This is a genomic window from Pseudoalteromonas sp. bablab_jr010 (assembly GCF_016464105.1).
Classification (GTDB): Bacteria; Pseudomonadota; Gammaproteobacteria; order Enterobacterales; family Alteromonadaceae; genus Pseudoalteromonas; species Pseudoalteromonas simplex.
The window spans coordinates 1-57,671 of the sequence record NZ_JACDWV010000141.1 but is presented as its reverse complement, the minus strand read 5'-3'; the positions used below and the strand labels follow the sequence as shown (position 1 = coordinate 57,671).

Genomic DNA, 57,671 nt, shown 5'->3' with positions numbered 1-57,671 from the left:
CAAGCTAGCGGCATTTAATGCACAGGTTAAATGCTTACTTAAACAAAGTGCTTCACAGTATTACGAATATGCGCAGCTGTATTTTTCAGGCAAACTGGGATTTGATAATTGGCAAAGTGTTGCAGTACAAGGTATTGCAGACTTTGCGATGCGTTTAGATAACGACAACAATTTAGCAAATCTACAAGCCGCTTGGGGGCAATTACCAGTCGAAGTATTACAGCCGCTAAGTGCAATGCTTGAACATGTTGCAATCGAACCTGTGTTTGCAGAACAATTGTTAGCCTATGGTTTAAACGCCATAGAGCATAAAGACGACATCGCCCTTGTAGCAGCCCTCAGAAGCTTATCAAAAACACCAGCACAAGGTTTAACTGCGCAACTTGTAGATGCTGTATTACGCTCTGATATGAACACCCAGTCAGATGTACTATTAACGATTGCAGGGCGTTGTTTTAGCACGCTTGAAGACCCAGAACGCTTACATGTGTTTATGGATTGCTGTGCACACCACACTGAAATTGAACAACTGTTTGTGAGTATTTTCACCGATTTAGTTGCAATTCCTAGTATTCGCCCTCACCTACTAGGTTTATTAAGAAAAGAAAATCGTAGCGAAACACTCGCTCGAGCAATTGGAAGGTTATTCTCGTAAATGGCAGGCTTGTGGACACTTATCATCATTGGCAGCATCATCTACTTTTTTTGGTTAAACAGAAAAGTAGCCGAAGCAGCTAATCTTCATGCACAAAGACAAATTGAGCAATTAAATGTGCAATTGATGAGTGTTGCTTGCAATAAACGCCGACTTGGTATTTTAAAAAGCGGCAAACCAGGTATCAAAAGCGAATTTATTTTTGAGTTTTCAAGTGATGGACAAAACGTGTATCAAGGCGTTTTGATCATGGAAAATGAATTACTTAAAAGTGTCGTAATACCGCCACATAAGATTTAAGTTGCGAGTTGCGAGTTGCGAGTTGCGAGTTGCGAGTTGCGAGTTGCGAGTTGCGAGTTGCGAGTTGCGAGTTATACAAGAATAATTGCAAGTGCGAGAAGTGCAACCTCCAGAAAGAACTAAGGCGTAGCTAATAGCCACGCCCCAATCTTGCTACTTCCATGATTAAGTATCCTTACTTATGCCGAAGCTGCCTTTTTATCTTTCCCCTGAACGGGTATACATCCGATACACCCACCATGCTACTTCATGTAACATTTAACACATCCTAGTGCCGTCCTCTTGCCGTCAATGGCTATCCACTTCGTTTTCCAAACGCTCCTTTAGCTTCCTGCTAAAATCATCCTTTGGTCAGTCCTTTTCAATCGCTCCGCGATTGTACTGCATCCTGGCAGCGTCCTCGTTCTTCCTTGCTTCCCTAGCTCTTGTCCCTTTGCTTCCTGCTAAGCATCTTGCTTTGTTGCCATAATCCTAATCCTTGGCATCAGTTCATTCATTGAACCTGCGTCTTCTTGACATGATTAAGTTTAGAGAAATGCGGATATCTTGGTAGGCATAAAAAGTAATTTTTTCTAAGTCACAAAAATGACAAAAACAATAAATCCTTTAAAATCATTACAATAAGCAATTATAGGTACAAATTTAAAGGCATTAAACTGATAAAACGCACAGCAATGTGAGACTTATCGCACATTGCTATTTCCAAAACGTCCTTTGCTTAATTTGCAGCTTTGAACATCAAGTCACCTTCAACTTGGTTAAAGCTCAAGGCTTTGAACACCTCAAACCCTTCAGAGCTAAAGAATTCACGCTGTTCAGAGCGGGTAACAAATACAGCTAAACCACTTGCTTGATTGCTTGACTCAACTAAATCATCAAGCCCTCGTAGCAGATATCTGCCTAAACCTTGCCCCTGAAAATGTGGGTCAACGGCTATAAAGGCTAAAAACAGATAATGGCCTTTGCTTGAAAGCGCTTCACGAATAGTGCGCTCTTTTTCTATAAGCTGATTGGTTTGCAAGTAACCCGCACTGAGCATCAGTTTTAAGCGCCAATGCCAGTATCGCTCAGCTTGTAGTTCACTTGCCGAATCAAATACACAGGCAATGGCTTTTAATCTACTTTGTGAGTAAAGACCTATTAGAGGCTGTTTTTCTTGCCAGAAACTTGCTAGCTCTTCACGTACTAAAGCACGTAATTTAGTTTCATATTTACTTGGGTTATCTTGTTGAAAACCTAATACATTCTGAAGAACGGGATCATCATGATAGGCTTGATAAATAAGGCTTGCGGCAGTGCTGATATCTTCAGCACTCAGGTATTGCACACTTAAGGTTTCGGGTTCAGCAACTGTCAAAATACTCATCCTTTTATTTGTTTTATTATTTTCGTACTAGACTATAAGGTATATACCCAACGGTGATTAAAGACAAATTCAGCGTAAGTTAAACTGCGGTTCATCATCATTAAGTTCAAGCAGTAATAATTATCGCCATACACAAGGAGCAGAACTATGGATACGACAAAACATGATATTTCGACCCTATTTGCACAACTTGGTTTACCGAGCAAAGAAAGTGAAATAGATGCTTTTATAGCATCTCATCAACTGTCTGATACAACCCTATTGCAGGAAGCGCCTTTTTGGGATGAAGCTCAGCAACACTTTTTGGCAGAGTCACTTGCAGAAGATGGTGCTTGGAGCGAGGTGATTGATGAATTAGACGCAAGGTTACGCCAGTAACGCCTGCGAGCTAATTAACAAGCTTAAATAACATTCTTTTAGCTCGTTAATTAGGAAAGTAATTTCACTCCACATCTATTATTGCTACCATACGCGCGCACTGCAGCCCATATACTGCGGTGCTTTTTAGTCTTTATAAAAGAGTTTATACAAAAATGAATGCCGTTGTATTTGATGCAATTAAAACCCTTCTTGATGAAGGTAAAACCCCAACAGTTGCCTTAACTAAAAGTAAGTTAACCCAACCTATGCCGATGCCTGTGATCATCGCTGCGGTTAGCCAATATAAAAACAACCCGGATTCAATTAATAATTTCATCAATAACCCGTCAAATGAACAACTGAGTACACCAAAAGAAAGCCAATTGGATCGTATTGAAGCTAAATTAGATAGGTTATTAGCACTGCTTGAGAAAAAATAATGTTTGTTGTCGATCTGACTTTTGATTGCTACCAAGATACTACCCTAGAGCTTGCTGAGCAGGCGATAAACCGCCTAGTGAATGCGCTTCGTTTTAACGGCCAAATAATTGGTGATGAATTTCCAACGGTTTTAAAAGATGGATTTTTCATTACTCGTGTAATGTGCCCAACCGAAGATGCGATGCATCCGCTCAACCATAGCCCGTTTGTAAAACATAGCATTGAGCAATTAAACACTGCAGGCTTACTGGCACCAAAAGTTAAAGTGGTCGGCCAAGACATTCACTCAAATGGCGCAGACATGTGTCATGATCCGTCGTGCTATATTTTGTATACCACGTACGTGCACACCTGTAGCCCGCTTTATTGTGGTGATGACTTTTTGCCTGTGCCGTTATTTCGCATTCCAGCCATTGCCAATGGCGATTACAAAACACTCATTAAATGGCAAGAAGACTGGCAAGCGTGCGATCAAATTCAGATCAATGGTGCAACCCGTTGTGAATTTCCTGCGCTTGAAGAGCTAACTAGCATCAAGAGTGACTTATACCGCCGTGGTCGTGATATCACGAAACGTATTAGTTTTCTAACCAAGAAGCCGGTTTATTACTATTTATACCGTGTAGGCGGCGTTGATAAAGAGTCAGAGCTTAAACGTCGTTGCCCAAGCTGCGATGGCGAATGGAAATTACCAGAGCCATGGTTTGGCTTATTTGATTTTCGGTGCGAGCCCTGTGGCATTGTTTCGAATATTTCGTGGGACTTTCAATAATTTAATAAAGGCAATAATACACGAAAGGGGCAACCGCCCCTTTTTACTTTTTAAGCTTACACCGTTACTTTGTCTAAAAACTCACTGATGCTTTTCGCTAGCACATGATGTGGTTTTTTACCCACATACTCTAAGCAAACCTCACCGCTTTCGACTAATACAGTGATCAGCAGATCATCTTGCTCTGTAAGACCAATAAATACGGTTTCTGGCTGCTTTAGCTTGCGCTTCATTAACACGTGACCGGTAATATTTTGCTGTAAGCGGCTAAAATCATCTTCATTCCATGCTTGTAACAGTTCAATGTGATGATCATCAACACTCAATAATAAATTACCCGCATAGACATGACCAAACAATGGGCTTAAATCTTCAGGAAACGATAATTCGAGTGCCTTGGCTAAGTCTTCTAAACTGCCAGCAGGTTGTTGTGGGGTTGCACACCACTGAATAAGCCCCTGCTCATCGACTTCACCCTGCTCACAGGGACTTGGCCATGCTGTATCATGTTCAATAACAGGAAGCTTTCCTGTGCGTTCGAGGCATTTTTCACTAAATGCTTGATGTAACTTATCTAGTTTTGTAGAAACAGACATACTGCGAAACTCATTGGCTTTAGGTATAATGCCGCCATTGTAACTACAAAAGTGTAAAGATGACAGATTACAGCAACTCACCCGAACTGAAAAACACTGTTCTTGGTAAAAGCACAGAGTATGTAGATACCTACACACCCAGTTTACTGTTTCCTATTGCCCGTAAATTAAACCGTGATGCATTAGGTGTTAGCGAAGATAACTTACCGTTTAAAGGCCAAGATATTTGGACTGGCTATGAATTATCGTGGCTAAATAGCAAGGGTAAGCCAATGGTCGCTGTGGCAACGTTTGTATTTCCTTGTCAAAGCAGTCACATCATTGAGTCAAAGTCATTCAAATTGTACCTAAACAGCTTTAATCAAACACGTTTTGAGACGCCGGATGACGTACATCAAGCACTGAGCAAAGACTTATCCGATGCGGTAAATGCACCGGTGATCGTTACTTTATACCAAGCTGATGATTTCAATTGTTTGCCATTTTCAGCGTTACCGGGCGAATGTATTGATGATCTGGATATCGAAATCACTAGCTATGATATTGATGCCAGCTCACTTCGCCATAATGGTGATGAGATTGTCTCAGAAACCCTACATAGTCACTTACTAAAATCGAACTGTTTGATCACCTCACAGCCTGATTGGGCGAGTGTGATTATTCGTTATAAAGGCCAAGCGATTTGCCATGAAGCCTTATTAAAATATTTAATTTCGTTTAGAACTCACAACGAATTTCATGAACAATGTGTGGAGCGTATTTACTGCGATTTAATGCAGCAGTTAAACCTCGAAGAGCTTGAAGTGTATGCCCGTTATACACGCCGTGGCGGTTTAGATATCAACCCTTATCGCTCAACGAATCAAGATGAAACACCTTTCAAGGTAAAAATTAATCGCCAATAACTTTGGTGGCAATAAAAAACCGAGTTGTGAAACTCGGTTTTTTATTGCCTGAAGATTCGTTACAGGTAATTACTCGTCTTTAAAAATACCCACATACGTTGGTGATGTATTCGATTTACTCGCACGATACATACCAGCGGTGTTAAACGGCAAACTGATGTTACCTTTAGCATCAATGATGATCACACCACCAGTTCCCCCTACAGGCATTAATACATCGTGGATCACTTCGTTACCTGCTTCCACAATGGTTTTACCTTGGTATTTTACGCGAGCACAAATATCAGCTGCCACATTGTAGCGAATAAAATACTCACCATGACCTGTCGCAGATACTGCACATGATTCATTTTCAGCAAAGGTTCCTGCACCAATCACAGGTGAATCACCCACACGACCAAAACGTTTTGCTGTCATACCACCTGTAGAGGTACCTGCGGCGATATTACCGTTTTTATCAAGTGCAACCGCTCCAACAGTGCCCATTTTGTAATTAACTGGCAGGGCTTTGTGTGCAGCTTGGTAGTCTTTGCTGGTGACTTTTTGTTTATCGAGCTTTTCTTTTGCTTTTAATAACGCTTTGTAGCGATTTTCAGTATCGAAAAGGTTGTTTTCAACCAGCGGCATACCTTGAGTTTTTGCAAACTCTTCGGCACCTTGACCGCTGAGCATAACATGCACTGATTTTTCCATCACTAAGCGCGCCAAGTTAATTGGGTTTTCAATGTGCTTAACCCCAGCAACAGCTCCTGCTTGGCGTGTACGACCATCCATAATCGATGCGTCAAGCTCATGTGCACCGTCATAAGTATATACAGCACCGCGACCAGCGTTGAAATACGGCGAGTTCTCAAGCACATTAATTGCCGCAGTAATGGCATCTAGGCTCTCACCGCCTTTTTCGAGCACAGCATAGCCTGTTTCAACGGCTTCTTTTAGTTTTGCACGGTAAGCTTTTTCTTGCTCTGGCGTGAAGCGGCTTTTTTCAATTGTTCCAGCACCACCATGAATAGCAATAGCGAAAGGTTGATCACTACTATGGCTGAAAGTACTAAATGATAATGCGCTAAGCGCAATGGCTGAGGTGAGTAATGTTTTTAACATAGGGGCACTTATATTTATTTTAGTTTGTAAGCCCAATGTGAATAATTCGTCGCTGGTTTTCAAGCTTTAACAGACGAAAGAAACAAAAAAAGCGCCTAATGGCGCTTTTTTTCAGCAGTTTAAAATTAAGCTTGAGCTGCTTTTAAACGTGCTAAACGTGCTACTTGGTGAGTAGACGTTAAGAAAGAGTAGATAGGTGCTAAGTAACCACGCTTACGAAGGTCTAAGAACTCTTCATCACTTAGTGAGTTAAGTTTTTTCTCATCAACAAGGTAGATACCGTTGATGTCTTTTTTCTCACCTTTGATTTCTACAGTTAGCGTTTGAGCTACTAGTAGTTCTTTGTCTGCAAGGTACTTAGTGAATGCTTCAGTTACCTGAGAGAACTCGATGAAAGAAACAAGTGCTTCTTTACGACGCTTAAGGTACTCAGTTTCTTCACCGTTTTCGAAAAGTGCATTACCTGTTTCTTCGCTTACAAGTGGGCTTGCTTCGTCGATTACGATACCAAATTGGTCAGCTTCTGGATGCTTAACAAGACCAAGTGGGTAACGAGTCATAGACATAGGTGCAAATGCAGCTGTCCATTTGCCGTCTTGAATGAAAAGGTTTTCGCCTGGCTCTAGACCAAATAAAGCAACTGCTTGAAATTTACCTGATTCGTTGTTTTTAACAAATGCCATTGGGAATTCATTTGCGATGCGTGCAAATTCGTGTGCAACCACAGGTACTAAGTGCTGAGTTTTCATGAACTCAATGTTGATGCCATTTTGAATTTTAGTGTTGGCATGTTTTTCGTTATGTAAAGGCTGTACTTGTTGCTCCGCCATGATACTGCTCCATTAATTTTATAATATGTTTTTGCTGTTAGTGCCCAAAGCCTATAGGTTTTGGCAACAAAAAGGAAGTGAAAATTTTGTGGCAGTTTGTACATTATAAATTAACAAATTTACCCATGTTGCTAATTAACCTTAAGTGATGAAAAAACAAGCTATAAGCAAGTAAATATTATCACGCATAAGCCACTATTTTTGTTAGTATATTCCACAATTATGGAAAGACTGGGGCAAACAATGGAAGGCTATCAATTAAATAAAGACTATAAAGTAAGCCAAGTGTTTATTGGTGAAATTAATGAAGCCGTTATTATTGTTGATGACTTTTTACACAGCGTTGAGCCTATTTATCAATTTGCCACAGAGACAGCCTATTTCCAGCCTTTTGGCAGCGATGGCACTCTATACCCTGGCAAACGAGATGAAATGCCTGCGCCTTATTACCGAGCTTTTGAGCAGCTAGTTAACGAACTTTTAGAGCAAGGGATCATTACTAGCGGCGAAAATAATTTATATCTTCACCGCTGTAAACTTTCATTAGTTACTCAAAATGCGGATGAATTAAATACCTTGCAGCGTATGCCACATATTGATTCAACGGATGATAAAACATTTGCAGCAGTGCATTATTTGTCAGACAAAGAATGGGGTGGCACAGGCATATACAAATATCTGCCTGAGAATATTATTAAAGTGACAGCTGATAACCAAAATAGCGTGCATAACATGATTGCTGATACAGAAAAACACAGTGCAACTCATCAAGGCTATTTAAATGAAACAACAGCGCTTTTTGAAAAAGTGGTGGATATTGAAGCCAAGATCAATAGGCTCGTAATTTATAAAAGTAATCTATTACATAGCGCAGCTCTTTTAAATCACAAAAAGTACTGTAATGATCTAAATAACAGTCGTTTATCTATCTCCTCATTTTTTAGAATCGACTGAGTTGGCTAATACGTATTAGCCAGCTCAGTTAATAAAATTAGTACTTTTGTAAGCCAAATTTCTTTATTTTATCTAACAGTTCTCTGTGCTTAGGTAGCTCGCTTAATAGCTGATTGACGCGCTGCTGTTTAAGTTTAGCAACTTGTTGATTGTCGCTCTGCTTAGTTTGCTGTTTGGCAGGTACATAATGCATACCAAACAGTACGTATAAGTAGTTTTCTAAGTCGAACAAATCGAACTTACTGGCAAAGTCTTCGCGTACCGGTGAAAAGCGCTGCCAGCGTGCTAGGTTATTTTTTAGTTTTTCTGATAACTGGTCGGTTTTTTTGTTATCACGCCAAAAAGCCGAATCAGTTCTATCCGAAATACAGTAATGCATTTTTATAAAATCAAACGTTTGTTGCCATACATAATTCACCTGCTGATTGTATTCATCAGCAACTAAGTTAATGTCCTCTCGGGTACGCGGAAAACGTTTAGCTAATAACCCCGCAGAAAAGTCTGCAATTAAGATGGCAGTTGCTTCAAGAGGCTCAACAAAGCCTTGCGACAACCCGATAGCCACACAGTTTTTGTGCCACATTTTTTCTCTGTGCCCTACTTTCATCGGGATCTTTCGTGGCGTTAAGTGCTCAAATTTATTACCTAAATAATGATGCAATTTAGCGTGCGCTTGCTCATCGCTCATATACTTAGATGAGTAAACAAACCCCACCCCTCTTCGCTCTGTGAGTGCAATATCCCAGATCCAACCAGCTTGGTGTGCCGTAGCAATAGTATAAGGTGGTATTTCATCATCGCTTTGTGTCGGCACTTGCAAGGTGATTGCGGTGTCAGTTAATAAACTAGCTGACTTATCAACAAAGCCCACCCCTAGTTTTTGCCCAATAAAGGCAGCCGAAAAACCGGAGCAATCAATAATAAAGTCAAATTCTAAGGCGTTAGCTTCTGAGTCGATTAGATGTGTAATAAAACCTTGCTCATCAAAGCTAACATCCCTTATTTCTGCAAGCAGGTGTTTAACAGCAAAATGCTGCGTGGCATGACTTCCTAGAAATGAGGCAAACTTTTTAGCATCAAAATGATAGGCATAGCCATTGATACCGACATACTGCGGTGTTGCAATTGTTTTTGGTGCTAAATTATTTTCGCAACATGCATGCTGCTTAGAAACAAAGTCTGCGTAATCATCACCGTTACCCTCAGCAAGCCACTGCTGCGTTAACTCCTCACTAAATATATGTGGGTGATCAAATAAATGGTGGTAAAAGTTAGTACCATGCTTGTGTTTATCTAGCCAATTTACAAACTTGATTGACTGCTTAAAAGTAACATCACATTCATTGATAAAGTCACTTTCACTGATACCAAACTTTTGCAAAGAGTTGCGCATCGAAGGAACAGTACCTTCACCGACACCTATGCTGGCAATATTAGGAGACTCGATTAACGTGATCTCAATGCCACTTTGCAAAAGCGCATGACCCAAATGGTTAGCGGCTAACCAACCTGCTGTTCCACCACCAACAATTGCGATTTTTTTTATCATTTTTACTCGCCCACTTTTTACTCACAAAAAAGCCCAGTGCGAGCTGGGCTTTCTTAATTTCGTTATCTAAATCAAATTAGAAACGTAGTGATACACCTAGCTTGTAGCGTGCTTCACCTTCAAAGCTCCATGCTGGGTAGCCGTTACGAAGCTCAGGTTTAACATCTGCATCACCTGAGGCAGTACCAATTTGAATACTGTCTTCTTCAGTAATGTTAACCGCTTCAAATGTTAAGTCTAGATAGTCTGTTACTGAATACTTAGCCGTTAGGTCAAGTGTACCGTAGTCTTGATGCTCACGGTTACCATAGAAACCTGGTGCTTCACGAACCATGTACTCTGAACGCCAGTTATATGCTAAACGTACGCTGTAGAAATCAGCCTCATAGTAACCAACTAAGTTAACCGTATGCTCTGAAGAGTCAGAGAATAATTCAATACGGTCAGGGAAGTTTTCTGCAGGAGCTTCTGAATCGACGTAAGTATAATTAGCTTGGTAGCCGAAACCATTGTCAAAACCATCTTGAATTTGTAGCTCGATACCTTTAATCTCACCACCTGAGCCCGTCCCCTTAGAAGCTACTGTCCAGTCATCCTTTCCAGTGTTAGGGTCTGTTATACCAATACTTTGATTAGTCACTTCATCTACCTTAGTAAATGATGAGATATCTTTGATGAAGTAAGTAGCACTAACCATGCCGTCACCATCAAAGTAGTATTCAATACCAAAATCAGCTTGTGTTGCTTTGAATGGCTCCAGACCGATATTACCAGTAGTGATAACTTCATTACCATCTACATCATCTTCATAACCCGCTAATGATGAAGATGCAAACATGTCAGTGTAGTTAGCACGTGACATTACTTGCGCTGCTGAGAAACGTAGAATCATATCTTCAGTTAAATCAAATGCCACGTTAACACTTGGTAATACTTCGCTGTAATCAGCTTTATCAGTGCTTAGGCTGTTTGCGTAGTTACCATTCGCATCTAGTGCGAAGTAATCAGATGATGCATCTGTAGAGGTATAACGTAGGCCAAAGTTACCACGTATGCCTTCAGCAGAAAAATCAGCCATTGCGTAAAGTGAAAAATTTTCTTCATTTACTGTACCATAGCCAGCCTTATAAGCGATTGATGTATTATCAAAGCTAGTAATCGCTGCGTAACCATCAGAGAGCATTTGATCAAGGTTAGGTTTAGGTATAGTGAAACCCGCCCCTGAGGATACTGTGCCTGAATAATAATGAGATGCATCGTATGCCGCGATTGAGTCTACTAAATTCGCAGTATAAGTCTCTTGTTTAACGTCGTGATCTGCCCAACGGAAACCTGTTTTGATTGCAGTAATTGCACCAAAATCAACAGGGAATGTTAAATCAAACTGTGCGTATGTTTCTTCATCAGAGTTAGGTTGCTTTTTGAGTGCCCAACCAGCTGAAGATAGTTGTCCTTGGAAGTCATCAGCAGTGAACGACTTATTCGCAATATCAATATCAATTACGTCACCTGTCGCATCATATGTGCCCGCATAGTCTGCAGGAGTACCTAACCAAAAACCATAGTTCGCAGTGAGGTCCGTACCACCTTCTGATTGTGTGTTACCAACTCGGCCTTTAAGCTCAAAATTATCACCAGCGTATTTGAATTCAAAATCAACCGTATCCGAAGTCATTGAACCTGCACGAGCCCACGTTTGTGCCCAGCCTGGGTTTGCACCTTCACCTGAACGACGGTAGAAAGTACACGTACCATCTACATTAACTTGTTCACAAGCTGCATCTTTATCGTCAGGGAATATTAAAAATAGAGAAGTATTTGCGTTATCAGCTGAAAGATCTAGGCTCATAACATTAAGACCTAGCTCTATACTATCAGTTGGGCGATATTGGAAAACGGCATTGATAGCAGTACGTTCACGTTGTTGTTGGAATGTAGAAGGAACAATGTCACCCCAACCTACTAAAGATTCAATACCATTGCGCTGATAATTTGTTTCAGAAAATGCTGCTGAGACTAGTGCACCAAAGGTTTCTTCATCATTTTTCCAGCTATAAAGACCAGAGATTTCAGGATCTGTTTCTTCAGAGATCGTGCCGTAGTCAGCTTTCACACTTCCAAAAAGGGTATTCGCGTCAAGATCTAAAGGCTTACGAGTGTTTACGATTACCGTACCACCGATACCACCTTCGACAAGGTTTGCCTGAGATGATTTATAAACCTCAATACCACCAACCATTTCTGGTGGAAGTAATGTGTAGTTAAAGCTGCGGTCGATTGACTGTTGGTCATACCAACCTGTTGAAGCGACTGAGTGCCCATTCAGTAAAGTACGCGTTAACTGTGCAGATGCACCTCGAATAGACACTTGTTGACCCTGACCAAATGCGCGGTTAACAGCAATACCTGAAATACGGCCAAGTGCTTCGCCTACATCGCTATCAGGAAACTTACCGACATCTTCTGCAGAAACAGCATCGACAACGCTGTCAGCAAAGCGCTTAGTATTCATTGAAGCTTCAAGTGAACGGCGAATACCGCGAACTTCAATTACTTCAACATCTTCTTGAACTTTAGTTTCATCTGCTGCGTATGCAGCGCCAGTGAACCCAGCACTCATTACGAGGCCGATATTAACTGCTAATAAGCTTTTCTTAAAATTTTTAGCTAACACAGGATTCCCCTTGAATCATTTTGTTGGTTTTTTATATCACTTCTGCCCAGTGATGATGACAACGCTGTCATCTAGTAACAAACCATACACTCTAAATTACATTTGTGCTACATCTTTTTGGTTAATTTGTGCAAAAAATTTACAACGAAATAATCAAGTTATTGATATAACTAATATTTAATATTGAGTTTTTAAGAATTGTTACAAATAAACGGCGCAAATATAGCATGAGTGATATTGCAGATGAAAAGACCAAAAGGATGAGTTTTTGAAATTAGCTAAAAATTACATGTATTTTTGTAAGCTTTAGTTTCCACTGGGCATTTATTAACCATAACTAAAAGTTATATAAAACCTGTTATCTAACAATAAATTAGCTTAAAAAACTAACGTGTTTCTAAAAGCGCGCTGTCATGTACAAATTATTTTTAACTTTTTCTGGGCAGAATGAGTTAAAGGCAATGTTGAGAATAACAATCAATAACAATGACAGCGTTGTCATTTTTGATTATATAGAGCCCCTTTGTACTTGTCTAACACTTTATCGGCTATTTAAAGAAAGTGTATTTATTCAATATTGTTTGTTATACCAATTCGCTTAATTAAGTGACCTATTTTTAGGCAATAAAACCTCGTTGATAACAAGGCAAAATTTCGTTATTTAGTTGTTCTAAATCAGAAATTTTTAACGCCGTTAGCGACAGGTTTAATCCCTCAAAATGATGAAGTATTATTGCGGATTGGTATTCAAGGTGAGTATTTAAAAACAAAAAAGCGAGCATAATAGCTCGCTTTTGGCATAGAGTTTTATTGAGCGATTAAGGTGCCCAATAAACTTCAATATTGATATGTGGGTGATTCAATACAGCACGTAAAGGCATGTCAGCAACTGCACCGCCCTCTTTCGCTTGCTTGTAAACAGCGAGTTTTTCTTCACCACTAATTAAAAGCTTCACAACTTTAGAATCTGCAATCGCAGATAAAGTTAACGTCATACGCTCAGTGATTTTACCTGTTACATCGCTTTCAATGGCATTAATTGCACATACTAAATCATCTGTTGCTAGACCGTGTTCAAGACCTTCGGCATGAGGGAAAAGAGAAGCCGTATGACCATCAGGGCCCATGCCTAAAATCGTCACATCAAAAGGACGCTTTAATGCTTTGTATGCAGCTTCACATTCAGCTACACCGTTTTGCGCCGTTAATGCGTCATTTTTCATTGTCACGAAATTAGCAGCTGCGCCATGGTTTTGTAATAGCGTGCTTTTGATAAATGCTTCATTACTTTTTTCATGATCAGCATCAACCCAACGCTCATCAACCATAGCAACATCAATGCTTGCCCAATCAAGTTCAAGGTTTGATAAGTGCTTATAAGCAGGTGCTGGCGATGAGCCACCCGACACCATCAATACCGCACGGCCATCTTCTTTAATACCAGCAACAAGGCTTTGTTCAAGGCTTGAAGAAAGTTCAGCTGTTAATTCGTCTTTGTTTGCAAAGAATTTTTCAACAATTGTTGCCATCTTAATTACGCCTTATCGCCTGTGTTAAACCAAACGTGGTTGTTTTCTTCTAAAAGCTCATCTGCATCTTCAGGGCCCCACGTACCAGCGCGGTATAACGATGGTGCACCTTTTTCTTGCCAACGCTCGATGATTGGGTCAATCCATTTCCATGCTTGACGCACTTCATCACGGTGAATAAACAGCGACGGGTTGTTTGCTGCGGCATCTAACATTAAGCGCTTATAGGCATCTGAATGAAAACCATTACTGTACGCTTGCGATAACTCAATGTTCATGGTTACTGGTTCTAATTGCATCTCAAGGTTATCAAGGCGCTTAGACATCAGTGTTAATTGAATTGTTTCTTCTGGTTGCAGACGAATAACAAGACGATTTGGCTCAATGTTACCCACGTTGTCGGTATAAACGTTGTGAGATACTTTTTTGTATTCAACAACGATTTCAGCACAACGCTTTTTCATACGTTTACCAGTACGAAGATAGAAAGGCACGCCAGCCCAGCGCCAGTTATCGATGTGCGCACGAATAGCAACAAAAGTTTCTGTTTTACTCGCACCTTCGTTTAATTCTTCTAAGTAACCAGGGACGATTTTACCGTCTAAGTTACCTGGTACGTACTGACCACGTACAATGTTTGCATCAACATCTTCAGCCACTAACGGACGTAACGACTCAAGTACTTTTAGTTTTTCAGTACGGATGCTGTTTGCGTTTAGTTTATTTGGTGATTCCATTGCCACTAAACAAAGTAATTGTAGCAAGTGGTTTTGTACCATATCGCGTAATGCACCCGCTTTATCGTAGAAACCAGCACGGCTTTCTAGACCCACTGTTTCCGATAAGCTAATTTGGATGTTATCGATTGATTTTGCATCCCACAGGTTTTCAAACAATGAGTTTGAAAAACGTAGTGCCATTAAGTTTTGTACTGTTTCTTTACCTAAGTAATGGTCAATACGGAATACTTGCTCTTCTTTGAAGTATTCAGCAATTTTTGCATTGATTGCTTCAGCAGATTCACCACAGTAACCAATCGGTTTTTCAACAACAACACGAGATGTTTCTGTGATTAGACCTTTCTTTGATAAGATTTCACAGCAGCTACCATACACTGCAGGTGGTAAAGAAAGGTAAAAAACACGAGACTTGTCAGCGTCGTGTTCATCAAGAATATCTCTTAATTTGTCCCAGTCATCATCTGCTTCAGTCACATTTGATACAACTGGCACAAGGTAAGCTGAAAACGCTTTCCAATCTTTTGCGTTGTACTCACCTTTACCTAAAAAGTCTTGTAACGCTTTATGTGCTGTTTCGATGTATTCTTTACGTTTGCTTTCTTCACGTACCGTAGGAAGGATACGAGAACCTTGAGGAAGGTTGCCCTCTTGATAAGCGCGATACATTGCAGGAAGTAACTTACGTAACGCAAGATCACCGCCGCCCCCAAAAATTACGATATCAAATGGATTTAACATATATCACTCTCTACATTGGCAATGCCATGTTCATCCAATTCATGCAATATGGCAGTGCGTGTTGTTATCTGGTTGATGTGGCCTGTTAGACAATATCCTTTAACAAAGCCTGTTGAATTTGTTTGTAAGTAGCTTACTCATTCTTTTTATGTTGGCTGAAGTAAATGAGTCTTAGGGGCTCTGTAAATCCTCTCACAAAAATACAGGCCCTAAGAACTCCAGCGCTACCCGTTCAAAGGTATTCGGTTTGCAGCTAATACTGCGAATCTTTTACTGCTTACGATGTGTCTTATAGTAAGCGATCAGTCCATTGGTTGAACTATCATGTGGATGACTGACTGCATCATCAAATAATTCAGCTTCAATTTTAGAGGCAAGTCCCTTACCTAGCTCTACACCCCATTGGTCAAATGAACAGATTTCTAAAATAATGCCTTGGCAGAAGATCTTGTGCTCATAAAGCGCAATTAATCGTCCTACCGTTTTCGCATCAACTTTATCTAATAACATTGACGTTGTTGGGCGATTGCCTTGGTGAATCTTGTGATTCAATAATTCTGAGATTTCTGCTTCAGATTTACCTTTCGCGGTTAAATCTGCAGTTACTTGCTCTGCATCAACACCGGCCATCATCGCTTCGGTTTGTGCAAAGAAGTTTGATAATAAAATATCATGATGCTTGCCTACATTGACTTGCGGCTCAATTGAAGCAATAAAGTCAGCAGGTACAATTACATTACCTTGGTGTAGACATTGGTAAAAAGCATGTTGACCATTGATACCTGTCATACCCCAAATAATTGGAACCGTCGTGTAAGGAACCGTTTCACCTGCAAAAGTAACATGCTTACCGTTACTTTCCATCTCACCTTGCTGTAAATACGCGGGTAACATGTGTAGTGCTTGATCATACGGTAAAATAGCTTGCGCTGTATAACCTAAAAAGCTTGTGTTCCAAACACTTAAAAGCGCCATTAATAATGGTACGTTATTTTCAAATTCAGCATTTTTAAAATGCTCATCAATTTCAAACGCACCTTCTAGGATCTCTTCGAACGCGTCGAAGCCTAGGTACAGGGCGATTGGTAATCCTATCGCACTCCATAAAGAAAAGCGACCGCCTACCCAATCCCACATTGTGAATACGTTTTCATCAGCGATACCAAAGGCCGCTGTTTTTTCTAAATTGGTGCTTACAGCTACAAAGTGCTTAGCTATGTGCTCTTGCGCTTGTGCCGTTTGTAAAAACCACTCAACAGCCGATTTAGCGTTAGTCATGGTTTCTGAGGTGGTAAACGTTTTTGACGAGATAACAAATAACGTTGTCTCAACGTCTAAACCTTGTAAAACAGATGCAATCTGAACACCATCAACATTTGATACATAGTGAACATTTAATGTGCCATCAGCATAAGCAGCAAGCGCTTCTGTTGCCATTTGTGGGCCTAGATTTGAACCACCGACACCAATTGCAACCACATCTTTTACTGCTTTTCCTGTGTAGCCTAACCACTCACCACTGCGTACCTTACCAACAAAGGCTTTCATTTTAGCAAGCTCAGCGTTAACAGCATCTGTTACGTTTTCACCATCAACCATTACAGCTGTGTTAGCGCGGTTACGTAAAGCAGTATGAAGTACAGCACGGTCTTCAGTAATGTTAATTTTCTCACCACTGAACATTTTTTCGCGCCATGCGCTAATATCACACTCTTTCGCTAAAGCAATTAATTGTTCAAAAACAGTTTTATCAATTTGTTGTTTCGAGTAATCGAATAATACACCCGGGATCTGAGCAGAGAATTGCTCGAAACGCGTGCTATTTTTGGCAAATAAATCTTTAAGATGAATTTGTTTCATCTTCTTGGCACTTTCAGATAGTGCTTGCCAACTAGCTAATTGCGAACGGCTGCTCATATATTTAATCCCCTTCAAAACTTGCAACAAACTGATTCTTAACTATCTTTTTATTATATTGAATAAAGACAGCAATTAAAAACACGGTGTGAAATCAACACTAAGTTAAAATGACAACGCTGTCAATGTTCTACTTTTACATTCTATAGTCGAGATAATAGCGCAATTTTTCTCTTTTGACACCGGTATCATAAAAATTATCTCAATTATTTTACTGCTAATTTGGTAGAACATTAGATACACTAACTAACTTATATTAAATATAGATGTACATATAAGAAAAAGCGTCTGGTGAACACCTGACCGATAATATTATAATACAAATATAACCAACTATAAAGCAACAGTATGAAAGTAACCATTAATGATGTAGCCAAGCTCGCAGGTGTTTCAATGAAAACCGTTTCACGAGTGATTAATAAAGAGCCATCGGTCAGAAAAAAAACGTACGATATAGTGATGGACGCTGTTAACACGTTAAACTATCAACCAAACCTTGCTGCTCGTAACCTAGCAGGCACATCGTCTTTTACTGTTGGTTTAGTTTATGACAACCCGAATGCTTATTATGTCATCGACATGCAAAACGGTGTGTTATCGCGTTGTAAAGAAGAAGGCTATGAGCTGGTTATTCATCCATGTAACTATCTGGATGGCAACATGGAAGAAGACTTTAAAACCATGATCAAGCGCTCTCGCTTAGCTGGCCTTGTATTAACGCCACCGCTGTCAGAGCAAAATAGCATTATCGATATGCTAGATGAAATGGGCATTCATTATGTACGCGTACTCTCTGGCCGCCCTACTGAAGAAGACCAAGACACTTGTATCTATGTGAACGATTACGCAGCAGCGTACGAAATCACCGCTCACCTACTGTCGCTTGGCCATAAAAATATTGGTTTTTTATGCGGTGACAAAGAGCATAAATCAACAACTGAACGTTTAGAGGGTTATCAGGCCGCGTTAAAAGATCACAGCATTCCATTGCATGACGCGCTCATCTACGAAGGCCAGTATTCTTTTGAATCAGGTGTAGAAGGCGCAAAAGCATTGTTAGGTGAGAATAACCCGAAAAACATCACAGCCCTACTTGGCGGTAACGATGAAATGGCAGCGGGCGCGTTATTCGCCTCACGCTTAATGGGTATCGAAATTCCACAGCAGCTATCAATTACGGGCTTCGAAGATTCACCGTTCTCGCGTCAGACTTGGCCTAAACTAACCACAGCACATCAGGCGAATGATGTAATTTCGCAGCATGCAGCCCGTTTACTGTTTAGAAAAACCCGTGGTGCACGTAATCAAGATAAAGACATCATCACGACCTTTACCCCTTCATTAGTAGTACGGGAAAGCTCAGGCCCTACAACGGCCTAATTTATACAAGTTACGAAAAAGCCGCTCTATAGCGGCTTTTTTAATGACTGATTTATATCTAATTACTAAACATTAAAGCAATGCTAAACCGCCATTTAAGTTATAAACGTTTTCAAACCCTAACTGCGACAAGTTGTTTGCCGCTTGCTTAGAACGATTACCACTTCGGCAAACCAAAATATAACTATGGTCTTTCTCAAGCTGTCCTTGCACGATAGCGTTTGCCATACGACTGAGTGGAATGTTAATCACTTTGCTCTCAGCAACAGTGAATAACTCTGCTAAATTATTCGCTCCATGCTCATACGGTTCACGTGTATCAATTAGGTAAGTTGCCTTATCATCTAACATTGATTTCGCATCGGTTGCGACTAGCTGTTTCATCGGCGCACTTTCAAGTGTTTCAACATAGCCACATAGAGAATGACTTACAGTATGCTTTTGCTCATCAGCTTGTTGCTTTAATTCAACAAACTCATCATCTGATACTAGCTCACTTAATAGTTGCGCAAGTAACGGCGTCGTTGCTTTTTGCGCATGCCAATCCATAGCAAAACACTGCTGATAATCATGACCAGAACAAATCACCGTTGAATCTTGTATTACCATAGCAAGCTGCTTTAAAGACTGAGCCATTTTCACAGCATCACCACCGCTAATTGCAGTGTTACCTAAGCCGCCTGGTAAGATTAAATCACCACAGAAGCAATAGCTGATGTCACCGCTTTGCGTATCTGATAATAAATAGCTAACACTATCGTCACTGTGACCTGGTGTTGCTACTTTAGTTAAGCGCGCATCGCTTAATTCGATGGTTGCTGAATCTTTTGGCCAGCCAAGTTCGTCTATCTCATTAGCAACATAACGTTCTGCGAGCTCTTTTGATAATAAACAACGGGCCGATAAACGTTCTTGGTGGTTATGGGTATCGATAATCGCTTTTACTGTTAGGCCTTGTGTCGCGACAATTTTCGCCATACGTGGAATAAGCTCAATGATAGGATCAATCACCACAGCGCTTTTATCACTGTCGACATAAAGCCAGCAGCACGCTGCTTGATGGCGAAGTTGTGTTAAGCCAATCGCACACACTTCGTGTTGCGGCGATGTACTATCAGATACCACTAAGCAGTTTGCTTCTAGAATCGGTTTTAAAGAACGTATTTTGTCGCAAGCAAAATCAATCTCTTGTTGGTTAACAGCTGGGCCAAACGACATACGTATCGCGTTTTCACTTTGCCAATCACTGGCTCCCATCGCGTCTAAAACAAAACTACGATTTGCACCTGAGCTGCATGCCGAGCCGCCACTTACACGGATACCCGCAGCATCAAATAAGTCCATCACTTCTTTACTGGTTAATTCGTTCACCGCAAAGTTCAACGTTGTTGGCACCGAATGCTCAAAACTGTGATTGAACGTAATGCTACCAAAGGTGTCTGTTAATGCAGCTAATAATTGCTCGCGAAAAGCATGTAGCTGCTCAATTGGCTTAAAAGTCTGGTTTTGTTTATCAAGCAATAACGAGAACAGCTTATTCAAACCGGCAATGCCCGGTAAATTTTCGGTACCAGATCGCATACCGCTTTCTTGGCCGCCGCCAGCAATAAATGGCGTATATGCACTGCCTTTACGAATATAAAGTACACCAATGCCTTTAGGCGCATACAATTTATGGCCAGAAAATGGGGCGTAATCAATGGTTGTTTGGCTTAGTGCTAAGTTGGTTTTGCCTAATGCTTGTACACAGTCAACCATCCAAGCCACATTATTGTTTTCACTACGAATAACTTGCTCAATAGCGCTTAAATCTTGGAATATACCGGTTTCGTTGTTTACTGCCATAGTACAAATCATCAGTGCATTCGCAGCATGTTTACGAATAAACTCATGATCTAAAATACCGTTTTTATCTACTGGAATAGCTAATACCTGCGCGTTGATATCAAGTACACTGTTCCAATGTTTTAGGGTATTTGGCACCGCTTTATGCTCTGTTGCCCCATAAAGTAATACCGGATTCTCGATTTGATGATTTTTTGCAGCAATAAGCGTTGAAACAACCGCCGTTTGAATACCTTCTGTTGCACCCGAGGTAAATAAAATATCGCCGTCGGTAGCGCCAATGACTTCACGTGCTTTGTTACGTGTTTGTTCTAATAAGTGTTTTGCTTGAATACCCGTAATATGAGAGCTTGATGGATTACCAAAACAGACTTGCATCGTGTGCGAAACCACATCGGCAATTTCAGGAAGTACAGGAGTCGTTGCATTCGCATCTAAATAAATTTGCTGATTAGCATCGTCAGGAAGGTAAAAATTTGCCATGAAAAACGCACCATATTACTAAAAGATATATCTTATAACCTATTTTACATTTTTCACGGCTAAATTATAATAATCAATTAGTCAGTAAAGTGCGTTTTCTATACTTTTTAAGACTAAGCTAATTTTCTATTAGCTCAACCTGCTTAGAAGACCAGGCATTGATAAGCGCTTTTACTAAAGAAGCCAGCGGTATTGCGAAAAACACGCCCCAAAAGCCCCATAAACCGCCAAAAAACAATACTGCAACGATGATGAACACTGGGTTTAAATCTACCGCTTCAGAGAACAATAACGGCACTAACACATTGCCATCAAGTGCTTGGATCACGCCATAGATGATTAAAATAGTCCAAAATTGTGTTTCTAAACCAAACTGGAATAACGCCACTGCAGCGACAGGAATGGTTACCAATGCCGCCCCTACAAATGGAATAAGCACAGACAAGCCAACTAATACGCCGAGTAAAGCCGCATAGCGAAGGTCAAGCACTGCAAAAGCGATAAAAGATGCAGTACCAACAATTAAAATTTCAAATACCTTACCGCGAATATAATTCATGATTTGTTGATTCATTTCTTGCCAAACTTGAATGATCAAGCGACGTTGCTTAGGCAATAAACGCTCAGCACTTTGCGTGAGCTCTAATTTATCTTTAAGCATAAAGAATACTAAGAGCGGCACTAAAATAAGATAAATCAGCCAAGCTGCAACGTCTTTTATCGAAGTTAATGACACCGATAGCACCAACTGACCAAACTCAATAGCTTTGGTCTCAACACTGGTAACAATTGATTTAACCTGATCTTCAGTAATCAAACTTGGGTAATCTTCAGGAAGATGTAACAGCAGTGCTTTACCTTTTTCGATCATATAAGGCGTTTCTTGAACTAGATTGCTGGTTTGCTGCCAAAGCACAGGCCCCATGCCGACAATAATCATAATCATCAAACCACTGAATACCAGCATAACTAGAATCGTTGCGGTAAACCGTTTCAAACCCAGCTTTTCTAAGTGAGCAACAGGCCAATCTAGTAAATAGGCAATCACCAAGGCAACTAAAACTGGAACGATTAACGAACCAAAAAAGTAGAAAAATGCAAAGGTTGCAATAAGCAATAACAACAAGGTTACTGAATGGGGATCAGAAAATTTATTTTCGTACCAGGCTTTTACATACTCAAACACGAATGGGCTCCACTGTTAGCACACCTAATTCTAGGTCAATTTTAAAATGGTAATGATGTTTTTCTAAAAATCGCTGCATATCGTCCGTTGCCTCAGCAGCATTAAATGTAAAAGTCACGGCTTGTTGAGCCGATACTGCCTTATTCAACCCTAATTTAAACTGAATAAATTGTTGAGGGCACTTATAGTCCCTTAAATCAACCGTTAACATAGCGAATCAACTGCGTTATTAATATGAATAATAAGTATAAGATGTAGGCACCTTGCTAAAATAAGTCTTTATAATGAGAAACAACTCATTTTTTTCTTAAAACACGCAAAACAATAGTTTATCCTTATTCAATAACTGGTAGTAAAGGAAACCTGATGCCTGGCTCGCATAATAAAGCGCAATTACCTGCGAATCCAACTCTTAAAGAGATAAACTGGTATAAAAAACAAATAAACTGGGGCGAGCTGCCGCCTTTTTATCATATGGTCGCATCATCGGTTAGCGAATCTGAAGGGATTTTAGACCACGGTTTTGATAATGCCGTTAAACAATTAATTGACCCACGCAACTGGAACCTTGATTTATTAGGTGGCCATGAAACCGACATGGGCGAAATTGTCTGTGAGCAAAAACCGCGCATTGCTTTGCATCAAAGCTTTACGGACCGAGGTTTCGAATTATGGGCCTACCCTTATGCAAAAGATGTGACGGTAGACCAATACATCAAAGACAACCGCTTTATGGAATTTAAGGTGTGGGATCCGCACACCATGAAAAACCTTATTCGTTTTAACCAGCTTCATAAATTCATCGCTTTTTACTTTGAAAGAGGTGACAAAGCTGACAAAGCCTTAATTCTGCATGCTCATAAAGTAGCGCATAAAATCATAACTTTTTTACAACGGGAGTTGAACGTTGTTAAGCTAGATGGAGTCACAATAAAAGATTTCTATCAATTGTGCGAAAAAGACAGCCGAGCATGCAGCGACGAAATAGATTTAGCAAAAGTCATGTTAGGTGAGCAAATCAACAAGGAATAAGATGCGACTAAAATTAGCCTTTATTACACTGTGTAGTGCATTACTGACATTTTCGATATTGCACAGTGAGCCGTTGAAGGCACAAACTAACTTTAAGCTGCCCGATTTAGGGACCTCGGCATTACAAGCCTTACCGATTGAAAAAGAACAAGCAATCGGTGAAGTGATGATGATGCAAATTCGTGGCTCATCACCCGTTGTCAATGACCCTGTTCTTGATGAGTATCTGACCACTTTGGGCCGCCGTTTAGTCGCAAACGCCAACGATGTTCGTTTTCCATTTTCTTTTTTCTGGGTTAATAACCCTGAAATCAACGCTTTTGCGTTCTATGGTGGTCATGTAGGTGTGCATACAGGGCTCATGGCACAAGCCGATAACGAAAGTCAATTTGCCTCAGTACTTGGGCACGAAATTGCCCACGTAACACAGCGCCATTTAGCGCGTCGTATTCAACAACAGCAAGATAACAGCGCGTTAACCATCGCTGGTATGATTGCTGGTATTTTAGCTACCGTTGTTGCACCTGATGCTGGTATTGCAATTATCTCAGCAAACCAGACACAAGCGGCGTTTAGTCAATTAACTCATAGTCGTGCTGCTGAACAAGAGGCAGACCGTATTGGTATGCAGACCTTAAATAATGCTGGGTTTGATCCTCGCCAATCGAGCGAGTTTTTAACTAAACTTGCTGCACAAATTCGCTACAAATATAAGCCGCCCGCATTTTTGCTGACTCACCCATTGCCAGAAAGCCGTGTCTCTGATGTGCGCTTACGTGCCGAGCAGTATCCAAAAAGGCACTACTCCGATAGCCTAGAGTTTAACTTAGCTAAGAGCCGTGTTATTGCTCGTTATCATCAAAAAGCCAAAGCAGCTGAAGATTTGTTTCGTAAATTAATGCGTGAAAATACCGTTCATAACGACACTGCACTTAAATATGGTTTGGGTATTAGCTTGTTGGATCAAAAAAAGCTTGATGAAGCAGCCAGCATTTTGAACCCATTACTAGAGCAAGATCCAAAGAACTTATTTTATATAGACACACACACCGACTTACTCATTGCGCAAGGTAAAGCGAATGAAGCGGTGGAATTTTTAGCTAAATTAGATATCGATAGACCTAACAATCAGGTAATTGCCTTAAACTATGCAAATGCTGCGATGGAAGCAAAACAATTTGACCTTGCTGAACGTATTTTAAAATCTTACTTGTTAGCAAAACCTGAGAACAACCTTGCCAAAGAGCTGATTGCTGATGTCTACAAAAAGCAAGAGAATATGGCTTCTTATCATGAAGCGCATGCCAATGTACTGGCCCAATATGGCGCTTATTTAAAGGCAGCTGATGAAATTCAAAAAGCACTAAACTTTGTTGAGCCTGAAGAATTAGTTAAACAACAACGTTTAAAAGCCCTACTCACGCAATACCGTCAATTACAAAAAGAGCTTGCGAGACTTTAAGTCTCGCGGCGCTTGCCCTAAAATAAGCCAAATTATTAAATGTGAGAACACACCATGTCTGTGACTATTTATCATAATCCACGTTGTTCAAAATCGCGTGAAACACTTGCCCTACTAGAAAACAATAACGTACAACCAAGTGTTGTTGAATACCTAAAAACACCACTTAATGAGCAGCAAATTGCGACCTTAATTAGCCAATTGGGCTTTACTTCAGCGCGTGAATTAATGCGTACTAAAGAAGACATCTACAAAGAGCTTGAGCTTAAAAACGAGCAAAACGAAGACAAATTAATTGCTGCAATGGCTGCCAATCCAAAGCTAATCGAGCGCCCAATTGTTGAAAATAATGGCAAAGCTGCTCTAGGTCGTCCACCAGAAAACGTATTAAGCGTACTTTAATGACTATAAACATTGTTGTGCTTTACCACTCAAGCCATGGCTCTGTAGAAGCAATGGCACATGAGATAGCCGAGTCGATTGAGCAACAAGGAGCAACTGCTTTATTGCGCACGTTTGTAAAGCGTCAGCCACACGATATTGTGATCAGCAAAGATGATCTAATTAATTGTGATGGCTTGGCCTTTGGCACCCCTACTCGATTTGGCATGATGGCCTCACAAGCAAAAAGCTTTTGGGAAACCACCAGTGATCTATGGCTTAAAGGTCAGCTAATAGATAAACCTGCTTGTGTATTTTCGTCATCGAGCAGTATGCACGGTGGTAACGAAGCTACCTTGTTGAATCTATCACTGCCGTTGTTACATCACGGTATGATGTTACTCGGTGTGCCTTATGAGGTACCTGAATTATTAGCAACAGAAACTGGTGGTACGCCATACGGTGCGACTCATGTGGCCGGTAGCAATAACAGCAATGTGTTAAGTAAAGACGAAATTAAAATTTGCCAAAGTGTTGGAAAACGCTTGGCACTGATTACGAGTAAATTACAATGAGCTTGGAACCAAAGCTAAATCAGCCTGTTGCCAAAAAGCCAATTACTAAACGATTCCAACGTTTTGCACTGATTGGTTATATCGGCTTATTAATTTTAATGCCAGTTTGGTTGTTTTTAATTGCCCCAAGAGAAGGCCACAGTAACGGCTTTATCTTTGTTGTTTATATACTCCCTCTTCTATTACCACTAAAAGGGATTATTCAAGATAAGCCTTATACCTACGCGTGGGCAAACTTTATCGTGATGTTCTATTTTATCCATGGTTTTACATTACTATGGGTCGCACAAGAACAGCTGATTTGGGTATTACTTGAGTTAATCTTTGCCAGTCTGATGTTTATTGGTTGCACTTATTATGCTCGCCATCGCGGACAAGAGCTTGGCCTTAAGATACGTAAATTAAAAGAAGAGCTGGCCGAAGAAAAAGCGGCACATGAGCACGATAAATAAGCACTTTCGTTTAGCTTAAGTAAAACAAAAAACGGCAACCAAGGTTGCCGTTTTTTTATGTCACTTTATTTAGTTTTTATGCGTTCACACCAACTCTGCTAAGGTGGCTAGCGCGACAATACTTGCCAGACCCACTTGGCCAATTAAGCTAAATAGTGAAAACAGTCTTAAAATAAACAGCCCCCATGGATGACGAATATGCGGGTACAGCGCACAGCGTTTTAAACTTGTAGCAAAGAAAAAGCATAAGATAGAAACTAATGTAAAGCCCAGCGTTAACTCACTTTTAATAGCAATGCTATTGTCAAAAAAGAAGAACAACTGCACAGGTAGTAACACAGTTACAATCGCGTGGAGTAAGTGCACTTTTTTAACGCGATCAAACTGCCCTTCTGGCGAAAGCTCTTTAATACCAAAGTCATGCTCAAGGCATTTAACTAAGTTATCTGCTTTAATGCTTACAGCTAATCGGTAGCAACTTAGACCATCGTTGTTACGAACTCTAAAGTCATAGCCCGCTTTTAAAAGCAACACCAGTAAAGGTCCATTCTCGGCTAATACGGCGTAATGTAATGCTGTATTCCCTTTGTTGTCTTGGGCCTTCTTATCTTGATGTTCAAGTATTGTCTCAACCACATTCACATAGCCTTTTTCGGTTGCCCACATAAAGGCTGTTTTACCGTTTTCGTCAGCTAATGCACCTGTTGCGCCTTGCTCAATAAAACGCTTTGCCATGGTTTGTTTTGCATTTTCGTGGCTTAAATGAGCAAGTAAAGCTTGTTCAAGTAACGATGCGGAATCAACATCAGGTGATACAAGTTTTAGTAAGGTGAAGTAATCTTCACCGTGAGCAACTTTTTCAGCTGCAAGCGCCGTTAATGATTCAAGATCAGCCACTGAATCAGGGATAAAACCACTAAAGCGCTCTCTAAAGTCAACTTCGGTCCACAGTTCTAATACATCGTCCGCAGACATTTTTGCACCGTGATTAAGCACATGTTCTATCACAGTGAAATAGCGCCGATTAAATAACTGGTGAATCAAAGTTATAGGTGTTTTAACAGCCGATTGAGCAAATGCGCTAGCGTATTTCTCTAAGCGCTGGCATAACATTAAAACAAGACTCTCAGGGGTGTAGTCGTTTTCTAAAAAGTGCGCTTTCATAGCATTAATGTAATGCAGCGCAGCTTCATCAAATTCAGAGATGTGTTGGAAATAACACTCTTCAAACGGTTCAAGAGGAGTCAACCAAGTAAGGTAATAAATAGGCGGAAGAACCGTCGTACACACACCGTCATCTTCATTAGTAGAACGACATGCCGGCCAAGCTTCTAAAGCGTCTAAAATATAAGCCCCGTTTTGCTCAGCTAATCCTTTGATCAGTAACGGGTATTCCTTTGGCCAAATCAGTACATTTTCCATTAAAAAAACACAACTCCGCTGCACATTATTCGATGTCTTATTAAGCAATTAGTTATAGCAAAATTTAACTGACAGTTTGCTTAATATTGTCATCAATAACACAGTATCTGACAGATACTCTGGTAAACAAGAAAAGTAGTATGATTCTACCACAGAGGGTTACAGGTGCTAGCGCAAAGTAGGTGATTTTTAAAGAAAATAGAAAAGCAGCGGCACATGGACGGTACTCACTGCTTGGTTGGAGACTGAAAGTAACTAAAAAGCCCGATGAGGTGAAGGTAATCGCGCTTTTTAGCTGACTTACTTACTTGCTAATTCATGTGTCACTTCATCAATGCCAACTTGGCTAATGCGCTGCAGCACTTCTTTTTGCTTTGCGCTTAACAGTGAGATACCTTCAGCAACAATATCGTATACTTTCCACTGCTTGTCTTTGCCTTGGCGTAATTTAAAGTGCAAATCAATGGCTGGCGCATTGTCATCAACAATTTGTGTCTTAACAGTTGCATAACCATCGTCGATTAGTTGTGATTGATCAAAAATTACTTTTTGGCCTGTGTATTTCATTAGCGCGCCAGCATAAGTCACTGTTAAGTAATGCTCAACCGCAGCAATAAAATCAACGGCTTGTTCACGGCGCAGACCTTTAATGTGCTTACCTAAAAGCTTATACGATACAAACTTAATATCCATGTGTGGTAATAAGCGTTTTTCAACAATATTCGCCATTGCTTCTGAGCTTGCATCACCTTTCGCATTTACATTTGCGATATCAACAAATAAATCAGCAGTGACTGATTCTAATAATTGCTTAGGCGAGCGGTCTTCACTGGCAAAAGCAGATGCGGCAAAAAATGCTGCAATTAGCAAAAATGAGTTAACTAGTTTGGTCATCGTATTCACCTCTAAACGAAAATTTTCGCTAATATACCGATATTAAATCCATAAAAAAAGAAACAATCCGACACCGTTTTAATGCCAATTAAGCACCAATCGATTTTTTCCATAGTTTTCAGCTAATTGCTAAGAAATATAAGAATGTGCACAGCTTCTGTGTTTTTTTGCACATTGAAAAGCCCCTAGCACCACCTTATTTACTTGCTCATCGACATAATGAGAAGTACCGAAATGAAATTTAAAAAGCCATTAAAAACACTTATTTTGAGTGCAGCTGCTCTTTTAGCAGCACCAAGTTATTCTGCATCAAATCATGGTTATGCCATTGATTACATTCAAGGTGAAGGTGATGTAAAAGGCCTAAAGCTGGCCTATCAGTACCATGTACCCAATGAAAAGTTGCCCTTGCAACACGCCCGTTTGTACTTCGAATCTAGTTTTAATATTTGGCAGTATGGCAAAGACAACAAACATCAAACTAATATCGTGTTAGCTATGTCTCCGGTGATCCAATACCCTGTGTTTAATGTGAAAAACATGCCTGTTTATGTGGAGTTTGGGATTGGCGTTTCACTGTTGGACGACACCCGTTTTGCAGGCAAAAACGTTAGTACTCACTATCAGTTTGAAGATAGATTGGGTCTAGTTGCAGATTTAGGTGACAACTCAACCTTAGCACTTAGATATTTACATTACTCAAATGCGGGTTTCAAGAGCCCTAACCCTGGCCTTGATTTTATTTCACTGTCTTATGCAAGACGATTTTAAGTGCTACTATATCGCTGTGTATATCGGCAGGATTTCAAGATGGAAACTTGGCAAATTATAGCCATTGTTGTTGCTGTGTTTGGTGTAGTAATTGGTAACCTTATGTTGCTAAAACATGCAGCAAAAATGGACTTCAAAGTACCTAAAAGCGATGATAATGAAGATAAAAAAAGCCCTGATGAATAATCAGGGCTTTTCTATTTAATGCTTTAGCTAAGATTAAACTAACCAATGTGCCATTAAGACAATCACCGGTAATGTCACTAAAGTTCTTAAAATAAAGATGAAGAACAATTCGATAATATTAACCGGAATTTTACTACCTAAAAGCAGTGCTCCCACTTCCGACATATAAATCAATTGCGTCACACTCATTGCTGCGATAATAAACCGTGTAACATCACTTTCAATACTACCCGCTGCAAGAATTGACGGAATAAACATATCAGCAAATCCAACCATAATTGTTTGTGCTGCGGCCTCAGCTTCAGGTACTTGTAATAGCTCTAAAAATGGCACAAACGGCTTGCCCATATATTCAAAAATTGGCGTATATTCAGCAATAATCAAGGCAAATGTGCCCACAGCCATAACGACAGGTAACACAGCGAATACCATATCAAAGGCGTTATGTAGACCTTCTTTCACTGTACCAGCAAAACCCGGTGCAGTGCGTGCTTTAGCAAGCGCCACATCAAGTGAATGAGAGACTAATGTTTTACCTTCAGGCACTGATTCTGCGTCTTTATCTGGCTCTGAGCCATCAAAATATAGGTCTTTTTTGAAGCGTAATGGTGGTAAGTGAGGCACAATTAATGCCGCAACAAAACCCGCCAAACACACTGTTAAATAAAACGGTGCAAACAAGTGTTCAAGCTTTACTTGGCCAATAACAACTAAACAAAAGGTGATTGATACTGCAGAGAAAGTAGTACCAATAATGGCAGCTTCGCGTTGTGTATAGTGTTTATCTTCATACTGACGAGCGGTCATCAAAATACCCACACTACCATCACCTAACCAAGATGCTACACAGTTAACCGCACTGCGACCTGGCACACCAAAAAGTGGACGCATCACTTTAGTTAATAAGGTACCGACTAGCTCTAACAAGCCGAAGTTTAATAATAACGGTAATAGTAAGCCCGCTAAAACAAACACAGAAAACAACACTGGCAACAAGTCGTTTAAAACCAGTGCACCGGTATTACCGGAAATAATCATTTCTGGCCCTTGTTTTGTGTAGGTCAAAACGATAAAAACCATGCCTAATAAACGAACACTCAACCACAACCAACTAACATCAAATAAATGTTTAATTATAAAGAACTTAAGTAATGGCTGGGGTTTAAACAACTTTATCACTAAAGATAAAATACCGGTAATGCAAACAATGCTCGTAATTAAACCAAGCGCGAAAGGAGCTATCCACGCCTGCACAGCTTTTGCCATAACAGCAATCGGAATGGTCATTGCCTCACCTATGGGTACCGGCGTCATAAACAAGAAGACACCTATAAGTGAGGGAACGAAAAAGGTAAACAAGGTTCGCAAGTCACTGCGATGGGCTGTGTTTAAGTTAGACATATTTTCAACCTGTAAAAACCACAAAAAGAGCGGCTAAGCTCTTTTTGTGGTGGTTTTAACTATTATAATTATTAAATATTAATACCGCGCTGACGCAGTGCATTCTCTAATGCTTGCTGGAGATCATTCATTGTTCCTGGCTCAAGAATTGTGCCTGCAGAATCCATCCACGTTAAGCTTGTGCCACCTTCTTTAGTGCGACTAACAAGAATTTGATATTGGCCATCTTCAATTGGCAGCTCAGCTAACTCTTCACCCCAAATTGAGTCCCATACGCTTGATTCTGGCTTTTTATAATCAGCCGTGATCAAGCCACGATCTTGGTCAATTTCTACAATAGTGAAAGATAAGCGCTCTAAGAAACCTGAAAAACGCTCAAACACAGCAAAGTAGTCCTGCTCAGTCACTAAAGCTGCATTCCCTTTGTCATCAAACCCCATCTCTAACGAGATAACACCTTGCTTTTTGCGCATTTCAACTTCAAGTTGACGATAGCGATAATCAAATTCAGCGACAACTTGGTTTAACGCACGCACTTCTAACTGTTGCTGTAAAAGCGGTGTAAGTGGTTGACTATCGCTTTTATAATCTACTAACTTAGCATTTAATGACGCAGTACGTTGGTGCGATTTTTCTTCAATAGTAAATAAGAAACGTTGTTGTGATACTTCGGTTTCGCTTTCCCAAAACCAACCATCTTCTGGCTTTATAATCGTGTACCAATCTGTTTCAACACTTCCTAAAAGCTTATCTTCTTTTATTGCAGAAGTATTTTTTTCGTTCAACACGGCGTGGATCGAGTCCCAAATAAACTCGTCTAAATCAACAATACCGTCGTTTTTATCAAAATAAACACGCGCATCTTTGTCACCCTCTTCTACCCAACTACCTTGAGCAATGGTAATAACCTGTGCTGGCGGACGGTAGTTTTTCGCTTCAGGGTTATTGTCGTATTGCGCAACGTCCATTTTATATGTCGGATCTTGAGCCGGTTGCGCTAAACCTTCAGGTGCTTTGACTGGTTGATTAGCACGATAATTGCGTTTGTGGTGCGCTTCGTCGGTAAATACACCGCACCCAGTTAAACTTACCATTACGCTTACAGCAAGCGCCTTTGAGATCCAATACTGCACAGATATTTCTCCTTAGCAAACCCTTAATTCTTTTAACAAATATATGAGTGGGTAATACCGATTTGGTTCACTGTAAAATCACTTTTAACTTTACATTTCTTGTTTTTATGCAAAAAACCCGAATAGATTGGGCTAGCGTAACGTGTTTGAATGCTTATCGCCTTGCAAAATTTTAACTATGGTACTTTCTGATGCCCCTAAAAACAAGAAAGAGCGCACTTTATTCACGGCTTAATTAATCGTCGCTATCGTTAACTAAGCAAATTATGTTAAACTTCGCCGCCGTGCGGTATTAAACTCACGTGAAATTAAAGCTTAATCAAGCTTATATCCATTGGTATTGTTAATTACTAGGTATTTAAAATTCCATGACTGCTTTTACAAATCATCAGATAGTACTCACTGCGATTGGCGAAGATAGACCCGGTATCGTCAGCGAATTAACTCAGTTAGTGAGTGATTGCCATTGCAATATAATTGACAGTCGCATTGCTATTTTGGGCAACGAGTTCACCTTTATCATGTTACTAGCAGGTGATATGTCGGCAATTAGCCGCATTGAACATACTTTGCCAACTAAAGGAATGGAACTAGGCCTTTTAACCATGATGAAACGCACGGCAAGTCATGTTGCATGTGAATTTTGTGCCGGTTACACCCTCGAATACACAGGTATTGATACACCAGGAACATTAAGTAAAGTTACGCGCTTTTTTGCTGATAACAACATCAGCATTTGTTCTCTTAAATCGGACACTTATGATGAAGATAACGAGCTTAAAATGCGCTGTGAACTTGAGTTTAATATTCCTGTTGAAGTCGATATTGATAACTTTAAAGTGAGCTTTGAAGATCTTTCTCGTAGTTTGAACGTAGATTATATTTTCAGACGCATTCGCTAAGGAGCAAAGCATGAAAACAATTAATCCATTACAAGCAGGCGACACAGCCCCAGCTTTTAGTTTACAAAATCAAAATGACGAAACTATCGTACTCGCTGATCTTTTAAAAGAGCAGCAAGTACTGGTTTATTTCTACCCTAAAGCATCAACACCAGGTTGCACTGTGCAAGCAGAAAACTTACGTAATGAAAAAGCTGAGCTAGCTAAATTAAATACACGTGTTGTAGGTATCAGCCCTGATCCAATCAAGCGTTTAAAGAATTTTGAAACCAAAAAAGAGCTTAACTTTGATTTATTAGCCGACGAAGATCACGCGATTGCTGATGCCTTTGGTATTTGGGGTTACAAGAAGTTTATGGGTAAAGAATACGAAGGAATTCATCGTATTAGCTTCCTTGTAGGCCAAGACGGTAAAATCAAACATGTGTTTGATAAGTTCAAAACCAAAGACCATCATCAGGTGGTGTTGGACTATTTAGCGCAGAATTGATAGTTACGAGTTACAAAAACATAGTATAAAAGCGTTGCCATGGTGCAACGCTTTTTTGTTTTTAACTGGAAATATTAAACCCCGTGTCTACTTTATCGGGGTCAGATCACAGATCTGACGGCTGACGGCTGACGGCTGACGGCTAAACCCTAGCTAATTCCTAAATATTTATGTACTTGAACCGATAAACGCCAGTTCTTTGCAATACAGGTTTCAATAGCAAGTTTGGTTGCTGAGGTCTTTTGGCTAATTGGTTGCAAATAGACCAGACGTGGATTCACACCTGTTTTTAAGAATAAATCTTCGAGCTCTTCCACATGCTTTTGCATTGCCACTGGGTGTTTAATCTCATCAGCGCGCTGCATTGCACTGCGTAATACTTTATAGCCACCACGCATATTAATTTTTGGTGATACAGTCACCCATGTCTGCTCAGGGACTAAAATCTCAAATGTACCGCTGGTTTCAATTTGAGTCGAATAGCCATTTGCATGTAATAATTCACACACTGGATTTAAGTCGTACATGCAAGGCTCACCACCGGTGATCACCACATGTTTTGCGTTGTAGCCACGTTTTTTAAATAGCGCTAACACTTGCTCCGCTGTTGCTTCTGCCCAATGATCTGAGTCTGCTTTTTTCTCAACGGTGTCATCAAGTGACACTTTATACACATTATCAACGTCCCATGTTTGTTTTGTATCACACCAAGCACAACCCACAGGGCAGCCTTGTAAACGTAAAAAGATTGAAGGTGTACCCGTAAAACTCGCTTCACCTTGAATTGTTTCAAACACTTCGTTAATTTTGTACAAAAGACATCTCACTTACGACGCAAGGGTATAAAATACATACCATCAAAAAAACCAAAAACACGCGCAAAAATTGTTATTTAGGCCCGAGCCGTGTAGTATATCGCGCCCTGAAGTAAACCTCTATCAAAAGTAAGAGCAAAACAGATATGACGCAAAAAGTAGTTGTGATTTATTCCGGCGGTATGGACTCATTTACCGTATTAAATAAAGCCCTGCAACAAGGCCACGAAGTGTATGCCCTGTCGTTCGACTACGGCCAGCGTCATGTTAAAGAGCTTAAAGTAGCTGCTCAAGTATGTGAAAAGTTAGGAGTTTCTCACAAGATTGTTGATATTTCAGCGATCAACCAATTGATTGGTGGCTCATCACTAACTGATGATATCGAAGTACCTGAAGGTCACTACGAAGAAGAAAGCATGAAGAGCACAATTGTGCCTAACCGCAATATGATTTTACTCTCACTGGCTGTGGGTTATGCGGTGTCTTTAAAAGCTAGTAAAGTTTATTACGGTGCCCATTCAGGCGATCATGCAATTTATCCAGACTGTCGCCCTGAGTTCGTACAAAAAATGGATGATGTTTGCCGTATTGCCAACTACGACGCTGTTGAAATTTTCAGCCCATACTTAAACAATACCAAAATCGACATTTTGACAGACGGTTTAAAAATGGGTCTTGATTACAGCCAAACGTGGACCTGTTACAACGGCCGCGACAAGGCCTGTGGTAAATGTGGTGCTTGCCAAGAGCGCTTAGAAGCCTTTGCATTAAACAAGGTTACCGACCCTATCGAATACGAATAACGACATAGCTAAGTGAAAAGGCGAGTTTAACTCGCCTTTTTTGATTGTGTTTGTTGAATCAGATTTAACAACTCTGCTGTGGCAGTTGCATCAGCTAACGCTCTATGGTGATTCGTTAAATTCAATTCAAAATGTGCCGCTAAGTTACCAAGCGAATATGACTTAAGCTTTGGAAATGCCTTTCGTGATTCAACTACAGTACATAGCTTTGGCATTTTAAAGCCTTGCCCAAGTGCACTATATTCTTTGCGAATAAAGCCGAAGTCAAAATTCACATTATGAGCAACAAATACACTGCCTTTTAATAGTGAGCGCAGTGTATCGGCAATCTCTTCAAAGCGTGGCGCATCACGTACCATAGCAGCGTTTATCCCCGTTAACTTGGTGATAAAAGCAGGAATACTGCGCTCAGGATTGATTAAACTCGCCCATTGATTGATTACTTCACCCGCTTGTAACTGCACAACCGCTATTTCGGTAATTTTATTATTACCTTGTACGCCGCCGGTGGTTTCTATATCCACCACACTGTAAATAAGATTCGGATCATTAAACCAATTTACCGCAACGATATTTACTGCAAAGCCATGTTGTTTTAACACCTCAATACTGACAAGTTGGTTGCGTCTTAATTTGTCGCCAGGGGCTTTCACTTCTTCAAAGGTGAGTGTATCCCCCTTTAACACCATCAAGTCTGGGTAGCCATCTTTGAGCTGCTTAAAGGTTTTTGTCATTTGCAATAAATGCGCTTTTAAATTTGTAAGCGGGCTGTGTTTTATTAATACCTCTAGCGGCTCTAACATATCGCTGTGCCACATGAAAACACCATTGGGGGCTTCATAAAACTGCCCTGCGTTTTTGCAAATATATTTATATAAAGCTTCATTACTAGTGAATTTTGCCAGCTTTTGCTCAATTTGTGTTTGTTGCACTGCGTAAAAACAATCAGCCAGCAACACCTTTGGATAAAGATCAAATTCATTACACGGCGGGTGCGGGGTCTCTATAAAGAGCTCTTGCCAAAACGTTAAGGTAAAGAAGCTCAACCAAAGATTATTCTCGGTAAAAAATACCGTATTACCAAGCTGTTGATAATGCTCACACACTCCTTGCTCTACATCGCCACGGTAAATATCATCAACCTCTAATTGATGCTCTGTATCAATGAGCATTTGTGTTAAACGTGAGCGTTGTCGCTTATTATATTTACGCTGTAAAAAGTCCTCTGCAAAATACAAAATGCCATCATCAAGTGGGTCTTGAATAACTTGCTCAAGCTTTTGTTCAACCCAGTTTTTATCACCTTGTTTATAACGCTGACGAATTGCCAGCTCTTGCGCTTCACTACTGCCTTCACAGTGCTCAAGTAATTCAAATGCAAATACTAAGTCATGCTCTTTAAGCTGCTTATACAAGCGGATCAGTAACTTGTTTTTGATACTCTGGGCTAATTCATCTTCACAGCTAATGGCTAAAAGCGCTTGGGCTAAGTTTTGATACTGTGATTCTGAGTCACTTTCTTTGAACTGCATTCGCAGCTTATTTAATTGATAATGCGTTTGTGCTCCGGCTAGCGTTTGAAAACGAGAGATGCTCTCACTCACATCAGCTCGCACTTTTGCAATCCCTAAATCACGCATCACAAAACGATTTTGATGATTGATATCGCCGCCACTTAGTCGGCCGCTATGTAAAAACTCAAAGTATTCATAGTACTGGCTACGACTATTGACCACGAACTGACTAAACAACGCCTCTAATTCACTGTGGTTGCGATCAATATGCTCTTTACACAGTTGGGTCAAGCGCTGTTTACTGGCTGACTTTTTGTGATCAGGTTTAGTCGCCATTAATTCATCATTTGCTAATAAGGTTAACAGGGTTGGCTTGGTTAAATGCTCAAGCAATAGATCTAATTCGTCACTACTAGGATGTGCCACCAGCCCTTGCTGCTTGAGCTTAAAGATAGCACCGTGCAGATTGGGTATCTCTTCATAATTTAAAGATGATAACGCAACGATTTTTGGCTTTCGAGAATATATACGCAGCAAAGTACATAAGCTTTGCTCATCAAGCTGAAGGAGTTTTTCAAGAAATGACTGCTGCTCTGCTAGAAGCAGATGCTTGCACTGAGATTGAATAAACTCAGCAAGCTCAAAGAAATGACTTAAATAATATTTTGCTGGTAATTGTGTTTTCATAGCCAAACCCGACACTGTATATAAACACAGTATCAGGTATTAGCTAATTGATTTCAATGTTTGCGGTTATTTAACTTTTAAAATACCCACAATTGCGCAAATTGCGCCCCCGACCATACCGAGCCAAGCTTCAATTGGTGTATCACCACTAAAAGTACGGCTAATTTGTGCACTTGCAGAATCATAAACGTTATATCCCCATACAGCGAGTGCCACACCAATAACGATTAAAGTAATACCTATAATTTTTCCCATCGTGTTGTTCCTTATTGTTATTAATTTCTTTTTGATAACGTCAGTGTTGCACACATATTAAACGCCTGCAAAGCATTAAGAAATAATCAAACTAAAGGTTATGTTTTGCCCACTTAACGACACCTGAAGTTCAGCATCAATTGCTTTACTTAACGATTTGGCAATAGATAAGCCTAACCCAAAGTTATCATTAGAGGTTCTGGCACTGTCTTTTTGCCAGAGTGGATCAAATAACTGGCTCAAATCGTCTTCTGTTAATGGGACTTTTAATTCATTTGTAACAGAGAGATACAACTTATCATCTTTACTCAATAGCGTGCTTACAGTCACGATGCTCTCATCGGGGCTGTATTGTTTTGCGTTATTTACAAGATTGGTGATAATTGATTCAAGGGCAAATAAGTTACTGACAACGGCAGGAATATCATCTTGAAACTCAAACTTAACCCGCTCTAAATCACACTTTTCTAAGGTGCGCAAAATAACCTGATTTAAATCACATGCATCTTGCTTTGGGAGTGCTTCATCACTGTACTTATGCAGTAGTAATAAGTTCGACACAATACTCTTTAAGCGCTGGCTAATTTTTAGCACTTCGGGTTTAAAGTCTTCCTCAAGCTCTTTTTCATTTGGGAAACGAATGGCCACTTCAGCCATATTTATAAGCTCAGCAATCGGCGTTTTTAACTCATGAGCAATATCTGAGGTTAAGCGTTTTTCTCGAAAATAAAGCTGGCGGTTTTCTTGGATAAAAGCATTTAAGCTATCAACAATGGGTTGCAACTCTTTGACAGGTTCTTCTATCGCGATTACAGCATTTTTATCAGCAATACTCAGCTGGCTAATATCCCGGTTTAGTTTATTCAGCGGCGCTAGAGAACTGTCGACTGATTTACGCACAAATAGACGAATGAATACAATTACCGACACAGTAGAAACAACAAAAATAACGTCGATTAGCCATAAAACAAAATCAACTTCTTCTGATGAAGCTGCATAAGCTAACGTGATGGGTTGTTGCAAAGAGGTGTTAACACCTTCAGTGAGGTCTTCATCATCATCTAGGTCTAAAGGCGGTATAAAGCGAGTATAAATAACTCGACCATTTCGACCATCAGGTAACTCGATATTGATGATTTTTGTCTCGCCCAGTTTAATTTTTTCTAAAGGTAAGCTCTTTTGTGAGAAAAGATCCAAACTTTCTGAACGCGCGAACACGCCAGACTGCGACCAAAGTTGAAAATACTCAGTTTCTGTATTTCCAGAAAACTCAGGCATAAACAGCCCTGAAAAATCAAAATCAATTCCTTCTTCGTCAATATCAATCAATGACATAAGCATACCGGCTTTGGATTTCATGCCACGATTAAATTCGTTATCAATCCAACTATCAACGGCGATATCAGTAGCAACTAAAATACTTAGTACCAGTCCAGTTATAGTAATCGATAATGTGGTTACTAACCTACTGCGAATTGACTTCATTATTTTCCTTGAATGATATAACCAAAACCACGCTTAGTTTGAATAGGTAGTTCACTACCTGCTGCCCTCACCTTTTTACGCGCTGAGGATAAATGCGCTTCAATAGAGTTCTTTGAAACTAGATCATATTGCCCTGCAATATAAGTACTTAACTTTTCAGCAGTGATCACTTTATTTTGGTTACTAAATAAACACTCGACTATTTTATATTCGTTGGGGGTTAAATCGATTACAGTCTCATCAACTTGCAAGAGTTTTAATTGTAAATTTAAAGCCAAGTTATCAATATAGATCACATCGCTAATTGTTTTCAGGCCGCCTCGACGCATTAAATTTAATAACCTTGCGTGCAGCTCATCAAACGAAAATGGCTTGGTCAGGTAATCATCGGCCCCGGTGAGTAACCCTTTCACTCTGTCTTCTGGTTCTTGCTTGGCAGATAAAATTAGCACACGCACATCAAGCTGTTTTGCTCTTATGGTTTGTAATAACGTAATACCATCAATACTGGGTAACATAATATCGAGTATGATTAATTCGTACTCACCTGTCATTGCCATACTCAAACCTTCAGCACCATCGCCGGTTTCATCAATAGTAAAACCTAGGTTCTCAAGGCCAATTCGTAGACTACGTCTTAATGACACCGAGTCTTCTATAATCAACAATTTCATAAGTTACTCATTTAGGCAAAAACCGCTTTAGCGTCATCAGGTTACGCTTTTAATCTTAAGGTTCACTTAAGATTTACTGAAGTTTTTCTAGTTTAGAAAATATTAAGATTACCATCAGGGTTTCTTAAGTTTCGACTCCTAGTATTGCCGTAGTTTCGATTAAGTAAGTACGACTATGACAGCAAAACTCTCTGTTTTAAAACCTTTGTTCCGTTTTTCATTAATTTTAATGTCAGTTTTTATACTGTCGAGAATAGCCTTGCTTGTATGGCAACACCAAAGGTTAGCTGATGGCGATAGCCTAGCCGTTTTATTTGGCGGCTTAAGAGTCGACTTAAGTAGTTTAGGCTACTTGTCAGCCTTGGCTGTTTTGATATTACTCGCTGATCTGCTTGTGCGCAGCAAAACCGCTTTTTTTCAGCATGTTTTTACTCTTTATAGCAGCATAGTTGTGACTTTAATCGTGGTTGTTGAGGCTTCGACCCCCGCGTTTATTACCCAATACGATGTACGACCAAATCGTTTATTTGTTGAATACCTAGACTACCCTCAAGAAGTCTTTTCTATGCTATTACATGGCCACCTGTTTGCCATGATAAGCACTTTAATTATTGCAACGCTTAGCTGTGTCTTTGCGTACCGTTATATAAATACAGCATTTAGCAAACAGCAAAATGCTAAAACGGTTGGCCAAGTGGTGATACTCGTTACGACTTTATTAGTTTGCTTAATTAGCGCAAGAGGCACTGTAAGCCATCGCCCGTTAAACCCTGCATTAGTGTACTTTTCAAGTGACTCACTGGTTAACTCCTTAGCCCTTAATTCAACTTACAGTGTCGCATTTGCTATTAAGAATATGGGCAATGAAAAAAATGCCAGTAGTTTATACGGTACTATGCCACGTGATGAGATTTTACAAACAGTAAAGCAAGCAGCCTATAAACAGCAGTTTATCACTGAGAGTATTCCTACCCTTGCCAACAACACACCTTTTAGCACAGGCAAACAAAAGAATTTAGTGATCATTTTAGAAGAAAGCTTAGGCGCACGCTTTGTCGGCGAACTAGATGGCATTGGAGTGACTCCTGAACTAGATAAGCTTTATCAACAAGGCTGGGGGTTTGATAACTTATATGCCACTGGTACACGCTCTGTTCGAGGGATTGAAGCGGTAACAACTGGGTTTACCCCGTCTCCTTCGCGCTCGGTGGTCAAACTTTCTAAATCTCAGCGTAACTTTTTCTCTCTTGCTGATGTATTAGCCCGCACAGGCTATACCACCCAGTTTATTTATGGCGGTGAAAGTCATTTCGATAATATGAAAAGCTTTTTCTTAGGCAATGGCTTTAGCGATATTGTCGATATTAATGACATGCAAAGCCCTGAGTTTATTTCGTCATGGGGAGCAAGCGACGAAGACTTGTTTAATCAAGCTGATAAAGAGTTGAGTGAGCTAAATAAATCAAGCAAACCATTTTTCAGCCTTGTGTTTACGTCAAGTAACCACGACCCATTCGATATTCCAGAGAGTAAAGTAACACTGCCTGAAGGCCACGACCCAGAAAACTACAAACGCGACCTAGCAATCAAATATGCTGACTATGCACTCGGTAAATTCATCGCAAAGGCAAAAACGCAAGATTACTGGCAAGACACCGTCTTTTTAGTGGTTGCAGATCATGATGTGCGCGTGTTTGGTTCAGAGCCTGTGCCGCTTAAATCTTTCCATATCCCTGCTGTGATCTTAAATAGTGAAATGGATGCAAAGCGCGATACTCGCTTAGTCAGCCAAATTGATTTACCTGTTACTTTGTTGTCGTTATTAGGCGTTGAGCAAGCAACCCCTATGCTTGGTTATGATTTAACGAAACAATACCCTGTAGAGCGCGCCATGATGCAGTACTACGACAACTTTGCTTACGTAGAAAATGGTCAAGCCGTGATCCTGATGCCAAACCAAAAAGTGAGCTATTGGCGCTATGACCCTACAAGTAAAACCCAAGTTGCCATCGATAACACAGGTAGCAGTGCTGGGCTTGCCAAAAAAGCCTTAGCGCACGTCTTATTTAGCAATTTAGCTTATACCGAACAGTTGTATCGCTTACCAAATAAATCGTAGCGATGAGGAATCATTATGATCATGCAAATTAAACAACTCTTTACTCAAAAATGGCACGTTAGCTACAGCCAATTTGTCTGGTTGGTGTCGTTGTACTTGGTGATTGCATTTAATGGCCTGTTTTTATTTAACACGCTTGAAGCAGCCAGCAAACCTGAACATGTCAATTGGTTATTTATAGCAAGCGTACCGTTTTTCTTATTAGCACTGACGGCAATGGTGTTAAGTTGGTTATCGTTAATCACCTTCGTAAAACCCGTGCTTTTAACAAGCATCGTGGTTTCATCATTGTTGTTTTATGCAACCTTAAATTACGGTGTTATCTTTGATAAAAGCATGCTGCAAAATATCTTAGAAACAAATTCAGGCGAAGCATTTTCATATCTTAATGTACAAGTTATCGCTTTTATTACTGTGCTAGGCGTACTGCCTGCTTACTTGTTTTGTCGCTTTAAAATTGTCGGAAACTTTCGTGTTCGCCTTAAAAGCTTTACGCTTCTTAACGTTACAGCGTTTATTGCTGTAGCTGTTATTGCCGTCCCATTTTATAAAGATTACGCCTCTGTAGGGCGTAATAATCGCCAATTAACCAGCTACATTACCCCTTTTGCATTTTACACTGCGGGCTATAAGTACCTACGCGATAATTATTTTTACCCACCTTTACCATTTAAAGTCTTAGATAAAACACCGCACCTATTAGCTAAGCAACAAAGTTCACTGATGATTATGGTGGTAGGTGAAACAGCCCGTGCAGCAAACTTTTCACTGCAAGGTTACAACAAGCAAACTAATCAATATACCCCTAAACTTGGCGTTAAATATTTCAGTGATGTAAGTTCATGTGGCACCGCAACGGCCATTTCAGTACCTTGCATGTTCTCGCGCTTAGACCGCAATCACTATGATTCGCGCATCGCGCAAAGCCAAGAAAATGCCCTAGATATCATTCAACGAAGTGGTGTAGAAGTAACGTGGATTGATAACAATAGCAGCTGTAAAGGGGTTTGCGCACGAGTAAACTCACAAACGGTAGAACCCACAAAGAGCAATCCACTTTGTGACGGACGCTATTGTTTTGATGAAGTACTGGTTGAAGAATTAGCTGCAAAGCTTGCCAAAAGTAGTGCAAAGCACCAACTAATAGTGTTACATATGATAGGTTCACACGGGCCAACCTACTATCGTCGCTATCCAGAAAAAGACAGTAAATTTTTGCCGGACTGCCCACGTAGCGATATTCAAAGTTGTAGCACTGAGCAACTGACAAACACGTATGACAATACCATTGCTTATACCGACCTAGTGCTGAGTAAGCTTATTAAATTACTGCAAAACAGTCCGGCGGATGATAAAGCCCTGCTGTATGTCTCTGACCATGGTGAATCACTGGGTGAAAAAGGCTTGTACTTACATGGCTTCCCATATGCATTAGCGCCTAAAGAGCAAACCCATGTGCCTATGCTATTTTGGAGTAATAAACTGGCCGATACCCGCTTTAATCAATGTATCGAACAGCAGCGTAACCATGCTTTTTCGCACGATAACATTTTTGACACCCTACTTGGCTTAACTCATATACAAAGCACTGAATATCGCCCAGAGCAAGATATTTTTAATACTTGCTCAACACAAAGCTAACGAAATAGAGATTTCAAACTATGCAATTTGATAGCACTAACAAACCCATTGGCATTAAACGTATTCGCCTCGCATTCAAAAACTCCCAACGAGCATTCACGTGGTTGGCAAAGCATGAGTCTGCTTTTAAACAAGAGCTGATACTGTTGGTCCTTGCCATAGCAGTGGTTTTTGTCTGGCAGATCAGCCTGTATGAGAAAATAATGCTGCTTGTATCAGTGCTATTTGTGATGTTTGCTGAAGTCGTCAATACGGCAATTGAAGCCGCCATAGACCGAATAGGCCTTGAAATTCATCCATTATCAGGCCTAGCTAAAGACTTAGGATCCGCAGCCGTACTGATTGCTCTAACAATTTGTGTGTTGGTCTGGGGCGGCGTGTTTATTAATAACCTAAGTTAGCTTACTTTTTTATCATCAGGGGTGTCATTACAAAGTGCACAGTGGCGCCCTTTTGATGAATGATATAAACGGGTTGCAATAAAAATGGCTGTGGCAATAAAAGACCAAAGTAGCGCAAAACCTAACGCGTTGAGTGTCTCGTGACCTTTTAGAATTTCTATCATAAATAATAAAATAGACACCAGCGTAAAAACTTTAGCGGCTCTGATCACCCAGAATCTTGTACCCATAACTTACTCCTTTAGAAAAACTCCTTTGGAAGAATAAGTGTAGTGCAAAATAAGAAGAACATACTAATAACTTAAAACAGGCTCAGACAATATCTGTACATTATTTTTAAACACCTCTAACAGCCCTGATGGCGAGTGTTCAGTACCAAGCGCAGTAACATGACAGACATAACGATAACCGTTGTTAGTAAAGGTATAAAAATGATTCCCTCCACTGCCATCAAAGCTTAATGTGCCCCCTGTGATCACCAGGCTTGGCTCATCTTTGATTGATTGATCCCTATTCCATGCCGCATAGCGGTATTGATGATCAGCCAATTCATCAATACGAATTAAATGCTTTTTTGTTTGCCACGTTAATATCGGCTTTGTGAATTCACGGAGGCTTTTGTGCAATGCTTGTTTTTGCTCGTCAATGAGTGCTTCGCGTCGTGCTTTTTCTGTCTCTGATTCATAAGGCACAGCCCAAATAGAGCCATCAAAATCCAGCCACAGTTTACCTGAATCAAACATAATGCCGCGCCAGCCCATCATTTCCCAATCGTGGCGAATGTTGGAGTTAGCTATTTCTTCAACAAACTGTTTATCGAAAATTTGCTCAAATTTTTCTATAAACATTTGCTCATTTTCAATAGCTTGCAACGGCGCTTTGCGCTTTAGCGGGTAATGGACTCTTTTAGCGATGGTCGCTTTATCACCGGCCTTAAACGCAGCAACCACAGGTTTGACAATACTTATGTGCTTTGTTGCGGCAGCTGTTGAAAATGAGATAAAGCAACCTAAGAAAATGACCGCAAAATACTTCATTGTGTTCACTTTTATGGTTAAAAATTTGATTATCCAAAGCGTAACAAATTTTTGTATTTGCAGTACAGGTGCTATTGGAATAACAACTCAATCTCATCACTTTGGTTACCGAGCCTATCAATAGCAATTACCTTAATTGCCTCTAATGGTCGTTGTCCTTCAGAGGCCGCAACAGAAATTACACTCTCCTCACTTGAGTAGATATGATATTGCCACTGCTGTGCATATTTTAGATAGACAAGTAACTGTGATACTTGCTCAGAATTAGAATGACTCCAAGTAAGCTGGATGTCTTCGCCAACATAATTCATATCAACATTAACAGCCGCTAAGTGCGGCGCAGCTATCCACGGAGTTTCTGGTATTAATGCTTGATGCTGATAAACGCCTTGTGCAATCACATCACTCATCAATTGGCTGCCATCAAGTGCTGCTACATTCCAAAACACTGTACCGGGTGATGTTGATAAAAAACCACGATTAATCATGATTTGATTCACGACTTCATCAACGCCGGTCTCATCAAATGAGCGTAACGCATTAATACCAGGCCACAGATGTCGTTCATGCGTATTCTGAGATTGCCACCAACTTAATAAGAGCGGGTAACTTTGTGCATACTGGTTTATTGGCCAATAAAGTTGCGGCGAAAAATAGTCAAGCCATCCTTCATTAAGCCAAAGCTTAGCATCAGCAAACAGCTTGTCATATTGATCCATCCCGCGAATAGTTTCAGGTTCACCAGGTCTATAGATACCAAATGGGCTTATGCCAACAAGTACATGAGGCTTCGATTGCTTTACTCGTTGATATAAGCGTTTAACGAACTGATTTACAGCTTCACGACGCCAATCACCTATCGAAAGTGCCCCGCCTTCAGCCACATATTGCCTGTATTGTTCAGCATCAGGAAAATCTTCATCGTTGTTGTAAGAAGGGTAAGGGTAAAAATAGTCATCGTAATGAATACCATCTAAATCATAGCTATCTACAAGTTCGGTTAATACATTTAATGTATGTGAAACCACGGCTTGTTCGGTTGGTAAAAACCAATAGGTCTCATTTTTGAGTTTTACTACCTTATCATTCATTTTTTCAACAACTGAGTGTTCTGAAATTGGGCCCCCTATATGATGATGAGCACGATAAGGGTTTATCCATGCATGCAACTTTAAACCTCGTTTATGTGCTTGCTCTATCCAAAATTTTAATGGGTCATAAAACGGCTCAGGCGCTTTACCTTGCTCACCAGAAAGGTAATAAGACCAAGGTTCGTAAGAGCTTTGATACAAACTATCGGCTTGCGGTCGAACCTGAAAAATAACCGTATTAAAGTTATGTTTTTGAAGTGAATTAAGAATTTGAATAGCTTGTTCTTTTTGCTCTATCACTGACAGCCCGGGCTCATTAGGCCAGTTAATATTGGCAACAGTAGCAACCCATGCCGCACGAAACTCCCTTGCAACATGATCTTGATGGATGTTACCTAACAACTGCTTTTCAGTATTAGACATCTCCTTTATTTGTACGAAACTGCACGCACTCAAAACAAAGCACATTATCAAAGAGAAAACGTTTTTAAAGTACATTGTATACCCCACAAAAAAGGCACAACAAAGACTTGCTGTGCCTACATGTATCAAATTAAAAAGGAAAAATTAAAACTTCATTTGTGCGCCAAGTAAGAAACGACGACCATAATCATGTATCGCTAATGGGCGATTAGCATCTGACATGCCAGTGCTATTGCCCGACGTTGCTTCTTGCTCTTCATCCGTGAGGTTAATTGCTTGGAATACAAGGTTTAAATCTTCAGTAACATTGTAACTAATATTAAGATCATACTGACCAAAACCATCTTTATATTGGTTCAAACCAAGATAGTTAGTGTAGAAATACTCTGAACGATAAGTATAAGAAACACGGGCACTAAAGGTTGTGTTTTCATAATATACTGTCGCGTTAAAGGTATCTTCTGAATTATTAGGTAAAACGGCTTCTTCACCCGCCTCTTTTTGCTCCGCAGTTTGTTTTAACTGTGCATCTGAATAGGTGTAGTTTGTCTGTACTCCAAAGCCGTAAGGGAGTTTCTGCGTGTAGTTAACTTCAAAACCTGAGTTCTCACCGCCTAAACCGTTCAGAGGCTGGGTCACTAAAAAGTCACGAACTTCTTCCACGCCTGTATCAGGATCTGTCCAGGCCCATTGTTTTTCTATAGTGGCATTGGTTATGTATGAGTCGATATCTTTATAAAAATAAGCAAACGATAAAATAGATGATTCATTAAAGTACCACTCAGCAGATAAGTCATATTGAGTCGCACGGTAAGGCTTCAGGTTCGGGTTACCCTCAGAGCCTTTACAGCCTGTAGCTGCAGCACAATAACCACTTTTGCGGGCAGATAAGAAGTCATAATCCGGGCGAGACATGACTTTTGCCGCAGCAAAACGCACAACCACATCATCTGTAAAGTCGTAGTTGATATTCACACTCGGCAAGATATCATCGTAGCTATTAGAGCTATTGATATCTTGAATATTTTCAGGTGCAAAGCTGCGCCCTGTGTATTCAACAGAACGAGAATCTAGCTCTGTTTTCACAGCTCGAACCCCAAAATTACCGCGCCACTTATTATGATCGAACACCGCTTTTACATACCCTGCGGTGACGGTTTCTTCTAAATCAAATGTGTAATCAAGGTGTTCATATGGCGCTGTAGAAGGTGTTGTTGATGATATCCAATCAGCATATTTTGAATTATCAAACTGCCATAAAATTGCATTATCTGTCGAATCGCTTGCGAACATGCCTAAGTTAAATTGTTCACCATCTGATGATACTTTTGGATAATTCGCTTTTATTAAACTTGCAGCTTTTGAATGCTCTCGGTACTTAACCCCAGCCTTGATTGCTTTGAAGAAGTCACCATCTAATAGAAACTCAAAATCTAGCTGCCCGTAAACTTCCTTTGAGTCGTTGTATATGTCATTTTTATGGTTGTAGTCTAAGCGATAATCATCAGCGCTTAAATCAGCGTCTAATGTTACATCTGGCGTTCCATTGTCTAATGTAAATGATGCGCTTGTATTTGCGTAATATTCTGAGTAAACATCACTTACTTCACCATCAGCCTTGCTATAACCTAGCTGACCTGTAACAGTGTAATTGTCTGCTTTATATGTCACTTTTAGATCGTGCGCTTGAGTTTTAAACTCCCCCTCATAACCTGCATTGCCATAATATCCTAAGTTATTATGGGCCGGCAGATCGCCCGAAATTAAAGTGCCATCAACAATGACTGGATTTTCTACATTTGCAATGTTTTGCAAAATAAAGCCGCTTGAGTAAGTTCCGTATGACTCATGCTCAGATTTTGAATATAAGTTATTAAAAACAAAATCTACGTTGTCATTTGCTGCATATTGAAACGTCAACGTTGCGGTATCTAAATCACTATCACTTGCGTATCGGTTATAGCCTACCGCGCCAGGGTAAAACTCTGCGTTGCCATCTTGATCTGCATCGGTACTGCGATAGCCGAATCGAACTTCTTTGCTATCACGTTGGGTCGCAGTTTCTTTATGAACAAATCCTAGATTAAAACCAAAATCTTGTGCTTCATTTTTCCACGAATACAAACCAGAAAGGTACGGTTTAGTTTCTTCAGCATTTTCGAAATGATAAGCCTTAACAGAGAGCGCTGCATAATTCGCTTCACTATCGAGCGGTTTACGAGTTTTTACAACAACGGTACCACCTATAGAGCCCTCATCAATGTCTGCTTCTGCCGACTTATATACTTCAAGCGTATCTACTAATTCAGCTGGTAGCAGCGAGTAGTTAAACCCTCGTGAAGGACGCGTAATTGAAGCTGAAGCAGTTGCTGAAGCAACGTTTTGCCCGTTTAACAAGGTAATATTTAAATGCGGTGCAGTACCACGAATACTAACTCGGTCGCTTTCACCACCTAGGTCTTTTTCAACTTGTACACCCGGAATACGCTGTAGTGCATCAGCGACAGTTTGATCTGGAAATTTACCAATATCTTCAGCAGAAACGGCATCAACTACACTGTTTGAAAAGCGCTTCATATTAATGCTTTTCTCAACTGATGCAGCATAACTTCTTACTTCAATCTGCTCGATATCTTCTTTAGTTGCTTTTTTCTTTTCTGGCAGTTGATCAGCTGCATAAACAGATACTGATGTACTTAAAACTAAAGTAGGAATAAGTGCTTTTTTAACACCAGCCGCTAGCGCTGAGAATTTTTTATTCATGGAACTGTAACCTTATAGTTTTTGTAAAGTGAGAGATTTTGTGACTACAAACTACATAAATGCTCTTAAGAACAACAATTGGTAACAACTTTATTGTTACAATGCGGCTACAATATTAGTAATAAATTATAAAATCAAGATATTTTATTCTGAAAATACGATTAGGGTAAAATATTTAATTCTCAACTTTTAAGCATTCACCACCCATAAAGAGATAAACTAAATACAATCAATACCTTGTTAGCAATGAAAAGAGAAGAAACAAAATCAAAGCTGCTTTTAAAGATTCATAGGCTGCCTTGATGTTTTAAAAACAGGGAATTAATTATTCCAAAACTAAATCAAACACAACATTGACACTTGCTCTGAAGGTAATCGATTCTTGTAAATACTTACCTTCTGGGACTGTATTAATACGTGAGCCCGTTACCATGATTCGTTCAATATTTGTGTTGCTGCCATAGCCAAAGTGACTACCTACTTCTTGTGATTGAATACTATACACCCGACCAAGTTTCGCTTCGAATGCGCTAGCAAGGCTACTTCCCTGCTGTTTGGCATTCGCAACTGCTTTATCAAGAGCGGCTTGCTCGTAATCTGAGGCTTTGGTTGATAAAAGTTGAATTTGCTCGATTTGATTGACACCCACTTTAAGCGCAAAGTTTAAAAAGCCATCCAAAAGGGAGAGTTGTTTAAGGCTGACTTTGACCTTGCGGGTAGCGCGAAAACCATCTTTAACTTGGTTATCGTTTTCGTCATAGCGCATGTTCGGCTCTACGAAAATTCGACCCGCAGAGATACTTTTTTCGTCTATTGAGAAATTATTTAAGCCCGCAAGGAGTTTATTTACTTGTTCATCGACTTGCTGCTTAGCCTGCACGCTTTCAGCTTTAACAGTTTCAAATTCTAACGTGATGTCAGCCCTATCGGGTCTGTACGCACAACAGCCTCACCTTTAACAACAATATGACGATTATCCGGCAGACTTGTTGCAGCTATTGCAGAACTGGTACATAAAACCAGCGGCAACAAAGATTTAAGCATCATAACCTCTCCTTAGAAAAAGTTATGATGCCTTGCTAGGGTGTGAATGTATAGCAATGTATGCTGTTTTTAAGTGTAAATAGTTGCGAAGAAAGGAAAATAATCAATGAAAAGCTAACACGGCATATTATGACAAGTTGCTAAAATATGCCGTCTTTTTGAAGATTTGCTTAGTGAGCTAGTACGCTTAGCCACTCATCTGGGTTTGCTAAAATGAACTCAAATATATCGTTATTATTTAAAGTTATGCGAATTCCATCTGCTGTGATTGGCAAAATACCCGCGCCTTTACCTGAACACTTACCAACGTTATTGATTTGCGCTCGTGAAAATGTGTATGGGCCTAAGCCTAGCTCTTTATTAAACGGTTCAAAAGCAATGTCTTGTTCAGTAACTACAAGCTTACCATCCGCTTTTGCGACACCCGATTGAATAGTTGCTGCTGACTCTTTAACTGTGTGTGCGTGCATATCCTTTACTCCACTTAACATATGAGTGTTAGTCTACACTCAATGAAACCTTAAAATTGCGTACCAACTTAAGATACAGCAAGTACAAAAAAAGTACAGTAGAGTTAGTTAATTTAAAACATTATCTTTTAAAATAGTTATTGTTCACTGATCTGTAGTTTATTGTTAAATCGCACATAAACGATTGCTCCACCCTCAGTCTTTAGCTGATGTTTAAAACCGGCAACTGACGAGAAGTAACTACCAGCCTCAATTTGTTTTGCTTCACTATGTTCAACAGATTGGTAGTTAAGCTCGCCGCTGATCAAAACTGCGCGTAATGAACCTCTTTCACTTGTTAATTGCCCATTAAAACCCGCATCAAGTTTAACTAAAACACCTTGTTGATTTTGTTTTTGCCAAAGAGGGGTAAGGGTAACATTTTTAGAGTCTAATGACGTTAACTCATCACTATTGAACCATACCATGTTGTCTGAATGAAGATTGAGTGAGTGCTCGCCATTATTAAACTGCGCCTTAGAAGGCTTAACCAAATAAGGCCCTTCATCGATTTCAAGGTATATGAGATTGGTCTCAGCCTTAGCAGCTGTTATGTGATTTTGCCCTGCAGGTTGCGTCCAAAATGACCCTGTTGCCATCCAATCCAATTCCGCATTTGGGTCATCATTATGCATCAGTCCTTTAATGACAATGCCACGGTATGAAATATTATGAATATGCGCAGGAGATGAAAAGCCCGGTTTAAAGCGCACTAGCATACCGGTTGCAGAATCTATTGTTCTGTCGCCCCATAAGTTTGCTGCGCCAGGGCTTTTGTCACCACGTAGAGGGTTTAAATATCCCCAGTTTACGGACTCTACGGGGACAAGTTCAGACTGGGGATTATCCAACCTTTTTTCATCAGCAGCGGCTGAAAATGCAGCAATAAGTACTACACTTGTTGTTAGTGATAATAGCTTTAACATATTAAATTTCCTCTAATAGCAAACCCAAGAGAACTCTCTTGGGGTTACAAATCTTGTTGTTAGCACAGTACTAATTTATTTCTTGTACCTTCATCACTAACTCCGGCCAATTACGCTGATTTTCTATGTCATGCTCAAGGCCTTGCTCATCGGCAATAGTGAAGCGCTTAATTGCAGGTGTTTTACTGGTTGCTTGATATAACCAATATGCTTCTGCTTTTAATGCCTCCGCAATTGGCTTATCAATTGATTCATATACCATTTGTTTGCATGCATTAATTGATTCAGCAGGAAACTGAGCAATTCGGTTTGCTAGCGTATCAACGTATTCATCAATCTCATCGGGGTTAAGCGCTTTATTAATGGTACCCATGCGCTCAGCCTCATCTGCATCAAAATCACGGGCACTCAAAATAATTTCTAAAGCACGACCTAAACCTGTCTGGCGAGCCATTCTTGAAGCACCGCCACCACAGGGTAAAATACCCATACCAACTTCCATTTGCATAAATTTAAACTTACCACGAGCTGCAAATCGCATATCAAGCGCTAGCGCTAGTTCATGGCCACCACCGCGTGCAAAACCTTCTAGTTTTGCTATTGTTGCCTGCGGCACTTTACTTAAGCGCTCACAAATTGATTGTAAGTCCAGCAGCTTCGCTTCATCGCGTGAAACAACTTCAACTGACATATCTTTCAATAGTTCAGTATCATAGTGGCAAACCCAAATTTCAGGGTTTGCTGATTGAAAAATAACAACTTTAGTGTTTTTATCTCGCTCTAAACGCATTGCTAAACTATTTAAATCAGCAAGCATTTCTTGGCCCTGAACATTAACTGGCCCAAAATCAAACGTAACAGTTAATACACCACCAGACTGAGTGGTCGTGAATGTTGTAAATCCTTCGTATTTCATAATTATCCCTAGTGTTTTTATTGGTTGCGGCTGTAAAAAAGCTATCGTAAAAATAAACTCTAAATTTTTACATCTAGACGAGTTAAAACTTCGTCCATCGCCATAATCAAAGTAGTATTTTTTGCTGTATCAAACGCATCTGGATGTGGGTTCGAAAATGCACCAATATCATTATCAAAATAACGGCCAGTCATACCTGTAAATTGGTCACTTAACGCAGCCTTAACTAAAATATCAGCCCCTATAGCCAAATTTTTTCCTTGTGAACCATATGCTTCCTTAACCATTTTGCTTCCTAAAAAAGAGGCTGGATTAACTGCCACTAAAGAAGGAGTATTGTCTGCCCATTGTTTTGCCAATTGTAGCGTCCACATAGTTAGCGCTAATTTACTTTGCGCATAAGCACTGCTATCAGACAATGCTTGCAAGCCTTTAAGTGCTGCAATACTAACCGGTGCTTGCGCCGCTGAAGATAGGTTCACTATGCGACTATTTTCATTCATAAGAGCAGATAAAGTTTTGGTCAAAATATAAGGCGCAATCGTGTTCACTAAAAAGCGTACATCTAGACCACCCTCGCCTAGGTTATTTGCTATTTTAAAAACGCCAGCATTATTGATCAGTACATCAATATGTGAATATTTAGCTTTGATCTGATTGGTTAATTCAACCACCTGTTTTAGCTCTGATAAGTCTGCTAAAAACGTATCAATTTTTGCACTGCTATAAAGCGCCTTTATCAACTCTTTTGCTTGTAAAAGCTTTTGCTGGCTACGACCATGAAGTAAAAGCGTATTACCTAATGAAGCAAGTTTTTTTGCCGTCTCTAGGCCAATGCCATCTGTAGCGCCTGTTAATAGAATTGTTTTAGGCATACATAATGATTCCTTTTAATAAGGGGTCAGTGAAGTTAGTCAAACAAATAAATTCATCACGGCTATGCAGTTGATGAATAAGGCTTACGTTCACATATGAAACTCTCCCCTTTAGTTGCATTTGTCATGTTTAGTTTTACAAATAAAGCTTAAGGCTTTGGATAAAACGAATAAATAACGTATAAAAAGAATCAGAATTCTGATTTTCAAGATAATTGATGGACACTAATTGCATTAAACTATTTGTGTTAGCGGCTGAGACACTCAACATTAGTGCTGCAGGCGAGCAGTTGGGCCTTACTCCATCTGTAGCAAGTGCCTGGTTAGCCAAATTAGAAATGCAAGTTGGAGCAGACCTATTCCACAGAACGACAAGGAAAGTAACTTTATCACTTGCTGGCATGGAGTTTTTACCTTATGCCAAAGAGATCCTTGCTCAACAAGAAGCCGCGCTTGCAACCTTAGGACAAGGTAACCTTAATATTAGCGGAACATTGAGGTTTGCTGCATCAAGTACGTTTGCGCAGCGCTTTATCATGCCTATTTTGCCAGAATTCCTAGACCGCTACCCAGATATAAACCTTGAACTCATGCTCTCAGATGGCCAAGTTAAATTAATTGAAGGAGGGTTTGATCTAGCACTGAGAAACCTCGCTGTGGAAGATAGTAGCTTGATTTGCAGACGCCTTGCCAAAGACACTCGGATATTGTGTGCCTCACCAGACTACTTGGCTCGTAATGGCACTCCGAGGAATCCTGAAGAGCTTATCCGACATCAATTATTAGTGTTTTTAAATACCAACCCCCGCAAGTTAATTACCCCTAATTGCAGCGATCATTTTAGTTTTCCACCTGAAAAAAGTAAGCCACGCATTTTGTGTGATGATGGCGCAAGTATGCGTATAGCAGCAAAAGCTGGCGTGGGTATCTGTATGAGTTCATTGTGGAATATTCATACTGAGCTAGAAGCAGGTTCTTTAATTCGAGTTTTACCTGATTATCAAATAAGTGATAACAGCGCTATCTGGCTTGTATACCCGAAATCAAATGTACTTACGGCTAAAGTAAGAGTTCTTATAGATTTCTTAGTCGAAAAAATAGGTAACTCGCCAGAGTGGGAAACGATAAATAAAAAATGATTACTCTATTATGAGCACCCTGCACGATTTAATAGCAAAAACTAATACCTATGCGCTTAATTAGGTAGACTATTTTGAGGCAATAAAACCTCGTTGATAACAAAGCAAAAATTTCATTATTTAGTTATTTTCGGCAATTGCTCCCGCATTGCTCTCCCTTCTGTATCCATGCAGTCGAAAATCAGAAACTCTTAACACAGGTAGCAATAGCCTTACATAAAACATAATTAAGTATTATTAAATAATGATATAGGTAAAACTTAAGTAATAAAAGTCACGAATTGTCTTTTTAAATGCTATGCTTAAAGTTACTAATTAGTAGGTACAAGACTCATGACTCAATCGCTAAAGAAAACTCAAACAAGGCTGAGAGTAAACGCGGTAATTGTGATTATATTAGTCATTCTGCTAACAGTGACTTCATTATTCTTTTACAAGCATGTTGATAACCAATGGCGTGATTATTCCAATACTGCAAGCAACGTTTATGTTTTACATGACACCTTGGTGCAAAGGTTAGGATATGGTGGCTTTATACACCACTTTAAAAATCTAATTTTAAGAAAAAATGTTGATCTTTACCTCCCTAGTATAAAAAAAGAAATTTACGAAATAAAAGTAATACTAGAAAAGCTAGAAGCTGTAGAAAATTACGACAAGCAAGCTCTCGGCGGTGTAAGAACGACCCTAGCTAATTATGAGGAAAAGCTTGATTTAGCACTCAAAATGATTGAACAAGGCGCTTCTAGTGAAGCTATTGACGACATTGTAAAAGTTGATGATGCGAAAGCCCTTGCAGCCCTATCTGACTTTGAAAGCCACGTAAACACCATGCTTAAGAAAAAGAGTGTGGCGATAAATGAAAACTTTAAATTTGCATATACAGTTCATATTCTGACGATTGTACTTTTGGCTGGTATTTTGCTCTTTTACTTTAAAAAGCTATCTACCTCATATAAAGAGCAACAAGCTTTAACTGATCGAGCATTAGAAGGGGCAAGAATTAAATCAGAATTTCTTGCTAATATGAGTCATGAAATTAGAACCCCCTTAAATGGCATTATGGGTTTACTACAAATCCTGCAACCTAATGTTCAAAAGCCCCAAAACATAGAAATTGTCTCAAAAGCTCTTTTTTCATGCCGATCATTACTTACTATTATTAATGATATTTTAGACTTTTCTAAAATGGAAGCGAACGAGCTTACAATCGAAAATGTTAACTTTTCTTTGATAAAAATAGTTGAATCTATAAACTCTGATTTTTTACCTATCTGTAACGAAAAGTCTATCGAGCTAAACATTGATATAGACAAAAATGTCGAAAATATATGGATTGGTGATCCTGTTCGTATTAGGCAAATAATTTTAAACCTAGTTTCTAACGCTGTGAAATTCACAGAGCAAGGTGGTATACAAGTTATTGTAAAGAAAAAAGTAAAAAACTTAATCCCAGGTATCGAGTTACAAGTATTAGACACAGGAATAGGTATGAGTGAAGAAGGTTTGGCAAATCTTTTTCAACGCTTTCAACAGGCTGATAATAGTATTACACGCCGCTTTGGCGGCACAGGCCTTGGCATGTCAATAACAACAAACTTAATTAAACGGATGGGAGGTACTATAGACGTTGATAGTAAATTAGGTGAAGGCACACGCTTTACCATATTTTTACCGCTAGAAATAGCAGAGCAGCAGCAAATCATAGAAAGCCCCCATATAACTGATGTTCCCAATCTTGAAGGTAAAACAGTTCTAATTGCTGAAGATAACCCACTTAATACTATGGTCATTCAATCCTTAATGGCCGAAACAAATGCCAATGTTCAGTTTGCCAAAGATGGTCTAGAGGCTATAGATTTATTTAAAAAAATAAACCCTATGCTCGTCCTGATGGATATCCAAATGCCAAAAATGGGGGGGATTGAAGCCTGTGCACACATTCGAGCATTAAACCCTACGACTCCGGTAATCGCGTTAACAGCAAATGTCATGAAAGAAAATATTATAGAATACAAGAACTGTGGTTTTTACTGCCATGTTGGTAAGCCCGTTGAAAAACATCTACTCTTTGAAGCCTTAAATAATGCCATTTCACAGCACAACCAAAACTTATCTGATTAATAAAAACGCCCCCATAATTAGAGCACATGACTCCAGCACTAACAGTTTAAATCCCAACAGCTAGTGTCTGAGAAATGATAAAAAGACACCCATGTTTAAAGATAATTAATCACCTACTTTAGAGAGGACTAGAGACATCACGTAATTAGACACCCACTTTTGGTAAAATTAGCATATCAATTGCATTTGACTTAGCGAAAAAGATCGCTCATAGTCGAAAAAATCATCAATACACATAAAATCTAATAATAAACACATCTAATTTGCTTGTAATGAAACTATATAGAGGAAGCTTGCAATGCCTTTCCTCAACAAAACCAAGCTTTAACAAATTAGAGAGTAGCAATTTATTATAAAATGCTATGCAAATGTGGGGAGTGCATTATGAATCGCAAGTCAAAATTAATTTATCGTATTATGTTAGCCTCAAAAGTTAACAACTCTAATAAAGAAATTTCTATTGATAACCTAAAACAGAATTGCTGTCTTTCTGAAACCGAACTACTCAACATACTAAAAGAGCTAGAAATAAAGAAACTTATATGTTGGGATTCTAGCAAGTCAACATTTATGATTTCGAGTTAACTTACTAGTTTTTAAAGTATAATCAACCTAAGATTACTTGCGAAACAAATTGTCAATTGTTTAACAAAAAAGTGAATAAACTACTTTCTGTTTCTCACTCTTTAGAATTACAGCTAAGCTTATAGTGTTCAACTCATGGAGGAGAAGAGCATGGCAACCCCTCGTAGAAACTTAATTAGCGTTTCAAACACGCCTTATTATCACTGCATTTCACGCTGCGTTCGTCGCGCTTATTTATGCGGGCAAGACCCACTAACTGGTCGTTCATATGAACACAGACGCGATTGGGTTGAAAAGAAACTACTTCAACTTGGTCGTATATTTTGTATTGATGTTTGTGCTTACGCAGTTATGAGTAACCATACTCATCTAGTACTTCATATTGATATAGCAAAAGCAAATCGTTTGAATAATAAAGCG

General features: G+C 39.8%; 54 protein-coding genes and 1 pseudogene (1 of these 55 running past the window's edge). 24 read left to right on the top strand and 31 right to left on the bottom strand.

Going from position 1 to position 57,671, the window contains the following annotated elements; translation table 11 throughout:
* Both JIG37_RS13175 and JIG37_RS13170 read left to right on the top strand, forming a co-directional pair.
* A protein-coding gene (locus tag JIG37_RS13175) for a DUF3549 family protein (RefSeq protein ID WP_199529531.1) crosses the window boundary here: on the top strand, positions 1–655 show its 3' portion. The gene continues 374 nt to the left of window position 1, outside the view; only the last 655 of its 1,029 coding nucleotides appear in the window; its start codon lies off the left edge, out of view; the stop codon is at positions 653–655.
* Complete coding sequence (locus JIG37_RS13170; protein ID WP_054553721.1) at positions 656–955, top strand: DUF3301 domain-containing protein; 300 nt, start codon at positions 656–658, stop codon at positions 953–955.
* Positions 956–1,673: 718 nt separating this feature from the next.
* Here the strand turns inward: JIG37_RS13170 and JIG37_RS13165 are convergent.
* Positions 1,674–2,321, bottom strand: coding sequence for a GNAT family N-acetyltransferase (locus tag JIG37_RS13165; protein ID WP_054563618.1), 648 nt, complete (start codon positions 2,319–2,321; stop codon positions 1,674–1,676).
* Positions 2,322–2,468: 147 nt separating this feature from the next.
* Between JIG37_RS13165 and JIG37_RS13160 the strand changes: the two genes are divergently transcribed.
* The 3 genes from JIG37_RS13160 to JIG37_RS13150 all read left to right on the top strand — a co-directional run bounded on the left by JIG37_RS13160 (position 2,469) and on the right by JIG37_RS13150 (position 3,894).
* On the top strand, positions 2,469–2,699 hold the full coding sequence (locus JIG37_RS13160) for a DUF2789 domain-containing protein (protein WP_036969581.1): 231 nt from the start codon (positions 2,469–2,471) through the stop codon (positions 2,697–2,699).
* Positions 2,700–2,854: 155 nt separating this feature from the next.
* Positions 2,855–3,121, top strand: a complete 267-nt coding sequence (locus JIG37_RS13155; RefSeq protein WP_054553723.1) for a hypothetical protein — start codon at positions 2,855–2,857, stop codon at positions 3,119–3,121.
* Positions 3,121–3,894 (top strand): Zn-ribbon-containing protein, encoded by a 774-nt coding sequence (locus JIG37_RS13150; RefSeq protein WP_054553724.1) that lies wholly within the window; start codon positions 3,121–3,123, stop codon positions 3,892–3,894. Before JIG37_RS13155 ends, JIG37_RS13150 begins: the two co-directional genes overlap by 1 nt.
* A gap of 56 nt (positions 3,895–3,950) precedes the next feature.
* On the opposite strand, the gene syd is transcribed toward JIG37_RS13150, so the two are convergent.
* The gene (gene syd, locus JIG37_RS13145) at positions 3,951–4,490 is read right to left on the bottom strand and encodes a SecY-interacting protein (RefSeq protein ID WP_054553725.1); all 540 of its coding nucleotides are present in this window, start codon (positions 4,488–4,490) and stop codon (positions 3,951–3,953) included.
* A gap of 59 nt (positions 4,491–4,549) precedes the next feature.
* Between syd and queF the strand changes: the two genes are divergently transcribed.
* Positions 4,550–5,395: an NADPH-dependent 7-cyano-7-deazaguanine reductase QueF gene (gene queF / locus JIG37_RS13140; protein ID WP_199529530.1), complete on the top strand. Its 846-nt coding sequence runs from the start codon at positions 4,550–4,552 to the stop codon at positions 5,393–5,395.
* Between the two features lie 69 nt (positions 5,396–5,464).
* On the opposite strand, the gene JIG37_RS13135 is transcribed toward queF, so the two are convergent.
* On the bottom strand, positions 5,465–6,499 hold the full coding sequence (locus JIG37_RS13135) for an isoaspartyl peptidase/L-asparaginase (protein ID WP_054553772.1): 1,035 nt from the start codon (positions 6,497–6,499) through the stop codon (positions 5,465–5,467).
* 125 nt (positions 6,500–6,624) lie between these two features.
* Positions 6,625–7,329, bottom strand: a complete 705-nt coding sequence (locus JIG37_RS13130; protein ID WP_054553727.1) for a SapC family protein — start codon at positions 7,327–7,329, stop codon at positions 6,625–6,627.
* A gap of 243 nt (positions 7,330–7,572) precedes the next feature.
* Between JIG37_RS13130 and JIG37_RS13125 the strand changes: the two genes are divergently transcribed.
* Positions 7,573–8,283, top strand: a complete 711-nt coding sequence (locus JIG37_RS13125; protein ID WP_054553728.1) for a DUF6445 family protein — start codon at positions 7,573–7,575, stop codon at positions 8,281–8,283.
* A gap of 37 nt (positions 8,284–8,320) precedes the next feature.
* Here the strand turns inward: JIG37_RS13125 and JIG37_RS13120 are convergent, their stop codons facing one another.
* The 5 genes from JIG37_RS13120 to pgi all read right to left on the bottom strand — a co-directional run bounded on the left by JIG37_RS13120 (position 8,321) and on the right by pgi (position 17,430).
* Positions 8,321–9,832, bottom strand: a complete 1,512-nt coding sequence (locus JIG37_RS13120) for a tryptophan halogenase family protein (RefSeq protein WP_199529529.1) — start codon at positions 9,830–9,832, stop codon at positions 8,321–8,323.
* 76 nt (positions 9,833–9,908) lie between these two features.
* Positions 9,909–12,506: a TonB-dependent receptor gene (locus JIG37_RS13115; RefSeq protein WP_199529528.1), complete on the bottom strand. Its 2,598-nt coding sequence runs from the start codon at positions 12,504–12,506 to the stop codon at positions 9,909–9,911.
* Between the two features lie 818 nt (positions 12,507–13,324).
* Positions 13,325–14,035 (bottom strand): 6-phosphogluconolactonase, encoded by a 711-nt coding sequence (gene pgl / locus JIG37_RS13110; RefSeq protein ID WP_138600000.1) that lies wholly within the window; start codon positions 14,033–14,035, stop codon positions 13,325–13,327.
* Positions 14,036–14,040: 5 nt separating this feature from the next.
* A complete protein-coding gene (gene zwf, locus JIG37_RS13105) occupies positions 14,041–15,513 on the bottom strand; it encodes a glucose-6-phosphate dehydrogenase (RefSeq protein WP_054553730.1) in 1,473 nt (490 codons plus the stop codon).
* A 270-nt stretch (positions 15,514–15,783) separates the two neighbouring features.
* On the bottom strand, positions 15,784–17,430 hold the full coding sequence (pgi, locus tag JIG37_RS13100) for a glucose-6-phosphate isomerase (RefSeq protein WP_138600001.1): 1,647 nt from the start codon (positions 17,428–17,430) through the stop codon (positions 15,784–15,786).
* 348 nt (positions 17,431–17,778) lie between these two features.
* Between pgi and JIG37_RS13095 the strand changes: the two genes are divergently transcribed.
* Positions 17,779–18,810: a LacI family DNA-binding transcriptional regulator gene (locus JIG37_RS13095; RefSeq protein ID WP_138600002.1), complete on the top strand. Its 1,032-nt coding sequence runs from the start codon at positions 17,779–17,781 to the stop codon at positions 18,808–18,810.
* Between the two features lie 72 nt (positions 18,811–18,882).
* Here JIG37_RS13095 and JIG37_RS13090 read toward each other — a convergent pair whose 3' ends face one another.
* The 3 genes from JIG37_RS13090 to JIG37_RS13080 form a co-directional block, all read right to left on the bottom strand.
* The gene (locus JIG37_RS13090) at positions 18,883–21,138 is read right to left on the bottom strand and encodes an aminotransferase class V-fold PLP-dependent enzyme (RefSeq protein ID WP_166341508.1); all 2,256 of its coding nucleotides are present in this window, start codon (positions 21,136–21,138) and stop codon (positions 18,883–18,885) included.
* A gap of 118 nt (positions 21,139–21,256) precedes the next feature.
* A complete protein-coding gene (locus JIG37_RS13085) occupies positions 21,257–22,324 on the bottom strand; it encodes an AI-2E family transporter (protein WP_054553734.1) in 1,068 nt (355 codons plus the stop codon).
* On the bottom strand, positions 22,317–22,535 hold the full coding sequence (locus JIG37_RS13080; protein ID WP_054553735.1) for a hypothetical protein: 219 nt from the start codon (positions 22,533–22,535) through the stop codon (positions 22,317–22,319). Before JIG37_RS13080 ends, JIG37_RS13085 begins: the two co-directional genes overlap by 8 nt.
* A 155-nt stretch (positions 22,536–22,690) precedes the next feature.
* On the opposite strand from JIG37_RS13080, the gene JIG37_RS13075 reads away from it, so the two are divergent.
* Genes JIG37_RS13075 through JIG37_RS13055 form a run of 5 tightly spaced genes read left to right on the top strand, consistent with a single transcriptional unit; the run spans position 22,691 to position 26,226 of the window.
* On the top strand, positions 22,691–23,356 hold the full coding sequence (locus tag JIG37_RS13075; RefSeq protein WP_054553736.1) for a hypothetical protein: 666 nt from the start codon (positions 22,691–22,693) through the stop codon (positions 23,354–23,356).
* A 1-nt stretch (position 23,357) separates the two neighbouring features.
* Positions 23,358–24,818, top strand: a complete 1,461-nt coding sequence (locus JIG37_RS13070; protein ID WP_054553737.1) for a M48 family metalloprotease — start codon at positions 23,358–23,360, stop codon at positions 24,816–24,818.
* Between the two features lie 54 nt (positions 24,819–24,872).
* Positions 24,873–25,220: an arsenate reductase (glutaredoxin) gene (gene arsC / locus JIG37_RS13065; protein ID WP_054553738.1), complete on the top strand. Its 348-nt coding sequence runs from the start codon at positions 24,873–24,875 to the stop codon at positions 25,218–25,220.
* A complete protein-coding gene (gene wrbA / locus JIG37_RS13060) occupies positions 25,220–25,774 on the top strand; it encodes an NAD(P)H:quinone oxidoreductase (RefSeq protein ID WP_166341510.1) in 555 nt (184 codons plus the stop codon). The genes arsC and wrbA overlap by 1 nt, the downstream gene beginning before the upstream one ends.
* Positions 25,771–26,226: a DUF2069 domain-containing protein gene (locus JIG37_RS13055; RefSeq protein ID WP_054553740.1), complete on the top strand. Its 456-nt coding sequence runs from the start codon at positions 25,771–25,773 to the stop codon at positions 26,224–26,226. Before wrbA ends, JIG37_RS13055 begins: the two co-directional genes overlap by 4 nt.
* An 84-nt stretch (positions 26,227–26,310) precedes the next feature.
* Here the strand turns inward: JIG37_RS13055 and JIG37_RS13050 are convergent, their stop codons facing one another.
* The gene (locus JIG37_RS13050; protein ID WP_138600007.1) at positions 26,311–27,648 is read right to left on the bottom strand and encodes an ankyrin repeat domain-containing protein; all 1,338 of its coding nucleotides are present in this window, start codon (positions 27,646–27,648) and stop codon (positions 26,311–26,313) included.
* A gap of 300 nt (positions 27,649–27,948) precedes the next feature.
* Positions 27,949–28,542 (bottom strand): ABC transporter substrate-binding protein, encoded by a 594-nt coding sequence (locus tag JIG37_RS13045; protein ID WP_138600008.1) that lies wholly within the window; start codon positions 28,540–28,542, stop codon positions 27,949–27,951.
* A 234-nt stretch (positions 28,543–28,776) separates the two neighbouring features.
* On the opposite strand from JIG37_RS13045, the gene JIG37_RS13040 reads away from it, so the two are divergent.
* A complete protein-coding gene (locus JIG37_RS13040) occupies positions 28,777–29,313 on the top strand; it encodes an acyloxyacyl hydrolase (RefSeq protein WP_199529527.1) in 537 nt (178 codons plus the stop codon).
* Between the two features lie 39 nt (positions 29,314–29,352).
* Positions 29,353–29,499: a DUF2897 family protein gene (locus JIG37_RS13035; RefSeq protein WP_082389286.1), complete on the top strand. Its 147-nt coding sequence runs from the start codon at positions 29,353–29,355 to the stop codon at positions 29,497–29,499.
* Positions 29,500–29,532: 33 nt separating this feature from the next.
* Here JIG37_RS13035 and JIG37_RS13030 read toward each other — a convergent pair whose 3' ends face one another.
* Together JIG37_RS13030 and bamC are read right to left on the bottom strand one after the other, a co-directional pair.
* The gene (locus JIG37_RS13030) at positions 29,533–30,900 is read right to left on the bottom strand and encodes a YjiH family protein (protein ID WP_199529526.1); all 1,368 of its coding nucleotides are present in this window, start codon (positions 30,898–30,900) and stop codon (positions 29,533–29,535) included.
* A gap of 71 nt (positions 30,901–30,971) precedes the next feature.
* A complete protein-coding gene (gene bamC / locus JIG37_RS13025; RefSeq protein WP_187490480.1) occupies positions 30,972–32,033 on the bottom strand; it encodes an outer membrane protein assembly factor BamC in 1,062 nt (353 codons plus the stop codon).
* 368 nt (positions 32,034–32,401) lie between these two features.
* Between bamC and JIG37_RS13020 the strand changes: the two genes are divergently transcribed.
* Together JIG37_RS13020 and bcp are read left to right on the top strand one after the other, a co-directional pair.
* On the top strand, positions 32,402–32,935 hold the full coding sequence (locus JIG37_RS13020; RefSeq protein WP_138617785.1) for an ACT domain-containing protein: 534 nt from the start codon (positions 32,402–32,404) through the stop codon (positions 32,933–32,935).
* A gap of 10 nt (positions 32,936–32,945) precedes the next feature.
* Positions 32,946–33,425 carry a thioredoxin-dependent thiol peroxidase gene (gene bcp / locus JIG37_RS13015; protein WP_138600011.1) on the top strand — a complete coding sequence of 160 codons (480 nt, stop codon included), beginning with the start codon at positions 32,946–32,948 and terminating at the stop codon, positions 33,423–33,425.
* 149 nt (positions 33,426–33,574) lie between these two features.
* Here the strand turns inward: bcp and queE are convergent, their stop codons facing one another.
* Positions 33,575–34,240 carry a 7-carboxy-7-deazaguanine synthase QueE gene (gene queE, locus JIG37_RS13010; RefSeq protein WP_199529525.1) on the bottom strand — a complete coding sequence of 222 codons (666 nt, stop codon included), beginning with the start codon at positions 34,238–34,240 and terminating at the stop codon, positions 33,575–33,577.
* 122 nt (positions 34,241–34,362) lie between these two features.
* Here queE and queC point away from each other — a divergent pair, with 122 nt between their 5' ends.
* Positions 34,363–35,043, top strand: a complete 681-nt coding sequence (queC, locus tag JIG37_RS13005) for a 7-cyano-7-deazaguanine synthase QueC (protein ID WP_283235031.1) — start codon at positions 34,363–34,365, stop codon at positions 35,041–35,043.
* A 26-nt stretch (positions 35,044–35,069) separates the two neighbouring features.
* Here queC and JIG37_RS13000 read toward each other — a convergent pair whose 3' ends face one another.
* The 4 genes from JIG37_RS13000 to JIG37_RS12985 form a co-directional block, all read right to left on the bottom strand.
* The gene (locus JIG37_RS13000; protein ID WP_199529524.1) at positions 35,070–37,244 is read right to left on the bottom strand and encodes an exonuclease domain-containing protein; all 2,175 of its coding nucleotides are present in this window, start codon (positions 37,242–37,244) and stop codon (positions 35,070–35,072) included.
* Positions 37,245–37,310: 66 nt separating this feature from the next.
* Positions 37,311–37,499 carry a DUF3185 family protein gene (locus JIG37_RS12995; RefSeq protein WP_194442704.1) on the bottom strand — a complete coding sequence of 63 codons (189 nt, stop codon included), beginning with the start codon at positions 37,497–37,499 and terminating at the stop codon, positions 37,311–37,313.
* A gap of 75 nt (positions 37,500–37,574) precedes the next feature.
* Positions 37,575–38,984 carry an ATP-binding protein gene (locus JIG37_RS12990; RefSeq protein ID WP_138600014.1) on the bottom strand — a complete coding sequence of 470 codons (1,410 nt, stop codon included), beginning with the start codon at positions 38,982–38,984 and terminating at the stop codon, positions 37,575–37,577.
* Positions 38,984–39,658: a response regulator transcription factor gene (locus JIG37_RS12985; RefSeq protein ID WP_054553753.1), complete on the bottom strand. Its 675-nt coding sequence runs from the start codon at positions 39,656–39,658 to the stop codon at positions 38,984–38,986. The genes JIG37_RS12990 and JIG37_RS12985 overlap by 1 nt, the downstream gene beginning before the upstream one ends.
* A 175-nt stretch (positions 39,659–39,833) precedes the next feature.
* Here JIG37_RS12985 and JIG37_RS12980 point away from each other — a divergent pair, with 175 nt between their 5' ends.
* The 3 genes from JIG37_RS12980 to JIG37_RS12970 are packed head-to-tail and all read left to right on the top strand — an operon-like array spanning position 39,834 to position 43,819.
* On the top strand, positions 39,834–41,777 hold the full coding sequence (locus JIG37_RS12980) for an LTA synthase family protein (protein ID WP_199529523.1): 1,944 nt from the start codon (positions 39,834–39,836) through the stop codon (positions 41,775–41,777).
* A gap of 15 nt (positions 41,778–41,792) precedes the next feature.
* Entirely contained in the window at positions 41,793–43,418 is a 1,626-nt protein-coding gene (locus tag JIG37_RS12975; protein WP_244664391.1) for a phosphoethanolamine--lipid A transferase, read from the top strand.
* 20 nt (positions 43,419–43,438) lie between these two features.
* Entirely contained in the window at positions 43,439–43,819 is a 381-nt protein-coding gene (locus tag JIG37_RS12970; RefSeq protein WP_199529522.1) for a diacylglycerol kinase, read from the top strand.
* Here the strand turns inward: JIG37_RS12970 and JIG37_RS12965 are convergent.
* From JIG37_RS12965 to JIG37_RS12920, 10 genes are all read right to left on the bottom strand, one after another.
* Positions 43,816–44,049, bottom strand: a complete 234-nt coding sequence (locus tag JIG37_RS12965; protein WP_199529521.1) for a hypothetical protein — start codon at positions 44,047–44,049, stop codon at positions 43,816–43,818. The genes JIG37_RS12970 and JIG37_RS12965 overlap by 4 nt on opposite strands.
* A gap of 63 nt (positions 44,050–44,112) precedes the next feature.
* Positions 44,113–44,856 (bottom strand): hypothetical protein, encoded by a 744-nt coding sequence (locus JIG37_RS12960; protein WP_199529520.1) that lies wholly within the window; start codon positions 44,854–44,856, stop codon positions 44,113–44,115.
* 71 nt (positions 44,857–44,927) lie between these two features.
* A complete protein-coding gene (locus tag JIG37_RS12955) occupies positions 44,928–46,370 on the bottom strand; it encodes a family 10 glycosylhydrolase (protein WP_228482663.1) in 1,443 nt (480 codons plus the stop codon).
* Between the two features lie 144 nt (positions 46,371–46,514).
* A complete protein-coding gene (locus tag JIG37_RS12950; protein WP_199529519.1) occupies positions 46,515–49,133 on the bottom strand; it encodes a TonB-dependent receptor in 2,619 nt (872 codons plus the stop codon).
* 325 nt (positions 49,134–49,458) lie between these two features.
* Positions 49,459–50,013, bottom strand: coding sequence for an SIMPL domain-containing protein (locus tag JIG37_RS12945; RefSeq protein ID WP_348535082.1), 555 nt, complete (start codon positions 50,011–50,013; stop codon positions 49,459–49,461).
* Positions 50,014–50,039: 26 nt separating this feature from the next.
* Entirely contained in the window at positions 50,040–50,180 is a 141-nt protein-coding gene (locus tag JIG37_RS12940; protein WP_199529518.1) for a hypothetical protein, read from the bottom strand.
* A 167-nt stretch (positions 50,181–50,347) separates the two neighbouring features.
* Positions 50,348–50,647 (bottom strand): hypothetical protein, encoded by a 300-nt coding sequence (locus JIG37_RS12935; protein ID WP_138600021.1) that lies wholly within the window; start codon positions 50,645–50,647, stop codon positions 50,348–50,350.
* A gap of 137 nt (positions 50,648–50,784) precedes the next feature.
* The gene (locus JIG37_RS12930; RefSeq protein WP_199529517.1) at positions 50,785–51,612 is read right to left on the bottom strand and encodes a DUF4437 domain-containing protein; all 828 of its coding nucleotides are present in this window, start codon (positions 51,610–51,612) and stop codon (positions 50,785–50,787) included.
* Positions 51,613–51,682: 70 nt separating this feature from the next.
* Positions 51,683–52,528, bottom strand: coding sequence for an enoyl-CoA hydratase/isomerase family protein (locus JIG37_RS12925; RefSeq protein ID WP_138600022.1), 846 nt, complete (start codon positions 52,526–52,528; stop codon positions 51,683–51,685).
* 59 nt (positions 52,529–52,587) lie between these two features.
* Positions 52,588–53,403: an SDR family NAD(P)-dependent oxidoreductase gene (locus JIG37_RS12920; RefSeq protein WP_199529516.1), complete on the bottom strand. Its 816-nt coding sequence runs from the start codon at positions 53,401–53,403 to the stop codon at positions 52,588–52,590.
* Positions 53,404–53,621: 218 nt separating this feature from the next.
* On the opposite strand from JIG37_RS12920, the gene JIG37_RS12915 reads away from it, so the two are divergent.
* The 3 genes and pseudogenes from JIG37_RS12915 to JIG37_RS12905 form a co-directional block, all read left to right on the top strand.
* On the top strand, positions 53,622–54,542 hold the full coding sequence (locus tag JIG37_RS12915) for a LysR family transcriptional regulator (RefSeq protein ID WP_199529515.1): 921 nt from the start codon (positions 53,622–53,624) through the stop codon (positions 54,540–54,542).
* Between the two features lie 333 nt (positions 54,543–54,875).
* A complete protein-coding gene (locus JIG37_RS12910) occupies positions 54,876–56,666 on the top strand; it encodes an ATP-binding protein (RefSeq protein WP_199529514.1) in 1,791 nt (596 codons plus the stop codon).
* A gap of 735 nt (positions 56,667–57,401) precedes the next feature.
* Positions 57,402–57,671 (top strand): annotated as a pseudogene (locus tag JIG37_RS12905) (transposase); the annotation flags it as partial.

What these genes read in the sequence shown, in the direction of transcription:
- JIG37_RS12990 (WP_138600014.1), bottom strand. Translation starts at nt 38,984, where the DNA reads ATGAAGTCAATTCGCAGTAGGTTAGTAACCACATTATCGATTACTATA.
- JIG37_RS12950 (WP_199529519.1), bottom strand. Translation starts at nt 49,133, where the DNA reads ATGAATAAAAAATTCTCAGCGCTAGCGGCTGGTGTTAAAAAAGCACTT.
- JIG37_RS12910 (WP_199529514.1), top strand. Translation starts at nt 54,876, where the DNA reads ATGACTCAATCGCTAAAGAAAACTCAAACAAGGCTGAGAGTAAACGCG.
- JIG37_RS13155 (WP_054553723.1), top strand. Translation starts at nt 2,855, where the DNA reads ATGAATGCCGTTGTATTTGATGCAATTAAAACCCTTCTTGATGAAGGT.
- JIG37_RS13135 (WP_054553772.1), bottom strand. Translation starts at nt 6,499, where the DNA reads ATGTTAAAAACATTACTCACCTCAGCCATTGCGCTTAGCGCATTATCA.
- JIG37_RS13080 (WP_054553735.1), bottom strand. Translation starts at nt 22,535, where the DNA reads ATGTTAACGGTTGATTTAAGGGACTATAAGTGCCCTCAACAATTTATT.
- JIG37_RS13170 (WP_054553721.1), top strand. Translation starts at nt 656, where the DNA reads ATGGCAGGCTTGTGGACACTTATCATCATTGGCAGCATCATCTACTTT.
- JIG37_RS13075 (WP_054553736.1), top strand. Translation starts at nt 22,691, where the DNA reads ATGCCTGGCTCGCATAATAAAGCGCAATTACCTGCGAATCCAACTCTT.
- JIG37_RS13150 (WP_054553724.1), top strand. Translation starts at nt 3,121, where the DNA reads ATGTTTGTTGTCGATCTGACTTTTGATTGCTACCAAGATACTACCCTA.
- pgi (WP_138600001.1), bottom strand. Translation starts at nt 17,430, where the DNA reads ATGAGCAGCCGTTCGCAATTAGCTAGTTGGCAAGCACTATCTGAAAGT.
- zwf (WP_054553730.1), bottom strand. Translation starts at nt 15,513, where the DNA reads ATGTTAAATCCATTTGATATCGTAATTTTTGGGGGCGGCGGTGATCTT.
- JIG37_RS13165 (WP_054563618.1), bottom strand. Translation starts at nt 2,321, where the DNA reads ATGAGTATTTTGACAGTTGCTGAACCCGAAACCTTAAGTGTGCAATAC.
- pgl (WP_138600000.1), bottom strand. Translation starts at nt 14,035, where the DNA reads ATGGCAACAATTGTTGAAAAATTCTTTGCAAACAAAGACGAATTAACA.
- JIG37_RS12960 (WP_199529520.1), bottom strand. Translation starts at nt 44,856, where the DNA reads ATGAAGTATTTTGCGGTCATTTTCTTAGGTTGCTTTATCTCATTTTCA.
- JIG37_RS13130 (WP_054553727.1), bottom strand. Translation starts at nt 7,329, where the DNA reads ATGGCGGAGCAACAAGTACAGCCTTTACATAACGAAAAACATGCCAAC.
- JIG37_RS12955 (WP_228482663.1), bottom strand. Translation starts at nt 46,370, where the DNA reads ATGTCTAATACTGAAAAGCAGTTGTTAGGTAACATCCATCAAGATCAT.
- JIG37_RS13050 (WP_138600007.1), bottom strand. Translation starts at nt 27,648, where the DNA reads ATGGAAAATGTACTGATTTGGCCAAAGGAATACCCGTTACTGATCAAA.
- JIG37_RS12985 (WP_054553753.1), bottom strand. Translation starts at nt 39,658, where the DNA reads ATGAAATTGTTGATTATAGAAGACTCGGTGTCATTAAGACGTAGTCTA.
- JIG37_RS13000 (WP_199529524.1), bottom strand. Translation starts at nt 37,244, where the DNA reads ATGAAAACACAATTACCAGCAAAATATTATTTAAGTCATTTCTTTGAG.
- JIG37_RS13125 (WP_054553728.1), top strand. Translation starts at nt 7,573, where the DNA reads ATGGAAGGCTATCAATTAAATAAAGACTATAAAGTAAGCCAAGTGTTT.
- JIG37_RS12935 (WP_138600021.1), bottom strand. Translation starts at nt 50,647, where the DNA reads ATGCACGCACACACAGTTAAAGAGTCAGCAGCAACTATTCAATCGGGT.
- JIG37_RS12970 (WP_199529522.1), top strand. Translation starts at nt 43,439, where the DNA reads ATGCAATTTGATAGCACTAACAAACCCATTGGCATTAAACGTATTCGC.
- JIG37_RS12975 (WP_244664391.1), top strand. Translation starts at nt 41,793, where the DNA reads ATGATCATGCAAATTAAACAACTCTTTACTCAAAAATGGCACGTTAGC.
- arsC (WP_054553738.1), top strand. Translation starts at nt 24,873, where the DNA reads ATGTCTGTGACTATTTATCATAATCCACGTTGTTCAAAATCGCGTGAA.
- JIG37_RS12915 (WP_199529515.1), top strand. Translation starts at nt 53,622, where the DNA reads ATGGACACTAATTGCATTAAACTATTTGTGTTAGCGGCTGAGACACTC.
- JIG37_RS13160 (WP_036969581.1), top strand. Translation starts at nt 2,469, where the DNA reads ATGGATACGACAAAACATGATATTTCGACCCTATTTGCACAACTTGGT.
- syd (WP_054553725.1), bottom strand. Translation starts at nt 4,490, where the DNA reads ATGTCTGTTTCTACAAAACTAGATAAGTTACATCAAGCATTTAGTGAA.
- JIG37_RS13030 (WP_199529526.1), bottom strand. Translation starts at nt 30,900, where the DNA reads ATGTCTAACTTAAACACAGCCCATCGCAGTGACTTGCGAACCTTGTTT.
- queF (WP_199529530.1), top strand. Translation starts at nt 4,550, where the DNA reads ATGACAGATTACAGCAACTCACCCGAACTGAAAAACACTGTTCTTGGT.
- JIG37_RS12940 (WP_199529518.1), bottom strand. Translation starts at nt 50,180, where the DNA reads ATGATGCTTAAATCTTTGTTGCCGCTGGTTTTATGTACCAGTTCTGCA.
- JIG37_RS13040 (WP_199529527.1), top strand. Translation starts at nt 28,777, where the DNA reads ATGAAATTTAAAAAGCCATTAAAAACACTTATTTTGAGTGCAGCTGCT.
- bcp (WP_138600011.1), top strand. Translation starts at nt 32,946, where the DNA reads ATGAAAACAATTAATCCATTACAAGCAGGCGACACAGCCCCAGCTTTT.
- JIG37_RS12980 (WP_199529523.1), top strand. Translation starts at nt 39,834, where the DNA reads ATGACAGCAAAACTCTCTGTTTTAAAACCTTTGTTCCGTTTTTCATTA.
- JIG37_RS13095 (WP_138600002.1), top strand. Translation starts at nt 17,779, where the DNA reads ATGAAAGTAACCATTAATGATGTAGCCAAGCTCGCAGGTGTTTCAATG.
- JIG37_RS12965 (WP_199529521.1), bottom strand. Translation starts at nt 44,049, where the DNA reads ATGGGTACAAGATTCTGGGTGATCAGAGCCGCTAAAGTTTTTACGCTG.
- JIG37_RS13020 (WP_138617785.1), top strand. Translation starts at nt 32,402, where the DNA reads ATGACTGCTTTTACAAATCATCAGATAGTACTCACTGCGATTGGCGAA.
- JIG37_RS13090 (WP_166341508.1), bottom strand. Translation starts at nt 21,138, where the DNA reads ATGGCAAATTTTTACCTTCCTGACGATGCTAATCAGCAAATTTATTTA.
- JIG37_RS13055 (WP_054553740.1), top strand. Translation starts at nt 25,771, where the DNA reads ATGAGCTTGGAACCAAAGCTAAATCAGCCTGTTGCCAAAAAGCCAATT.
- JIG37_RS12920 (WP_199529516.1), bottom strand. Translation starts at nt 53,403, where the DNA reads ATGCCTAAAACAATTCTATTAACAGGCGCTACAGATGGCATTGGCCTA.
- JIG37_RS13035 (WP_082389286.1), top strand. Translation starts at nt 29,353, where the DNA reads ATGGAAACTTGGCAAATTATAGCCATTGTTGTTGCTGTGTTTGGTGTA.
- wrbA (WP_166341510.1), top strand. Translation starts at nt 25,220, where the DNA reads ATGACTATAAACATTGTTGTGCTTTACCACTCAAGCCATGGCTCTGTA.
- JIG37_RS13045 (WP_138600008.1), bottom strand. Translation starts at nt 28,542, where the DNA reads ATGACCAAACTAGTTAACTCATTTTTGCTAATTGCAGCATTTTTTGCC.
- JIG37_RS12930 (WP_199529517.1), bottom strand. Translation starts at nt 51,612, where the DNA reads ATGTTAAAGCTATTATCACTAACAACAAGTGTAGTACTTATTGCTGCA.
- JIG37_RS13070 (WP_054553737.1), top strand. Translation starts at nt 23,358, where the DNA reads ATGCGACTAAAATTAGCCTTTATTACACTGTGTAGTGCATTACTGACA.
- JIG37_RS13120 (WP_199529529.1), bottom strand. Translation starts at nt 9,832, where the DNA reads ATGATAAAAAAAATCGCAATTGTTGGTGGTGGAACAGCAGGTTGGTTA.
- JIG37_RS12995 (WP_194442704.1), bottom strand. Translation starts at nt 37,499, where the DNA reads ATGGGAAAAATTATAGGTATTACTTTAATCGTTATTGGTGTGGCACTC.
- JIG37_RS12925 (WP_138600022.1), bottom strand. Translation starts at nt 52,528, where the DNA reads ATGAAATACGAAGGATTTACAACATTCACGACCACTCAGTCTGGTGGT.